This is a genomic window from Glycomyces salinus (assembly GCF_016428645.1).
Taxonomy (GTDB): Bacteria; Actinomycetota; Actinomycetes; order Mycobacteriales; family Micromonosporaceae; genus Glycomyces; species Glycomyces salinus.
In genome coordinates this window covers 1-44,152 of the sequence record NZ_JAELXW010000071.1, presented here as the reverse complement: position 1 = coordinate 44,152, position 44,152 = coordinate 1, and the positions used below count along the sequence as shown (strand labels likewise).

Annotated in this window: 35 protein-coding genes and 1 pseudogene; 10 read left to right on the top strand and 26 right to left on the bottom strand. The window is 68.6% G+C overall.

Annotation, left to right across the window (positions count from 1 at the left end):
* Positions 1-132 precede the first annotated feature (132 nt).
* From JFB92_RS17860 to JFB92_RS17850, 3 genes are read right to left on the bottom strand one after another with little or no spacing between them, the layout of a single operon-like run.
* Complete coding sequence (locus JFB92_RS17860; RefSeq protein ID WP_199041986.1) at positions 133-552, bottom strand: Dabb family protein; 420 nt, start codon at positions 550-552, stop codon at positions 133-135.
* A 36-nt stretch (positions 553-588) separates the two neighbouring features.
* Positions 589-1,437 carry an NmrA family NAD(P)-binding protein gene (locus JFB92_RS17855; protein ID WP_199041984.1) on the bottom strand — a complete coding sequence of 283 codons (849 nt, stop codon included), beginning with the start codon at positions 1,435-1,437 and terminating at the stop codon, positions 589-591.
* Between the two features lie 31 nt (positions 1,438-1,468).
* Complete coding sequence (locus tag JFB92_RS17850) at positions 1,469-2,881, bottom strand: MFS transporter (protein WP_199041982.1); 1,413 nt, start codon at positions 2,879-2,881, stop codon at positions 1,469-1,471.
* Between the two features lie 171 nt (positions 2,882-3,052).
* Between JFB92_RS17850 and JFB92_RS17845 the strand changes: the two genes are divergently transcribed.
* Entirely contained in the window at positions 3,053-5,716 is a 2,664-nt protein-coding gene (locus JFB92_RS17845) for an AAA family ATPase (protein ID WP_199041980.1), read from the top strand.
* A 49-nt stretch (positions 5,717-5,765) separates the two neighbouring features.
* Positions 5,766-6,206 (top strand): SRPBCC family protein, encoded by a 441-nt coding sequence (locus tag JFB92_RS17840; protein WP_199041978.1) that lies wholly within the window; start codon positions 5,766-5,768, stop codon positions 6,204-6,206.
* Between the two features lie 161 nt (positions 6,207-6,367).
* Here the strand turns inward: JFB92_RS17840 and JFB92_RS17835 are convergent, their stop codons facing one another.
* The 8 genes from JFB92_RS17835 to JFB92_RS17800 form a co-directional block, all read right to left on the bottom strand.
* A complete protein-coding gene (locus tag JFB92_RS17835) occupies positions 6,368-7,123 on the bottom strand; it encodes an aminoglycoside adenylyltransferase domain-containing protein (RefSeq protein WP_199041976.1) in 756 nt (251 codons plus the stop codon).
* A gap of 21 nt (positions 7,124-7,144) precedes the next feature.
* Positions 7,145-9,151 (bottom strand): glycosyltransferase family 2 protein, encoded by a 2,007-nt coding sequence (locus tag JFB92_RS17830; RefSeq protein WP_199041974.1) that lies wholly within the window; start codon positions 9,149-9,151, stop codon positions 7,145-7,147.
* Positions 9,148-9,567 (bottom strand): hypothetical protein, encoded by a 420-nt coding sequence (locus JFB92_RS17825; RefSeq protein WP_199041972.1) that lies wholly within the window; start codon positions 9,565-9,567, stop codon positions 9,148-9,150. The genes JFB92_RS17830 and JFB92_RS17825 overlap by 4 nt, the downstream gene beginning before the upstream one ends.
* A gap of 148 nt (positions 9,568-9,715) precedes the next feature.
* Positions 9,716-13,210, bottom strand: a complete 3,495-nt coding sequence (locus tag JFB92_RS17820) for a bifunctional glycosyltransferase/CDP-glycerol:glycerophosphate glycerophosphotransferase (protein ID WP_199041970.1) — start codon at positions 13,208-13,210, stop codon at positions 9,716-9,718.
* Positions 13,211-13,473: 263 nt separating this feature from the next.
* A complete protein-coding gene (locus tag JFB92_RS17815; protein WP_199041968.1) occupies positions 13,474-15,102 on the bottom strand; it encodes a PH domain-containing protein in 1,629 nt (542 codons plus the stop codon).
* A complete protein-coding gene (locus tag JFB92_RS17810) occupies positions 15,099-15,611 on the bottom strand; it encodes a PH domain-containing protein (RefSeq protein WP_233163451.1) in 513 nt (170 codons plus the stop codon). Before JFB92_RS17810 ends, JFB92_RS17815 begins: the two co-directional genes overlap by 4 nt.
* Positions 15,612-15,613: 2 nt before the next feature.
* Positions 15,614-16,234 carry a TetR/AcrR family transcriptional regulator gene (locus JFB92_RS17805; protein WP_199041958.1) on the bottom strand — a complete coding sequence of 207 codons (621 nt, stop codon included), beginning with the start codon at positions 16,232-16,234 and terminating at the stop codon, positions 15,614-15,616.
* Between the two features lie 68 nt (positions 16,235-16,302).
* Positions 16,303-16,908, bottom strand: a complete 606-nt coding sequence (locus tag JFB92_RS17800) for a DUF998 domain-containing protein (RefSeq protein ID WP_199041956.1) — start codon at positions 16,906-16,908, stop codon at positions 16,303-16,305.
* A gap of 279 nt (positions 16,909-17,187) precedes the next feature.
* Here JFB92_RS17800 and JFB92_RS17795 point away from each other — a divergent pair, with 279 nt between their 5' ends.
* On the top strand, positions 17,188-19,920 hold the full coding sequence (locus JFB92_RS17795) for an ATP-binding protein (protein ID WP_199041954.1): 2,733 nt from the start codon (positions 17,188-17,190) through the stop codon (positions 19,918-19,920).
* Between the two features lie 138 nt (positions 19,921-20,058).
* The gene (locus JFB92_RS17790; protein WP_199041951.1) at positions 20,059-20,427 is read left to right on the top strand and encodes a YciI family protein; all 369 of its coding nucleotides are present in this window, start codon (positions 20,059-20,061) and stop codon (positions 20,425-20,427) included.
* 45 nt (positions 20,428-20,472) lie between these two features.
* On the opposite strand, the gene JFB92_RS17785 is transcribed toward JFB92_RS17790, so the two are convergent.
* The gene (locus tag JFB92_RS17785) at positions 20,473-21,162 is read right to left on the bottom strand and encodes an NAD(P)-dependent oxidoreductase (RefSeq protein WP_199041949.1); all 690 of its coding nucleotides are present in this window, start codon (positions 21,160-21,162) and stop codon (positions 20,473-20,475) included.
* Between the two features lie 156 nt (positions 21,163-21,318).
* On the opposite strand from JFB92_RS17785, the gene JFB92_RS17780 reads away from it, so the two are divergent.
* Positions 21,319-22,182 (top strand): MBL fold metallo-hydrolase, encoded by an 864-nt coding sequence (locus JFB92_RS17780; protein WP_199041947.1) that lies wholly within the window; start codon positions 21,319-21,321, stop codon positions 22,180-22,182.
* Between the two features lie 242 nt (positions 22,183-22,424).
* Here JFB92_RS17780 and JFB92_RS17775 read toward each other — a convergent pair whose 3' ends face one another.
* The 4 genes from JFB92_RS17775 to JFB92_RS17760 form a co-directional block, all read right to left on the bottom strand.
* Positions 22,425-24,302 (bottom strand): caspase family protein, encoded by a 1,878-nt coding sequence (locus JFB92_RS17775; RefSeq protein WP_199041945.1) that lies wholly within the window; start codon positions 24,300-24,302, stop codon positions 22,425-22,427.
* 475 nt (positions 24,303-24,777) lie between these two features.
* Positions 24,778-25,821: a hemolysin family protein gene (locus JFB92_RS17770; RefSeq protein WP_199041943.1), complete on the bottom strand. Its 1,044-nt coding sequence runs from the start codon at positions 25,819-25,821 to the stop codon at positions 24,778-24,780.
* Positions 25,818-27,179, bottom strand: a complete 1,362-nt coding sequence (locus JFB92_RS17765) for a hemolysin family protein (protein WP_233163454.1) — start codon at positions 27,177-27,179, stop codon at positions 25,818-25,820. Before JFB92_RS17765 ends, JFB92_RS17770 begins: the two co-directional genes overlap by 4 nt.
* Before the next feature lie 309 nt (positions 27,180-27,488).
* A complete protein-coding gene (locus JFB92_RS17760; protein WP_199041940.1) occupies positions 27,489-27,911 on the bottom strand; it encodes a hypothetical protein in 423 nt (140 codons plus the stop codon).
* A 43-nt stretch (positions 27,912-27,954) separates the two neighbouring features.
* On the opposite strand from JFB92_RS17760, the pseudogene JFB92_RS27010 reads away from it, so the two are divergent.
* A pseudogene (locus JFB92_RS27010) lies at positions 27,955-28,329 on the top strand (RNA polymerase sigma factor); the annotation flags it as partial.
* Positions 28,330-28,462: 133 nt separating this feature from the next.
* Here the strand turns inward: JFB92_RS27010 and JFB92_RS17755 are convergent.
* Positions 28,463-29,605: an epoxide hydrolase family protein gene (locus JFB92_RS17755; protein WP_199041938.1), complete on the bottom strand. Its 1,143-nt coding sequence runs from the start codon at positions 29,603-29,605 to the stop codon at positions 28,463-28,465.
* Between the two features lie 63 nt (positions 29,606-29,668).
* On the opposite strand from JFB92_RS17755, the gene JFB92_RS17750 reads away from it, so the two are divergent.
* Both JFB92_RS17750 and ybiA read left to right on the top strand, forming a co-directional pair.
* On the top strand, positions 29,669-30,637 hold the full coding sequence (locus JFB92_RS17750) for a helix-turn-helix transcriptional regulator (protein ID WP_199041992.1): 969 nt from the start codon (positions 29,669-29,671) through the stop codon (positions 30,635-30,637).
* A gap of 106 nt (positions 30,638-30,743) precedes the next feature.
* Positions 30,744-31,310 (top strand): riboflavin biosynthesis intermediates N-glycosidase, encoded by a 567-nt coding sequence (gene ybiA, locus JFB92_RS27005; RefSeq protein WP_372451659.1) that lies wholly within the window; start codon positions 30,744-30,746, stop codon positions 31,308-31,310.
* A 490-nt stretch (positions 31,311-31,800) separates the two neighbouring features.
* Here ybiA and JFB92_RS17740 read toward each other — a convergent pair whose 3' ends face one another.
* From JFB92_RS17740 to JFB92_RS17725, 4 genes are all read right to left on the bottom strand, one after another.
* Positions 31,801-34,335, bottom strand: a complete 2,535-nt coding sequence (locus tag JFB92_RS17740) for an FtsX-like permease family protein (protein WP_199041936.1) — start codon at positions 34,333-34,335, stop codon at positions 31,801-31,803.
* Positions 34,332-35,042, bottom strand: coding sequence for an ABC transporter ATP-binding protein (locus JFB92_RS17735; protein ID WP_199041934.1), 711 nt, complete (start codon positions 35,040-35,042; stop codon positions 34,332-34,334). Before JFB92_RS17735 ends, JFB92_RS17740 begins: the two co-directional genes overlap by 4 nt.
* Before the next feature lie 255 nt (positions 35,043-35,297).
* On the bottom strand, positions 35,298-36,488 hold the full coding sequence (locus JFB92_RS17730) for a glycosyltransferase (RefSeq protein WP_199041932.1): 1,191 nt from the start codon (positions 36,486-36,488) through the stop codon (positions 35,298-35,300).
* Between the two features lie 51 nt (positions 36,489-36,539).
* Positions 36,540-37,151 (bottom strand): DedA family protein, encoded by a 612-nt coding sequence (locus tag JFB92_RS17725; RefSeq protein ID WP_199041930.1) that lies wholly within the window; start codon positions 37,149-37,151, stop codon positions 36,540-36,542.
* Positions 37,152-37,284: 133 nt separating this feature from the next.
* On the opposite strand from JFB92_RS17725, the gene JFB92_RS26280 reads away from it, so the two are divergent.
* Positions 37,285-38,463 carry a sensor histidine kinase gene (locus JFB92_RS26280; protein WP_199041928.1) on the top strand — a complete coding sequence of 393 codons (1,179 nt, stop codon included), beginning with the start codon at positions 37,285-37,287 and terminating at the stop codon, positions 38,461-38,463.
* Positions 38,460-39,131: a response regulator gene (locus JFB92_RS17715; protein ID WP_199041926.1), complete on the top strand. Its 672-nt coding sequence runs from the start codon at positions 38,460-38,462 to the stop codon at positions 39,129-39,131. The genes JFB92_RS26280 and JFB92_RS17715 overlap by 4 nt, the downstream gene beginning before the upstream one ends.
* A 185-nt stretch (positions 39,132-39,316) precedes the next feature.
* On the opposite strand, the gene JFB92_RS17710 is transcribed toward JFB92_RS17715, so the two are convergent.
* The 5 genes from JFB92_RS17710 to JFB92_RS27190 form a co-directional block, all read right to left on the bottom strand.
* Complete coding sequence (locus tag JFB92_RS17710) at positions 39,317-39,874, bottom strand: dihydrofolate reductase family protein (protein WP_199041924.1); 558 nt, start codon at positions 39,872-39,874, stop codon at positions 39,317-39,319.
* A 3-nt stretch (positions 39,875-39,877) separates the two neighbouring features.
* A complete protein-coding gene (locus JFB92_RS17705; RefSeq protein WP_199041922.1) occupies positions 39,878-40,480 on the bottom strand; it encodes a dihydrofolate reductase family protein in 603 nt (200 codons plus the stop codon).
* A 116-nt stretch (positions 40,481-40,596) separates the two neighbouring features.
* Entirely contained in the window at positions 40,597-42,390 is a 1,794-nt protein-coding gene (locus JFB92_RS17700) for a hypothetical protein (RefSeq protein WP_199041920.1), read from the bottom strand.
* Positions 42,391-42,932: 542 nt separating this feature from the next.
* Complete coding sequence (locus tag JFB92_RS17695) at positions 42,933-43,829, bottom strand: IS3 family transposase (RefSeq protein ID WP_443667688.1); 897 nt, start codon at positions 43,827-43,829, stop codon at positions 42,933-42,935.
* Positions 43,826-44,152, bottom strand: a 327-nt coding sequence (locus JFB92_RS27190) for a transposase (protein ID WP_443667687.1), incomplete at its 5' end; no start/stop codon positions are given. The genes JFB92_RS27190 and JFB92_RS17695, both read right to left, overlap by 4 nt.

Here is a 44,152-nt window from a genome sequence, read left to right as displayed (position 1 = left end):
ACGGCGACAGCGCGACCCCGACCGTGGCGTGCAGCGCCTAGCCCCACCTCGATCCGGCGGACACGAGCAGAGCCGCCTCGGCGGGTCGGCCGAGGCGGCTCTCCGGCGGTCCGCTCTCGCCCCGTCGGCTATCTACTCGCCATGACCGCCGGGGGCGGCGCTGCCGGTGTAGTCGCCGATGTCGGAGACGATCTGCGCGATGTCGGGCTCGTCGGCGAACCGGCGCCGGTGGATGTCGGCGATCTTCTCGCCGACTTCGGGATCGGGGTCGTCGGTGATGTCGAAGGACATGAACCTTTCGACCAGTGGCAGGCCGATCCGGTCGAGTTCGAGGTGGGCCGGGTGGTACATCATCCGCTCGTAAGCGTCGAGGTCCTCGACCACGGCGACGCTGCCGTACTCGAACTCGCCGCCGAAGTCGCGGCCGATCACCGACCACTTGATCGGCGGTGTCATCGCGTCGGTGGTCCGGTGCATCTGCTCCAGGCTCGACCGCACCTCCTCGGGTGAGACGCCGGGCTTGGGGGTGAATCGGATGCAGTGGTAGATCATCGTTTCGTCCTCTCTGCGCTTGCTGCGGAAGGCCGCCTACGCGAAGGCGGCGGCGTGGTCGGCGGCGAAATCGGCGATGCCCCGCGCGGGCCGCCCGGTCAGATCGGGGACCGACGAATGCACCTCGGCGGCCTCCCCCCGCGCGTAGTGGGCGTAGTCCTCGACCAGGCCCGCCAGCTGCCAGGCGGGGATCACGCCTTCCAGCGCGGCGGTGAACTGCTCGGCGGTGGCGTCCCGGAACACGATGTCCCGCCCGGTGGCGGCCGAGATCGCCCGCGCGATCTCGGTGTGGGTCACCGCGGCCGGACCGGTCAGCGTGTAGGTGCGCCCCTCGTGCCCAGCGCCGGTCAGTACGGCCGCCGCGGCGTCGGCGACGTCCCTGGTGTCGACGGCGCTGACGGCGGCCCCGCCGATGGGCGCGGCGAACCAGCCCCGCGCGATGGTGGGCGCGAAACCGAGCAGCCCCTGCATGAACAGGTTGGGGCGCAGCACGGTGTGCTCCAGGCCCAGGCCGCGCACATGGGCCTCGACCGCGGCGTGCCAGCGCAGGAACCGCACCGGCGAGTCGGCCCGCGCCGCGTACTGTGACAGCACCACCAGGTGCCGGACGCCGGCGTCGCGGGCCAGACCGGCGAAGCGGACCTGGAGTTCGGCGGCGTCCTCGGCGGACGGGCTGTTGAGGAAGACCGCGTCGACGCCCTTGAGCGCGTGGGCGATCGACTCGGGGTCCCGCAGGTCGGCGACGGCGTTCTCGACGCCGGGGACGGCGCGAGCGGCATCTCGGGTCATGGCTCGGACGGTGAGGCCGGTCGGCCGCAGTGCGGCCACGAGCGCGGACCCGACGGTCCCGGTCGCTCCGGTCACCAGCACGGTTGACGTTTTCATGGTTGTGTCCCTTCTCGATGTTGATTCGTTGTCAGCGCGCCGCGGCGACGGCGGCGGTCCGGGCGTTCGAGGACGGCACGAGCGACAGCGCGAGAGCGATGCCGATGAGTCCGGCCTGTCCGAGGAACGCGGTGGTGTAGGCGATGTCGCCGCCGGCCCCGGCGGCGCGGATGGCGATCCCGGCGACGACGGCGAGCCCGACCGCGCCGCCGACTTGCTGGGACGCGTTGATGAGGCCGCTGAGCAGGCCCGATTCGCCGCCGCCGCTGTCGCGCACCCCCATCGTGGTGGCGCCTACGAGGGCCAGGCCGAGCCCGGCGCCGATCAGCGTGAACGCGCCCGCCAGACTCACCGAGAAGCCCGCGTCAGTCGGATCGACGGCCAGCCACAGGATTCCGGCCAGCAGCACGGCCAGGGAGATCGGCTGGGCGTGGGCGAGGCCGAGCCGTTTGGACAGCACCGGGGCCGCGACGCTGCCGACGATGATCATGGCGGCGATGGGGAGCTGCGACATTCCGGTCGCAAGTGGACTCATGCCGAGCACTTCCTGCTGGTATTGCGGCAGGAAGAAGAACATGCTCGTGAGCGTGCCGCCGACGAGCAGCACCATCAGGTTCGCCGCGACCACCGGTCTCCTGCGGAAGACCCCGAGCGGGACCAGCGGATGCGCCGACCGCCGCTCGGCGATCACGAACGCGGCCAGGGAGGCCAGGCCGACCGACAGGCCGCCGATCGCTCCCGGCGAGCCCCATCCGGCTTCGGAGGCGGTGCTCGTCCCGAACGTCACAGCGGCGATTCCGAGGGTGATGGTGACCGCGCCGACCAGGTCGAACGGCCCGGGGCGGCCCGGGGTGGCGGGCGTCGAGACCCACACGACGATCGCTCCGGCGATGCCGAACGGCACCGGGGCCCAGAACACCGACTCCCAACCCAGCAGGTCGGTCAGCGTGCCGCCGAGGAACACCCCGACCAGGCTTCCGGCGCCCGCGACCGCGCCCCACAGGCCCACCGCCCGAGTGCGTTCGGCAGGAGACGGGTAGAGCGCGAGCACGAGCGAGAGCGCGGCCGGCATCAGGGCCGCGGCCCCGATCCCCTGCCCGATGCGACCGGCGGTCAGGACCGTCCCGTCGGGGGCGGTCGCGCAGACGACCGACGCCGCCAGGTAGACGGCCATGCCGGCCATGAACACCCGGCGGCCGCCGAGCACGTCGGCCAGGCGTCCGCCGAGCAGCAGCAGTCCGGCGAAGGCCACCAGATAGCTCGACACGACGACCGTGAGTCCGGTGGCGCTCAGCGCGAGATCCTCGCGGATCGTCGCCCCGGCGAGGTTCACCATCGCCGAGTCGAGCACGACCAGGAACATCGCGACGGCCAGTCCGGCCATCGCCACTCCGCGCGGAGGCCGCGCCCTGGAGGGCATTGTGGTTTCGGTTTCGTCGATCATCGTCTCGTCCTTCGTTCGGGAGCGTTCCGTCCCCAACGTTCGCTTCGCGGCGGGCCCGCCCGCATCGGTGACGATCGCCTAGTTCGCCCGCCCGAACCCCCGCTGCCGTAGGCGGGTCCGCTCGACTTCGGCGGTGAGCGCCGCCGGGGCCGGCCACGTATGGTTGGCGCCATGCGCACTCAGCCGCCCCGTCGGCTCGTCGGCCGAGGCGAACAGATCGAGCGCCTGCGGGAGTTCGTCGACGCCGCCGGGCGCGGCGAAGGCGGCGCGCTCGTGCTCCGCGGAGAGCCGGGCATCGGCAAGAGCGCCCTGCTCGACCATCTCGAGCACACCTCGGCGAACCGGTTCGCGATCGTGCGCGCCACCGGGTCGGAATTCGAGGGGGAGCTGCCGTTCGCGGCACTGCACCAGCTGTGCGTGCCGATCCTGGCGCGACTGGACGAGCTTCCGGCCCCCGAACGCGACTCGCTGCGGGTGGCCTTCGGCATGGCCGAGGACCCGCCGGACCCGTTCCGGGTCGGGCTGGCCGCTCTCGGCCTGCTCTCGGCCGCCGCCGCGGACCGTCCACTGCTGTGCCTGGTCGACGACGCCCACTGGCTCGACGACGCCTCCGCGAAGGCACTGGCCTTCCTGGCCAGGCGCATCGCCGCAGAACCGATCGCGCTGCTGCTGGCCTCGCGCGACTCAGAGGCCGTCCAGAGCCTGGACGAGTTGCCCGAACTGGCCCTCGGCGGACTGTCGGAGGCCGACGCGCGCGCCCTGCTGGCCGAGGCCAAGGCGGTGACGATCGATCAGCGGGTCCGCGACCGGGTGCTGGCCGAGGCGCGCGGGAACCCGCTGGCTCTCATCGAGCTGCCAAAGGCCGGCGGATTCGGACTGCCGACGCCGTCACCGGTCGCGGGCCGGGTCGAGCGGAGCTTCCGGTCCAGGGTGACGGCATTGAACGCCGACGCGCGACTGCTGCTGACCGTGGCGGGAGCCGACCCCACCGGCGACCCCTCGCTGCTGTGGGCCTCGGCCGAACTGATGGGCATCGACGTTCCGGCGGCGAGCGCCGCCGTCGAGTCCTCGGGCCTGGCGCGGTTCGACACGCGCACGCGGTTCTGCCATCCGCTGGCGCGCTCGGCCGCGTATCGGGCGGCCGAACCGGACCAGCGGCGCGCGGCGCACCGGGCCTTGGCCGAGGTCACCGACCCGGTCGCCGCGCCGGACCGCCGGGCCTGGCACCGCGCGCAGGCCACCGCCGGGCCCGACGAGGACGTCGCCGCCGACCTCGCCTCGTCCGCCTCACGGGCGCAGGCGCGCGGGGGAGTAGCGGCCGCCGCCGCGTTCTGGGAGCGGGCGGCGGCGCTGTCGCTCGATCCGGGCAAGCAGACCGAGCGCACGATCGCGGCCTCGCGGACGGCGCTGGAAGCCGGCGATCCGAGCGCGGCTTCGACCCTGCTGTCCAGCGTCGACGCCGAAAGGCTCGATGCCGCCCGGCTGGCGGAGGTCGACCTGCTGCGGGGCCGGATCGCGTTCGTCTCAGGGGCCGACGGCGGGCCCGAGCACATCCTGCGGGCGGCGCGGCGCCTGGCCGAGACCGACCCGCAGCGCTCGCGCGAATGCCACGTGGCGGCCCTGGAGATGGGACTGGTCGTCAGCAGGGCCGCCGGGGTGATGGACCGGGTCCTGGAGGCATCCGCGACCGCGCCGCCCGCGTCGGCGCCCGACCTGCTCGAAGCGCTGATACGCCTGAGTACTGAGGGGCACCGCGCGGGCGTCCCGGCGCTGCGCCGGGCGCTGACCGGCGACGACGAGGGCTGGAAGCGCGCACCGGCGCTGGCCACGATGGTCGCGGGCGAACTGTGGGACATGGACCTGCACACCTCGATCGTCGACTGGCTGGTGCGCACCGGAAGAGAGTCCGGTTCACCGATCACGATCCGGCTCGGTCTCTCGCAGGCGGCGATGTCGGCGGTCTTCGCCGGCGACTTCGGGCGGGCGATCGCCGCGATCGCCGAGGAGGAGGCGATCGCCGACGCCGTCGGCGACGTGCCGCAGATGTACTCGAGGGTGTTCCTGGCCGGGATACGGGGCCGCCGCCGAGAGGGGATCGACCTGTTCGCCGACGCCGCGAACCGGGGCGTCGGCCAAATGGTCGAACAGGACCCCGGACCCGCGGCCGTCCTCTACAACGGCCTGGCCGACTACCCCGCCGCCCTCAAGGCGGCCGAGCGAGCGTTGGACAAGGGCGGCCTGCTGACCGGCATGGTCCTGCCCGAACTGATCGAGGCCGCGGTCCACTGCGGCGAGGACGGCACCGCCAGAACGGCGCTCGCCTCGCTGATCGAGCGCACCGAACCGGCCGGGACCGACTACGCCCTGGGCACCGCCGCCGGATCGAGGGCCCTGGTCGGCGGGGACGAGGACGACTACCGGGAGGCGATCGAGCGGCTGCGGCGCACCTCGCTCGCGCCCGACCTGGCGCGGGCGCACCTGCGCTATGGGGAATGGCTGCGCCGGTCGGGCCGCCGCCGCGACGCCCGCGAGCAGCTGCGCACCGCCTATGAGCAGTGCTCCGACATCGGCATGGAGGCGTTCGCCAGCCGTGCCGCGGACGAGCTGCGCGCGACCGGAGAGGCGGCCCGCTCGCGCTCGGAGCACACCTACGACCGCCTGACCATGCAGGAGACGCACATCGCGCGAGAGGTCGCCACCGGGGCGACCTCGAAGGAGGTGGCCACGCGGCTGTTCCTGAGCCCGCGGACGGTCGACGCCCACCTGCGCAACATCTTCCGCAAGCTGGGCATCACCTCGCGTCGGCAATTGCGGGACATGCCCGACCTGAACTAGGTGGTTTTCACCGACGCGGACCGCCCCGGACCGGAGCGATGCTGGTCGCATGAGAGATAGCATCGATCAGAACGCGCCGGTGGTCGTGGACCGCGGCATCGCCATCGACGCCCAGCTCGAGAAGGTGTGGGCACTGCTGACCGACGTGCCCTCGTGGCCGAGGTGGCAACCGGACATCACCTTCGCGGAAGCCGCGGGATCGCTGCGGAAGAACCGCGCCTTCCGCTGGAGCACCGGCGGTCTCGACATCGAGTCCACGGTGTACACGATCGAGGCGCCGCACCGGATCCTATGGGGCGGCGCGGCATATGGTATCGAGGGGATCCACTCCTGGACCCTCGAACCGGACGGCGACACGGTGCGCGTCCGAACCGAGGAGTCCTGGGACGGGCCCCCAGTGCTGGCCGATGTCACCGGAATGCAGGCGGCCCTGGAGGAGTCGCTCACCGCCTGGCTCGGCCACCTCAAGCGCGCCGCGGAACGACCATGACCTCCGGCCGGAGCGGCAGTGCCGTATCCCCAGAAGAATCCCGATACCAACGTTCTTGAGGTGACTCATCGGATCATGATGCAGCGCTGAGCCATGTGGGACCTCAACGAACCGGTTGGGTTCAACACCGCCGCACGCCGAGGGCGGCGACAAGAAGGGGGTTACTGCTTCGGCAAAGCGCCAGTGAGGTGTGAGAGAGATTGTCGAATGAATCGACGGACGGCGTCGGGGTCGAGCTCTGAGGCGAGGGCGCCTCGTTGGCGGTCGAGGGCAGTCTGGATCAGCTCGCGGTCCGGGCCCGCCACTCGGTCGAGCGCCCATCGCCCGCCGTCGACCTTGGACACCAGAGCGTCGTCCACCGCGAATCGCCAGGCACGACAGGCGTTGAGCACCGTGTACTCGCCGTCGGCGTGCTCGACGGCCCAGCGCAGCTCGAGCTCGAGTTGCGCGACGACGAGGTCACGGGAGACCGGGGCGAACACCTCGGCCGCGGCCGGGCCTGAACCGAGCACGCGCCCGGCACTGCGGCACACGGCAAAATGCAGCACCAGGTCGGGGTCGCCATCGAGCCCGTGACCGTCGACGACCTTGCCGTCCTCCGGTGCCGTGGTCATGTGAAACTCGAAAGCCGGCTGCGCCGTGGGATGCTGGGCGACCGCCGGCGTGACGATGCTCAACTCCAGCCCCTGGGCGGGGCAGGGGAGCTGCCGCTCGCTCAACCGATCCGCCACGGCCGACTGTTCCGCCACCCTGATCGGCCCTTCGCAGACGGCGAGAATGTCGATGTCGCTTCGCCGGGGATCGAACCCGCCGAGCACCGCAGAGCCGTGCAGGTAGACACCAATCAGGCGCGGCCCGAACACCGTCCCCATCGCCGAAGCGACGTCCCGGCCATAGCGTCCTGTCAACGCATCCATGATCCGAAACCCTACGCCCCGTCATTCGCCGGGGCTTCGGCCTCCGGCCGCGGACGAGCCTCGCGGCCAGACGGCCTCGAAGGGAGACCCGCCGTTCAAAGCGACGAGTTCCGTCTCGAGGTCGTCGAATTCCAGTAGTGCGCTGGGTGCGAATCCGTGCCGCTGGTTGGTGGCGCGGTCGAGGAAGTGGGCGACGGAAGGGTTCCAGGTGTGCCCTGATTCCCTGCGGTGCACGAGATATCCCAAGGAGTGCGCGCGGTAGGTTCGCCCGCCCGCGGCGTCGACCGCGATGAGCAGGCTTCGGTCTTCTCCCCAAGGAAGCGGGGCGAAGCCTCCGACCTCGTTGAACAGGTCGCGGTCGATCAGCATGGAACCTCCCGTCACGTGCCCGGCGTAGCGTTCGGTGGCGATGCGTCTGAAGAGGGTCACATCCAGCGGTTGCAGGTATATGTACTGGTCGCCGCAGCCGATCAGGTCGGCGCCGGTGTAGGAGCGGGCCAGCAGCAGGTCCGAGAGGAACTCGGGCCCGTACCAGTCGTCGTCATCCCATTTGGCGAGGAAGTCGCCGGAGGCGGCCTGGGCACCGAGGTTCAATGCCGCTCCGAAGACCTCCGTGCTCGGGACGTCGACGACGGTGAGCGGTCGGGGGAACTCGGCGATCGCCCGCTTGGGCTCGGGCAGGTCCGCTGCGATCCCGTGCAGCGTCAGGATGACTTCGAGGTCGACGTGGCGCTGGCGGGCGATCTGGGCGAGAGCGAACGGGATGAACTCCGGGCGTCTGGTGCACAGCAGCACCGACACGGTGGGTCGTCTCGGACCGGGGAATCCGGCTTTCTCCGACAGGTGAGCCCACCGGGCGGCCGTCGAATGAGTACGCAGTGCGGCGCGGCGCAGTCGAATACTGTGCTCCTCGCGGGCGACCGGGTCGTCGAGATCGATGTCGGCGCCCGCGACGAGGACGCGGGTCAGTTCCGGGCCGAGCGCGCCGGCCCAGAGCGGCGGAGGCGGCGAAGCGAGCGGAACGCCCGCTGCGGCGAGACTGGCGGCGGCGCGGACGGCCGCCAAGGGGCCGGAGTGATGTCCCCATCGGATGGTGATGGACCGCAGGCTTCGGAGTTTGGCGATGTCAGCGTCGCCGACGGCGCCCGAGTGCGGCAGTACCACCGGTTCGAAGTCTTCAGCGGCGCTGCGGACGGTCCAGCGGCCGTCCGTCTGCGCGAGTTCGGCCGCACTGGCGGTGTGCCGGTCGGCGAATCCGATCGGATTCACCGTCGCTTCGTCGATCGGGGGCACCGCTTCGACGCATGACACCTCACTGACCAGCCCCCGGGCGTCGTGCCCGGCCTCGGACCGGCCCAGCTCGGACCAGGTGAGCCGGTCGCAGTCGAGTTGCTCCACCAGGCGCGCCCGCGGGTCGGGCCAAGTGGCCGGGTCGGCGGGTTCAGTGTGGATCACCAGGTCCGCCGGGGAGAACCGATCGTCCTCGTCGCGCTGGTGCTGCCACGGCGATGTCACCGCACCGGGATCGCCGGGACGCCAGTGGGCGGCGCCGCGGCCCACCAGCGCCACGCGCGGCGCCATGTGGGCGGGCCCGTGACGGTGTGTTCCGGCGGCTTCCGCGAGCACGCGGCGCGGCGCTGTGGCCTTGCGGAATCGCACGTCGAGGGCCCAGCTCCAGCCGTCGGAGCGGTCGAACCGGATCTGTCGGATCTCGGTGCGCTGCGACAGCGTCGGCAGATGGATGCCCTGGGTCTCTTCGACGATGACGAGGAGCCGCCGCGCCTCGGGGAGCATCGAACCGAGCGACACCGCACGCCGGAGGTCGGTGAAAGTGCGCGCCTGGACCACCACGGTGCCCGATTTCGGCGGGGCGGGCCGTTCACTGGGCTCGCACGCGTCGAGATCCACCGTCCTGAGTCGAGCGGGGGGCCTGCGGTGCGGCTCGGCGCGGTCAGGCGGTGAGAACCCCGTCGTCGCCACCAGTGCGGTGCCTTTGGGGACGTGCTTCAGCAGGAGCTCGGTGATCATACGGTCTCGAGGTCGCTGCGTGCCGTGCGCTGGTTCGGCTGCCGTCCGTGGAGGCCGGCGACCTGGCGACTGAGGTCTTCGAGTGCGTCGGCGGTGCGGTCGTGGCACAGCATCGCTTCGGTCCGGAATTCGGCCAGGGCTCCTATAAGGTCCGTGTCCGCCTTGTCAGTCGGGTGGATCACGGGCGGAGCGCCGCTGTAGGCGAGCTCTTTCTGGATGCGCGCGAGCCTGTCGCCGCTCTCGCGAAGGTCGTCGCGCAGCCGGATGCTGATGAGGGCGAGGACGGCCGCGATCACGGCGAATCCGCCGAGGACGATCAGTGTAAGGACCAGCAATGCCGCGAGTGTGGAGTCGAGACGGCCGAGCGCCAGAAACGCGGTGACGGCGGCGATGCCGACTACTTCGAGACCGGCCACGGTAAGCGCGAACCGGAGAAGCCGCGACTTCCCGGTCCGGCGGGGAGTGTACTGACGGGCGCTGGTTTCCGGACTAGATGACATCGTCCCTTTTTACCTGAACTGGTGGACTCATACCGGTTAATGCCGCATGAACGGCCAGTTGAACTCATACCGCGCCGAACACCGCGTCGGCCACTTCCGCCGCGGCCTTGCCGTCGTCCCAGGTGCAGAACTTGCTCCGGAATTCCCGGTACCGGTCGTCGTAGCGCTCGCGGATCAGGTCGATGCCGGAGATCGCCGCGGTGAGCTCGTCTTCGGTCGGCACCAGCGGCCCCGGCGCCACGGACTCGAAGTCGAAGTAGAAGCCGCGAATCTCGTCGCGGTACCGTTCCAGGTCGTAGGTGTAGAAGACCATGGGTCGACCGGTGTTCGCGAAGTCGAACATCAGCGAGGAGTAGTCGGTTACCAGCAGATCGGTGGCGACGAGCAGGTCCTGGACGTCGTGGTAGGCGGAGGCGTCGAGGGCCGCGCCGCGGTATTCCATCGGCAGCTGGCCTCGGGACATGGCGTGCTTTCGGAACAGGACCGTGTACTCGTCCCCGACGCGGTCGGCCAGCTTCCGCAGGTCGACCTCGAGTTCCAGGTCGAGACCTTCGCCGCTGCTCTGCCGCCGGTCTCGCCAGGTCGGAGCGTAGAGCAGGATCTTGCGGTCCTGCGGGATGCCGAGGCGATCGCGCACGTTCCGGTAGCACGCCTCGGCGTCAGGGCCGAAGAAGCGGTCGTTGCGCGGCAGCCCGGTCTCCAGCAGCGGGCCGTGGTAGCCGAAGGCGCTCCTCATGATCGGCGAGGTGTAGTCGCTGGCGGAGACCACGTAGTCCCACATGGGAGCCTCGCGGGCGATACTGGCGCGATAGTGCGGATTGATGTAGTCCTTGGAGTTCACGTCGAAGCCGATGCGCTTGAGCGGCGTGCCGTGCCAGGTCTGGACGACGGTCTGGTCGTCGGCCTTCTCGAACCACGCGGGCAGATGGGTGCTCGCGATGATGAAGCGGCACTGGGCCATCGCATCGTAGTATTCGCGGCCGTTCCTGCGGATTGGGACCGCGCCGTCGGGGACGGTGGCCTGCTGATCATCCGAGACGACCAGGTGCTCCAGATCGGCGCCGCGGGCGGTTAGCTCCTCGAAGATACCGCGGGGACTGTCGGAGAAATGCCGGCCCTGGTAGTCCTCGTAGAGGATCGCGTCGCGAAGGCGCCCCTTCGCGGCGGGGTAGGCCACGGTTCTGAGTCGGTGCTGGTTCGCCCTGCCGCGCTCGTATTCGTCCAGATCGGATTCCACGAGGACCGCGGCGGAGCGGAACCGGCGGCCGACGACCGCGTACCCGCGTGAACGGTGGCGGGTCTCGACCGGCAGCCATCCGCTGGTGCCGTCGGCCACGCCGACCGGGATCTCCTCGTCGTCCTCCCGGAGGCAGAGGTCCCAGATTCCGGCCCGGATGGGCTGCGTGCGGCCGAAGGCGGCCATGGCCCCGAGGTCCATCCTGGCCCTGCATCCCCGGGCGGTGGGTTCGACCGGGAACAGGTGGGCGACGTCGGCAGCCTCGGAGCGCAACACCACTTCGCTGACCGATCCCGCTCGGGGGTATTCGATGTCGAGCGACAGGCTCGCGTCCGCACCCCAGTCAGCCCGGCGGAGCAGCGGTCGGGTCGGCTGGTCGACGATGCGGAGCACCCCCGGTCCGGTGCGGAGCGGGAACCATTCGCGATCGCCGGCGATGCGGCGGGCGGCCTGGAAATCCTCGGTGGCGTCCACACGCCGACTGCTGTTCCTGGTCTTCGACCATGCGTAGACCCGCCAGGAGCGCTCATCCGACCGATCCGATTCGTCCACGGCCCGGCGCAGCATGCTGGTGGGGATGCGGGCGATGCCGGTCCGGGCGAACGGCCGCCGCCGGGTGATCGGGACCTCGCAGGTGGTTTCTTCGATGCCCGGAAGGACCAGCAGCAACTCTCCCGAGAATCCGGGGGACGTCCACAAGCACAGTTCGACGGCGTCATCGTCGATCGACGCTCGGGTCGCCACGACGAACTCGTCGCGGAGCCGCACTGTCAAGGTGCCCTTGTGCGCCGAACTCGCTCGCAGCCATGTCGAGCCCGAAAGGCGGCGCAGCAGCGGGCGGATGGAGGTCGAAGGTTTCAAGGGCCCTGAGGTGCGAAGACCCCCGCAGGTCGCCGAGCCCATGACCGTCCAGTTGCGAGAGGACCCACGGCCGCGGCGGTGGATGCTGGAGATCGGGATGGTCGCGGTGAACCCGGTGTGCTCCGCGCCGACGATGCCGATGCCCGCTCGCGCGGCGGCGCCGGGATCAGTGCGGGGCTCGACCCGGGCCTCGATGCGGCTGTCGCCGTCTTCCAGCCACACTTGGACCTGTTCCTGCCTGCGGTCGATCCCGGTGAGACGGCTGATGCGGGCCGTTCCCTCGATGACGAGGGCACCGGTTTCGATTCGCAGATCCGACACCGAGGAGACCAGCCGCAGCTGGTCGGTGCATTCGAGGATCCCCGTATCGAAGCCGGGGCCGATGTCGATCCGGGAGGCGAGATCGAGTTCGGCCCGGCCGTCTCGCGCCACCGCCGGAATCTCGTCGAGTCGCCGTTCCCGGCACAGCCTCGCGTATACGGCCAAGGACGAGAGATCGCCGTCGAGCAGAAGCTCGTACTTGATGCGGTCGGTGAATCCGAGGTCTTCGAGCAGGGTCTTCGCGTCGGGCCCGACGATCGCGCGCACGGTTTCGTGGACCGCTTCGCGGTAGCGCTCGCCGAGCATGTCGAAGATGTTGAGGTAGTAGCGGAAGTCCCAGCGGAGCACGTGCCTGGTGTACTCGGCGTGGAGACGCTGGGAATGGTGCCGGGAGAACAGCTCGAGGTTCTTCCCGATCCCGGCCGCCCGGTCGGTGAACTTCCGTATGTCGGTGCTGAGGTCCTGCGTGATCGAGTCGCCCGACTCCCGGATCCTCCAATAGAACATCGGCTCCGACACCAGGTCGACGTGATCGGCTATGAAATGGGCGTAGATGAGTGTGGGGATGTCCTCGTAGTAGTTCCATTCGGGGAATCGGATGCCATGCCGGTTCACGAACGAGGACCGCCAGACCTTGTTCGGCACCAGGGTGTCGTGGAGGAGTTCCGGTGACGCTGAAATATGCTGCCGGCGGGCGTCGCTCTGTACGGTCTGGTGGTATTTGTCGATCTTCCAATGCGACCGGCCGTCGTACTGCTCGAGGCCGCCGACCGCGAAATCGGACCCGGTCTCCTCGAGCACGCCGACCATGCGTCGATACGCGTCCTGAAGCACGATGTCGTCGCTGTCCATGAACGCCAGGTACTTGCCGCGTGCGCGGTCGATGCCTCGATTGCGGGCGCACCCCGGGCCGCGGTTCTCCTGCGTGAGGAGCGTGAACCGATCGTCTCGCTTCTCCCACGCCTCGGCGATGCTCGCGCTCGCGTCCTTTGATCCGTCGTCGACCATGATCACTTCCAGGTCGGTGAGCGACTGCTCGGCGATCGAGCGCAGGCATGCGTCGAGATATCGCTCGACGTCGAAGATCGGGACGATGACGCTCAGCGTCGGTATCGGAGAAGCCTCGTCGACTTCCGGCATACCAGGACTCCAGTTCGTCGGTTCGGATACCTCGGTCTCACGAACCTGAGGAGTATTGCGCGACCTCTCGATCCAAAGAGGTCAGGATGATCACGGCGCTCGGTGACCCCTGTCGCGAACGAGTCGATCCCCGCGGTTCCGGGGAGCTCGCGATGAGCTGACCATGCCAGTCTCATGGTTCATGTGCGGTCCACGGTATCGAGGACTCGGCGCCGGACAGGACAGCGACATGTGGTCGTGGACCGTTCCGGGGTCGGTCGGACTCAGGCCTCGCGGTGTGGACGCGTCGGTCCGGGGCTCTTCACGGGCGCAAGTTCACTGTTGTCGTGCGCCGTGAGGAAGGGTTCGAGCACTCCCGGGGCGGCTCGTAGTGCGAAGGCCAAGCTCTTGCGCGCTTCGATGTCGGGAGTGACGTAGCCGCCGTATCCGGCGGCGGTCATCGTTGAGACGGTTCGCAGTCCGAGGCGTCGTTGGAGGAGCGACTCGCGGATCACGATGGTGCTCACCGATGAGCGTTGCAGGACGGTCGTGGCGCGGCTGACCAGCCCGGAACGCGTGACCAGGTATCGCCCGACGATTGCGTGCCCCAGCGCGCGATAGGCGATGTACGCCGCGCCGAGCGAGCACGGCCAGAACACGGCCGCCGCCCAGATCGCCCCATGGGGCAGTACGCCGGTCGCCGCGAGCCACGCCAGCGAAAGGCCGATGCAGGCGGAGAGGGCGGTGGCCCACCACAGACGGCGACGCAACGCCGCCGCGGGGTGCTTCACGAGTGGAGCTTGGAAGGGGTCCTCCTCTGCGTCGAGGACCTCGGACGCGATACGGCGGGCGGCGGCGACGGGGCCGCGGGGAAGGATGCCGGCGGGCTGGGCCATCGACCACATGCTGAGCCCGGTGGTGATCACAGTGGTGTCGCTGACGCCCATCCACCGCCACAGGACCGGTTCGGAGATCTGGATGCCGCGGATGCGGTCCTCGTCGCGATTGACCTCCCTGGTGGTCAGCAGTCCCTGCCGGGTGCGGAGCATGGTGCCCTCCGCGCCGCGGACCCTGGCCAGCTCGAAGTTCCAGTACTCGGCGAAATAGGTCACGGCCAGACCGGCCGCGCCGATGAGGGTGATCGCGGCGAGAGCGACGGCGGCGGTGCCGGTCCACCCCAGGGAGTCCCAGTCCAGCAGCCGGCCGACCAGATCGACCACGTTCACCCCGAAGGCGCCCAGCAGCCAGTAGGCGCCCCATCCGAATCCGAGGGCGAGGACGTAGACCCAGATGTTGAAGACGTTGTAGACCACCCAGCGTGGCTGGAAGCGCGCGAACACTGTCAGAGGCGGGTCTGGCGCGGCGATCGATGACTCATCGCCCTGGCGTGCGGAGCCGCCTCGGTCGGAGGGCTCCTCGACCGGGTTGAGGAGACGTTCGTGCAGCGAACGGGCGTCGACGGCGCTCAAAGCGTCGAATGCCAAGGCGGACTCACCGTCGGCGGCCTGCTGACCGGCGCCGATCTTCACCACCCGCAGACCGGACAACCGGTGGCGGAGCTTGGCCTCGATGTCGACGCTGCGGACGCGGTCGCGCTGGATCGACCTGTGCGCCCGCAGGAGGACGCCGGTCTTCAATTCGACATGCGATGCGGTGATCCGGTATCGGGTGAACACCCAGCGGAGCGCGTCGGCGATGGCGCCGAGGACGCCGACCGCGGCGAGCCCGACGAGGGGCCATATCTGTCCGGTGCCGGGATCGACGCCGATCACCCAGACGGCGATCACCGCGGGCAGGAGCGAGAGGATACTCTGGGCGAGGTCGACCCAGATCATGCGGGCGCTGAGCCGCTGCCAGTGCCGGTCGGCTCCTGGGGGCGTCGATGCGGCCTGTCGGGGTAGAGACGAGTTCATGTCGCATCACCGGGAGTGAGCTGCGCGATCAGGGTCAGCTCTTTGGCGATGCGAGCGGCGGTGTCCTTGTCGAGACCGCCGATATCTATGGCACCGCCCGAGGATGCGGTGGTCACGCGGAGTGTCGACAGGCCCAGCAGTTGCTCGACTGGTCCTTGGAGGGCGTCGACGGTCTGAACGCGGGACAGCGGTGCGGCCCGCCATTCGCGGACCAGCCACCCGGTCCGGGCGTAAACGGCCTCATCGGTGGTCTCCCAGCGGTGGACTCGATACCGCCACAGCGGCTCGATCATCACGCCCGCGACCAGCAGCGCCGACGAAGCGATCACGGCCACCAGCGACCACGGTCGCGCTGCCTCCCAGAGGATGTAGGCGGTGGTCGTCGCGGCCAGGATCGGCCCGGCCAGCAGCATTGACTGGAGCATCCACCAGCCGATGGCGCGTCGCTCCACCCGGTGCTTCGGTGGCCGAAGGTCGGGCATAGGGAGGTCGTCGATCGCAGCGCTCATGTCTATTCCTTGCCGATGGCGTGGTCGATGAATTCCAGGAGCACGGCGGACTGCGCCTCCAAGTCGAGGTCGGGGTCGAACGCCCAGGTCTCCAGGACGCCGTCGGTGCAGCGCAGGATGATGTTGGCGACGACGCGGGGATCGAACCGGCGCAGCTCGCCGTCGCGTTGGCCCCGGGCCAGGATCTCGGCGAGCCCGTCGACCTCCTCGGCGAGCTCGGCGGCGTAGGCGTGCGAGCCGTCCTCGCTGCGATGGTTGGCCATGATGTCGCTCATCGCGAGGAACTCGGTGCGATGCGCACCGAAGAACTCCAGTTCGGATCCGATCCACGCCCGTACTTGTCCGGCCGCCGTCTCCTGGGCCGCGATCCGGGACTCCATGTACTGCCAGCCGCGGTCGAAGAACTGGGTGGCGACCAGCCGAAGTATCTCGTCTTTGCTCGTGAAGTGGTAGGTGATCACGCCCTTGCTGATGCCGGCCCGCTCGGCGATCCGCGCGAGGGACGTCTGGGCGTAGCCGGCCTCCGCCACCACCTCGGCGGCCGCGTCGACTATCTGGGCGCGGCGCGCCTGCTCGATGAACGACCGCTTCTTCTGACTGGTCGACTCATTTTCTGAACGCATGGACTGATTCTAGTCCGATCGTACTAATCATCGCAACCGTGCCCCTGAACCGAGCCCGAGCGGTGCGCCTACGGCGGTCCCGCCGCATGCGCGAACACGAGCCCGAGCCAGACCCAGCCGACGACGATCGTCGCGCGCTGCGCGAGACCGGAGCGCGGATGATCCTGCTCCCACGCCTGCCCGAACACGACGAAGCCCACGGATGCAGCGGCCGCGGTCAGCGCCGAGTACCACTTCCATCCGGCTTCGGGAAGCGCGAAGGCCGCGACGATCGCCGCGACCGGAACCGAGCCGAAGACGAGCACTCCGGCCCAGTCGTGCAGCTTGTGGCGCATCGATACGTCCGTCGGGGTCGTGTCCGGAGTTCCCGGCGGGTACCCCCGCATCGCATCCATCGGGAACACCCCCGAGGCGACCAGGGAGCATCCGAAGACCGCGATCACTGCACCGAGCAGCGGGCTGTCCAGTGCGTCGGCAGCGCCGATCGAGCCGACCGCGATCCCGAGACCGCACACTATGAAGTTCGCCGTCTGAAGCCACCCGCGCGGTCCCAGCGCCAGTGCGCTGACCGGGTCCCGCATCGGCCGGTATCCCGGCCGAGTCCACCCGTCGAGCGCGAAGGTCACGATGAACAGCCAGGCGCTCAGCGCCCCCACCCACAGCAAGACCGTCATCGCGGCGACCCCGCGCGCGATGACTTCGGAAACGACGCAGGAACACCGATCATGAAAGCCGTCCATTCGATCTGATTACAAGTCATTGAGACTGATTTTAAACCGACCGGACGAATACCCGGAGGACACCTTCGGCGGCGGCTTCGTCGTCACGGGCCGTGGACGGCGACGCGGCCGACGGATCCGCGCCGCTCGGGGATGCCGGTGAGGTGGGAGCTCTCGAGACAGAACCTGATCCGGAGCCCGACTGATGCTCACGGAACCGGCTATCGTGACTGCATGTCGCTGGTGGGAAGAGACGACGAACTGGGGCGGATCGAACGACTGCTGACGGATGCGCGCGTCGAGCGCAGCGGCGCCGTGGTGGTGCGGGGCGAGCCGGGCATCGGTAAGTCGGCGCTGCTCGACCGTGCGGTGTCGATGGCGAGATCCGAAGGCTTCCAGGTACTTCGCGGAATCGGGGTTGAATCCGACTCCAAGCTGGCGTACGGGGGCCTGCACCACCTGCTCTTTCCCCATCTGGACCGGTTGGAGGCTCTGCCGCGGCCCCAAGCCGCGGCATTGCGCGGCGCGTTCGGGCTGGCCGAGAGCGATGAGGCGAATCGGTTCCTGATCTCCGCCGGCGCCCTGGCGCTACTCGCGGATATGGTCGAGGACGCCCCGCTGCTCTGCGTCGTCGACGATCTGCAGTGGATCGACCAGGGCTCCGCGGAGGCGCTGCTGTTCGCGGCCCGCCGCTTCGAGGCCGACCCGATCGCCATGCTGTTCGCGGTGCGCGAGACGTCGATGCCGTTCGAGACGCCCGGTGTGGAGGTGATGCAGCTGTCCGGCCTCGCGTTGAAGGATGCCGCCCGAGTGCTCGACGGTCATGCGCCGGAACTGGCCGACCCGTTGCGGGCCCGCGTGCTCGAGGAATCCGCCGGCAACCCCCTGGCGATCATCGAGCTCGGATCGATCCGACGTGAGACCGATGACCTCGACTTGTCCGACCCGGCCGGATCGGTGGGCACACTGCCGGTTCCCCTTCACGTCCAAGCGGCGTTCCGCCGGCAGATCGTGGAGCTGCCCGGCCCGACGCGACGAGCGCTCCTGGTCGCCGCAGCCGACTCCACGGCGCCACTCGAGACGATCCTGCGTGTGGTCGAGACCTTCGGCGGTGCCGCCGCCGACCTGGCGCCCGCGGAACGCGCCACCCTGGTCCGGATCGGGAGCCGCATAGAGTTCCGGCATCCACTGGTGCGCGCCGCCGCCTATCGGGGCGAGCCGCTGCATCGACGGGTCGAGGTGCATCGCGCGTACGCGGACGCCCTGATCGCGGACGCCGACGCCGACCGCCGCGCCTGGCATCTCGCCGCCGCCACCACCACTCCCGACGAGGCGGTGGCGGTCGAGCTCGAAGGCGCCGCAGAGCGCGCCCGGCACCGTGGGGGAGCGATGGCGGTGTCCGTTGCCTACGAGCGCGCCGGTCGACTCAGCAGCGACCCGGAACTGAAGGCCGGGCGGATCGCCCGGGCCGCCCAGGCCGCGTTCGACGCGGGCAAGCCCGACCGCGCCGCCCGGCTCGCGGCCGAAGTGCTCTCGTTGACCACCGACCCCGGAATCCGAGCCGAAGCCATCTACGTCCAAGGCGCCGTGGCGTACGAACGCATCTCGCCGCGAACCGATGCGGAACTGACGATCGAAGCCGGCACGCTGGTGCTCGACAGCGATCCCGAGCGTGCCGCGCTCACCCTCTACGAAGCCATGCACGCCGCCCGGCACGGTGCGGCCCACGACCTCCTCCAGCGTGCCGCGGATCTGCTGCGCGAGTTCACACCGTCGCAGAACTGGGCGAAGGTGGTCGCCGCCTTCCTCGGGTGGGCGGAACTGTTCGCCGGGCGCCCGGAGTCGGCCGTCGGCCCGATGCGCGACCTGCAAGCCGCCGTCAGCGGCGGTGACCTCGACCTGATGCACCGAATCACTGCCGGGTTCGGCGGTCTCCTGATCGCCGACGACGACCTCGTCGTCACCGGGACCGAGGACATGCTGGCCCATGTGCGGGCGACCGGGGCGGTGGGCTGGGTCCCTTACACCCTCGACGTACTCGCGGTGGCGCGACTGCTCCGCGGCGAGTTCGCGGACGTCCGCGCGCATGTCGCGGAAGGCGCAGCCATCAGCGACGAACTCGGCAACTCGACCGAAAACCTCGCCCACCGGTCGCTGGAAGTGTGGCTCCACGCCGTGTCGGGGGAGGAGGCCCGCTGCCGGGATCTGGCCGCCGAGGTGCTCCCCGACGCCCGGAACCGGCACCGGGTGAACGCCGAGATCGCGGCCTGGGGCCTCGCAATGCTCGACCTTTCGGCCAGGCGGTTCGAGGCGGCTCTCGACGGACTCGAACGGGTCTGCCGCGGCCCAGCCCGCCGCGACGTGCTCATGCGGGCGGTGCCCGACCTGGTGGAGGCGGCTGTGCGCGGCGAGGCACCGGATCGGGCACAGGAAGCGCTGAAGGAGTTCGCGCACTGGGCCGAGCAGGTCGACCGGCCGGTCACCACCGGACTCGTGCTGCGCTGCCGCGCGCTCTTGGCCGAGGGCGACGAGACCGAAGCGCTCTACGCCGAAGGGCTGCGGCTCCACGAGCGGTACGGCGGCCCGTACGACCAGGCGCGCACCCGGTTGGTCTACGGCGAATGGCTGCGTCGTCACCGCAGACGCACCGAGGCTCGGGCCCACCTCGAGGCGGCGGTCGCCGGGTTCGATCGCCTCGGCGCGGCCCTGTGGGCGGAGCGAGCCCACGGCGAGCTCGCCGCCCTCGGCGGAGCCAGGAGCGAGAAGCGCGGCAGCGGCCCGCTCACCCTGCTCACCGGGCAGGAGCTGCAGGTCGTGCAGTTGGCCGCGGCCGGGCACACCAATAAGGAGATCGCCGCGCAGCTGTATCTCAGTCCGCGTACGGTCGGCCACCACCTCTACAAGGCGTACCCGAAGCTCGGGGTCACCGCGCGCAGAGAGTTGGCCGACCTCGTCGCCGAGGTCTGAACCGCCTCGTCCGAGGCAGGCCACGCGCCTTCGGACACCAGTCACGATGACTGATTCGCCGTCGCCCGAATCCTCCGTAGCGTTCGGGCAAGGGCTCGATTCGAGCCGAGAAGCACATCAGCGGCCAAGGAGCACACGATGACGCAGTACTTCCTCAGCCTCCCGCACGACTCCGCCGAGGAGCCGACGATGGCGACCATGGACCCCGCGGAGCTGGAGCAGGTGATGGCCGACGTCGGGGCCTTCAACACCGCGCTCCAGGAGTCCGGCGCGTTCGTGTTCGCCGGCGGACTGCAGCCGCCGTCGACCGCGACCACGGTGGACGCCACCGGCGACGGTCCCGAATTCACACCCGGCCCGTTCGTGAAGGCCGACGAGTACCTCGGCGGCTTCTGGGTGATCGAGGCCGACAACGACGACGACGCCATCGAATGGACCAAGCAGGCATCGCGCGCCCTGAGGAGCCGAATCGAGGTGCGCGCCCTCCAGGAGGCGCCCCCCGCCTGAACCCGCACGACGTCGCCTTCCCCCCTGTCTCGGCGACCTGGACCATCACCCCTGCGTGGAGCCGCGGAGCATCTGCCACATGCTCGGTGTGCCCACGGTGGTCCAGACGCCCACCCGCTTGCGGATCCATGCGGTGTCGGTGGCCTGGGCGAGCAGGCACGCGGCCAGGTCGGCGCGGCTGGTGAAGATCCCGTCGGTGACCTCTTCGCGAAGCGAGTAGTCGCTGACGGTGTCCGTGTCGAACAGCCCGGACGGGCGCAGGACGGTCCAGTCGAGTCCGCTCATCACCAGGCGCGACTCCATCGCCCGCATGTCGGTGTACGTCGACTTCCCGATCGTCCTGGTCACCAGCGGCTGGATGACGTGGTTGAGCAGGAGACCGCCGTCGGCGTGGCGGTGCGGTTCCGCGGCGCTGGAGGTGACCGCGACGACTCTTGTGACGCCGTGCAGGCGCATTGCGGCGATGATGTTGGTGATTCCGGTGCTGTAGAGGGTGATCGGTTTGCGGCTGAAGGTCGTCCCGAGCGTCGACAGCACCGCGTCGGCGCCGTCCACAGTGGCGGCGACCGCGCCCGGATCGCGGACGTCGCCGCCGATGACGTCGAGTCGTGGGTGCTCGATGGGGAACTTGCGGGGGCGGCGCGTCACCGCCGCGACGTCGTGGCCGGCGTCCAGTGCCTGCCGTGCGAGTCGACGGCCGGTGCCGCCACCGGCTCCGTATACGACGAGTCTCATATGCGTCGGCCCTTCCGCGGTGGGCGCCATTGCGCGCCCGTCACGGAACCTGGAGTTCCCGCCCGCCTCGGATGTGACATACGTCGGTGGCTTCGCCCTGGGGCCCCGACGCCTCAGCGCCCGGTTGGCCGAACGGGAATACAGAGGAGGAGCATCGTGCTGAGTCGGATAGCGGAAGGCGTGTGGACCCACCAGAGCGAATTGCTCGAGAACAACGCCATTGTGGTGCAAGGCCGGACCGGCGTGCTGCTCGTCGACCCGGGCCTGACGGGAGCGGAAATGGCCTGTCTCGCGAGCGACCTTCGCGGGCTGAACCAGAGCGTTGTGGCCGGCTTCGCGACGCATCCTGATTGGGACCACGTGCTTTGGCACCCCGATCTCGGGGAAGCTACCCGCTACGGGACGGCGCTCTGTGCGGCTACCATGCGGGGATTTCGGGCGAACGCCGACTGGAAGTCCCGTGCCGCCGCGGAGTTGCCTCCGGAGATCGCAGAGGACACACCGCTGGACCTGTTCGGCCTCATTACCGGACTGCCAGCCGGAACTGCGCGGCTTCCATGGGACGGCCCTCAGGTACAGATTATCGAGCATCCGGCGCACGCCCCGGGCCATGCGGCGCTGCTCATCGAGGAACGCGGGGTGCTCCTCGCCGGCGACATGCTCTCCGATGTGCTGGTTCCGAATCTCGACGAGCTGAACGACACCAATGACCCGATCGAGGAATACCTTGTCGGGTTGCGGCTGCTCGAAGGCATGGCAGGCAAGGTGGATTCCGTCGTCCCCGGTCACGGGTCGGTAGGCGGAGCCGATGAGTTGCGCGCCCGGATCGAGATGGACCGGGCGTATGTGCTCGTCTTGAGCGAAGGCCGTGTTCCCACCGACCTGCGAGTCGGCCCGACGGCCAAGCCAGGCTGGGAGTGGGTAAGCGAAATATCCGTCGGGCACGTCCAGCGCCTCGCAGAAAGAAACGAACGCGGCGCCACTCCCGACCATCGATCGGATCACGACACGTTCGAGTAGTAGGCGGCGGTCTGCTAGTTAGTGGACATGAACTCACCGTCGTTCCACGACGCGGTCGACGAGCCCAATGCGGGCTTCCGCCGTATCCAGACGACCGAGCCGGAGCACCCGTACACCGGTCGCTGGCGGCCTGTCGGGCACGCGCTCGGCTATGAGCACGGCTTCCCCGCCGGTGGACCTCGTGGAGGTGATCGCGCAGGGGGATCAGCCGAGCCCATGCGTCGTCGGTGCACGCCGACGATTCAGTCGAGGGCTATGAATTCGGGTCCCTTCCGAACCTCCGGGATCCGCAGGATGAGCAGGGCCCCATAGGCGCACGCGGCGATGCACGGCGCGCCGCCGACGAGGAAGTAGACCGGCCCGGAGCCGATCCACAAGAGCCCGACCGCCCCTTGAATGCAGACACAGACGAGTCCGAAGATGCGTGGACCTCGCGTGCGCGGGGCACTGACCAGCATGATGCCGGGCACCAGCATCGGTAGAAACAGCAGAATCAGCGCGATTCCGAGGTTCGTGGTGTACGAGTGCGGCTCTCGCTCGCTGTTGAGGCCGAATGCGACGAAGGAAAATATCAGGCTGAACATGTTCGTGCCCACCAGCATCCAACCTGCCGTCCGAAGGGACCTCTGCGCGATTGGACTCGATTCGCGCGCGGAGGCGGACACCGCGGGAGTGGTCCGGGGCGTCGAGACGAGCGGCGGCGAGACCTGTGTGTGCATGGGCGGGTAGGGCGGTGATTGGGGGATCGGATTCATCGGCATCGCACGACGTTCTCGCTCCCCGATCGCGTTGGCCGCGGCACGGCGCACGTTGAGGCTGTCGTCGGTGTCCCTCATCCGGGCCAGTTCTGCGATCGCTGCCGCCTTCAGGCCGGTCTGGGTGGACTCGCTCAACCGCCGCAGTTCCTCCACGGCCTGCGCCCTCACCGTCGCGTGGGCGCTCTGCGAATCCGCGACGATGCGCTCGGGAAGTCGGGGCGTTCTGTTGCTCTTCGCGATCACCAACTCGCCCTCGACCCGGCCAGACTTCATCGGAATCTGAGCCGGCGTTCGCAAGCGGACGGCTTGGTGGACGTATTCGTAGAGCTCATCCACGCCGATCGCCCCGTCCGAGTCGAGATCGGCATTGCCCGACTCGATGCCTTCGACCAACGCCCCGGTGAAGAACGACGGCTCGCCTTCGTTCTGTGCGATCGCGTCGCCTTCGAACGCGTACTCGGTCGCGCTCGAAGCGGTGAGCACCACATGGCCCCGGCCGGCTCCGAACGTGTCGGCCACCGATACGTCCGTGGCACCGCGATGCTGGGCGCCGGCTGGGAACGCGCCGCTATAGCAGCAGTCGAGGATCAGTACGACGCGTTGTGACGCCGAGTGGTCGATGCGGTCTCGGATGAAATTCGACGGCACCGCTGTCGAGCTCAACCGTCTCATGTCAGTATCCCGGGCGGCGAGGTGCAGTTGTCCGTTCTGGTCCTTGATCCCGTGACCGGAGAAGTGCAACAGCAAAAGGTCGTCGTACCGTCGTTCGGAGAAGAAGTCGTCGATGCGGCGGCGGATCGTGGTCTCGTCCGCGTCCTTGAGGAGTTCGACATCGAATCCGCCGACTGCGGGGGTCCCGAGAACCTTGCTCAGCGCCTCCGCGTCCTTGCTCGGCGCCCGCAATCGTGCCAGTCGATCGTCCTGGTACTTGGAATTGGCGATGATAAGCGCTTTCCGCGCTCCTGACGACGTGCCCGCGAGTTTGGAGTCCACACGGGCCGCGATCTGTTCCGCGGTCTGACGGGAGAGGTCGATCTCCTCTCCGGCAATTCGGACTCTGAGCAGGCGACCGGTATTGGCGACGAGTGTCTGCAACTGACGCAGCCCCCGCACCAGTGATTCGGATTTCCCGTACACCTCTCCTGCCGCAAGGAGCAATGAGGAGACGGCGAGGATCTCGCCGATCACCTTGGCCCCCTGCGGCTCGGGCTGAGCAGGAGTCTCCTCCATCTGGGACATGCCGATACCGGTGAGCTCGGTTCTGACAATGTGCGCAAAGTCGGCTGGAGGTGCAGTTGGGGCACCAGTGCCAACAAGACTGATCTGCACATGGATCTTTGAGGGATTTGATTCTTGCATCATTCGGCCTTCACGCCTCGATTGATGAGAATGATCTTGGAGTCGTATCGCCGTTCCAACTCATCTATATCACTGCATGCGGACCGCGTAGGCCGGGCTGTCCCGTTCAGAAGGGCACAATTTCGCTTCAATGCCGTATGGAAACGCATTCCTATCGAGACTGATTCACTCGAACGAGCACATTAGATGAAATGAACTCAGGGGCACTGGGTGCTCGGCTCTCCACCGAGAATTCGCTTACCGTGCCATGTGACGCCGCCATCGACCACGGCCCGACCCTGGCGACGTGTTCGGTGAGAGTCATGCGGCCTCGTCGGTCCGCGGTTCTCATAGCGGCGATCGTTGCACCCGTCGAGCAGGGCTCTGTCGGTGGCGACCCTTCGAGCGTCCGGCTCAGGCGTCGTGGACGGGTGGCCGTTCTTCGCGGGCGGCGCGGACTCGGGTTGGAGGCGCCCGAGCCCGCGCGAGCCGTCGCCGGTCAGGCGTGGTTGGCGGCGTCCTGGACCTCGCCGATGAGCTCCTCGACGATGTCCTCGAGGAACAGCACCCCGGTCGTGGTCCCGTCGTCTTCGGTCACGCGCGCGATGTGGGCACCGCGAGCGCGGATGTGCGCGAGGGCGTCTTCGAGTTCAGCGCTCGCGGCGACGACCGGCAACTCCCGGAGGCGGTCGGCCGGGACCGGCCGATCGACCAGATCGGGACCGGTCAGATCGAGCACGTCCTTGAGGTGGAAGTAGGAGCGCGGCGCGCCGTGGGCGTCCTCGATGACATAGCGAGAGTACCCACTTCGCGCCACCACCTGCTGGACCTCGCGCGGCGTCGCCTCCGGCGGCAGCAATACCAGCTCACCGAGGGGCACCGCGACATCGGCGACGATCTTCTCGGTGAACTCGAATGCCGCGGACAAAGTGCCGGATTCGTCCACGAGGGTGCCTTCCCGCTGAGACTCCTCGATGATGGTGGCGACCTCGTCGATGGTGTAGGCGCTCTGGGCCTCGTCCTTCGGCTCGACCCGGAACAGTCGCAGCACCCCGTTGGCGATCTGGTTCAGAGACCAGATGAGCGGCCTCACGATCCGCGAGACCAGCACCAGCGGCGGGGCCAGGATGAGCGCGGCCCGGTCGGGGACGGAGAACGCCAGGTTCTTCGGGATCATCTCGCCGAAGACGACATGGAGGAACGTCACCAGCAGCAAAGCCACCGCGAACGCGATGCCGCTGACCATCCCCAGGGTGAGGCCGGTCCACTCCAGCGGATACTCCAGCAGGTGGTGAATGGCCGGTTCGGACACGTTCAGGATGACGAGCGAGCACACGGTGATGCCGAGCTGGCTCGTGGCCAGCATGAGCGTGGCGTGCTCCATGGCCCACAGGGTGGTCTTGGCCGCCCGGCTGCCGGCCGCGGCTCGCGGTTCGATCTGGGAGCGGCGGGCGGAGATGACGGCGAACTCGGCGCCGACGAAGAACGCGTTCGCGGCCAAGAGGACGAAGAGCCAGATCAGCCCGGGAAGGTACTCGTTCATCGGTTCGTCTCCTGCTCGAACGATTCAAGGATTCGCTCGTGCATCCCGCCGAAGGCAGGATCGGTCGACACGTCGTCGGGGAGGTAGCGCAGCCGGTCGATCCGGGAGCCGCTGAGCCGTTCCACGCGAAGCCTCCCGTGCTCGAGCCGGAGCTCCTCGCCGAGGACGGGGATGCGTTCGAGCGCGTCGAGGACGTACCCGGCGGCTGTCTCGTAGTCCTCGCCTTCGGGAATGCGCACACTGGCGCGGTCCCACAGCTCGTCGGGGCGCAGCGACCCGGCGAGCACGATCGAGTCAGAGTGCTTGACGATGAGGTTCTGGCGCGCGTCGTGCTCGTCGTGGACCTCGCCGAGCAACTCCTCGACGAGGTCTTCGAGGGTCACGATGCCCGCGGTGCCGCCGTACTCGTCGACGACGATGGCGATCTGGTAGCCGCGGCCGCGGAGCGTGCCCAGGAGCGAGCCGACTCCCGCCGTCTCGGGAACCTTCAAAGGCTCGGACATGAACTCGGTCACCGGCGTGGACTCGCGCCGGTCGAACTCGACGCCGTACGCGCTTTTGACGTGCGCGACGCCGATGACGTCGTCGACGTCCTCGCCGAGCACGGGGAACCGGGAGTGCCCCGTCCGGGCGGCCTCGGCGATCACGTGCGCGGCGCTCGCCGTCCGTTCCAGGGTCACCGCGTTCACCCGAGGCGTCATCACCTCGGCGGCGGTGTGGGTCGCGAACGTCAGCGTACGGTGCAGCATCGCCGCCTCGTCACGGTCGAGCGCGCCCTCGGTGGCCGAGCGCCGGATGAGGAAACCGAGTTCCTCGGCGCTGCGCGCTCCCGAGAGCTCTTCCTTCGGCTCGATGCCCATCGACCGGATGACCCGGTTCGCGGTGCCGTTGAAGAGCACGATGACCGGTTTGAACACGAAAGTGAACACGATCTGGAACGGGACGACGAGCTTGGCGGTCGCCAGAGGGACCGCCAGAGCGAAGTTCTTGGGGACGAGCTCGCCGAAGATCATCGAGAACAGCGTCGCCAGCGCGACACCGACGACGGCGCCGACCGTGCTGACCGCGGTCTCGGCGACGCCGACTCCGAGGAGCGGGTCGCGTAGGAGCGAGCTGATGGCCGGTTCGAAGGTGTAACCGGCCAGGAGAGTGGTGAGGGTGATGCCCAGTTGCGCACTGGACAGATGCGTGGAGGTCACTTTCAGCGCTTTGATGGTCGGGCTCAGGCCCTTGCCACCTTGCGAGCGGCGACGTTCCAGTTCGGGCCGGTCGAGATTGACCAGCGCGAACTCGGAGGCCACGAACAGCCCCGTACCGACGGTCAGGGCGATCCCGGCGAGGATGCCCCAGACTTCCATGCTCAACGCCCACCTCGCAGCAGCTTCGCCGTGACCGACTGCGGCTGGCCCGAGGCGGGCCAGGGTCTAGGAGAATCGTCCATGCGAAAGAGCATAACGACCAGTCGCGACCGCAACGCCGGGAAGGTAGGCGGATCACACCGGAGACCGGTAACGCTGCGCCCCGCCGCGCGAGGAGACCGCGCCCGACCGACAGCGCGGGGCGGCGATCGGATCAGAACAAGCCGCTGCTGAGCGGGAAGATGGCCACGCTATGCGCGTACCCGCGGTTGCGACTCTGTGCCGCGTCCGCAGGTACACGCGCTCGGCTCAGATCCGTTGCATGGTGGAGGCGTAGCCGCCGCCCGGGTAGACCCACTCGCCGTCGAGAACGGTGCCGTCGGCGTTGAACCCGCCTCTGAAGTACGCGGGGCTGCCCTCGGCGCCGGCCCATATGGTGAGGGTGTCGCCTTCGAGCTCGTAGAGGTAGTCCAGGGTGTTCCCGTGCGAGTTGTAGAACCGCGAGACCACGTCCTCTCCGGCCGGTTCGCCGAACGGGCGCAGGTGGCCGATCGCTTCCAAGCCCTTGACGGACTCGCCGTACTGGGTCAGTTCCACGTGTTGGATCAGGAAGTGTCCGCCTTCCATCCATTCGTAGCGGACGTTGCCGGTCGCTCCGCCGGTGACCGACCAGGTCCCGACCAGGCGGTCCAGGGATCGCAGTTCGCTGCTCGGCTCGTTGGTGTCGTTCATGGCCCTCTCCTTCTTATTGTTCGGGCACTCCGACGAGGCCCTGGCCGCGTTCGCCGCCGTCCACGCCGAGGCCGCCACGCCCGAGACAACGGACTGGCCCCAGATCGCGCCGCTGTACTTGTGGCTCGAACGCCTGGCTCCGACCGCGCGAGTGCGCCTGAGCCGGGTGGTCGCCGTCGCCAAAGCGTTCGGCGCGCGTCGCGGTCTGGCTCGACTCGATGAGCTCAACCGCCGCAACGGACTCGACCGCGACCCATTGACCCGAGCCCGCGAGCGGGCGGTCCGCGCCCGCCTGCTGCAGATGACCGGAGCAGGGCGCGAAGCCGGCTCACTGTTCCGGGAAGCGGCGGCACTGACCGAGAACCAGGTCGAGCGGCGATACCTCCTGGCCGAGGCAGAAGCCCTCGACCGAACAAGCGGCAGACATCGTCCCTCACTGTTGCGGGCGCTCGAAGACGGGGTTGAGCACGAGTGCGGCTATGACATAAACCCAGGTGAAGCTGGCCTGTGGATTCTCAGTGTCTCCGCAGACCACCGGCCCTGCCGCGAGGTCAGGATATGCCGCGGAAGAAGGTGCGGATGTCGTCCGCGAGCAGCTTCGGCTCCTCCATCGCGGGGAAGTGACCGCCCTCGGTGAACTCGTTCCAGTGGCCGATCGCTCTCCCCGGATCGAACGCGCGGCGCATGAGCGGATGGGTGTCGAACACGACCCATCCGGACGGCACCTCGGAGGCCATGACCAAGTCGAGCTCGGAATGCTCGGACTCGTAGTAGAACTGCGCGCTTGACGCTCCGCCGAGAGTGAACCAGTACAGGCTGATGTTCGTGAGGAGCTGGTCGCGGTCGACCGTCTCGTCCGGCGTCCGGTAGGCACCGCTGTTCCTGGTTGCGAACTTCTCGGCGATCCACGCGAGCTGACCGACTGGAGAGTCGGTGAGCGCCGGGCCGATCGTGTCGGGACGGTGGTTCTGCATCTCGCGATACCCGCGTTCGGCCGCGGCCTCGGTACGCACTTTCTCGATCTGGGCGATCTCGTCCTCGGACAGGCCGTGGGGGTAGGGGAACAGGTCGCCGGCCAATCCGAGCCATCGGCGGTCGCTGCCGAGGTGCGTGCCGATGACGCGCTCCGGATAGACTGCCGCGAGGCGGCCGGTGATGCCCGTACCGATGTCGGTGCCATGGGCCGCGAACCTCTTGTAGCCGAGACGCGTCATGATTTCGGCATAGGCCTCTGCCGTCCGCCCCAGCTCCCAGCCGGTCCCTGACAGCGGGGTGGAGAACCCGAAGCCGGGCGGCGACGGGATGACCACGTGGAACTCGTCGGTCAGCAGCGGGATGAGCCGCTGGTACTCGACGAACGAACCTGGCCAACCGTGGCTCAGGATCAATGGGATGGCCTCCGGATTCGCCGATCGCGTATGGACGATGTGGAACGTCTGGCCGTCGACGACCGTCGTGAACTGCTCGCACCCGTTGAGCTTGGCCTCCTGCGCACGCCAGTCGAACCCCTCGCGCCAGTATTCGGCGAGCTCTTTCAGATACACCAGCGGAATGCCGCGACTGAATTCGGTGCGATCATCTCGACCCGATACGGGAAGCGGCCAGCGTGTGTGCGCGAGCCGGTTGCGCAGATCGTCGACATCGGCCTGCGGGATGTCGATGCGGAACGGGGTGAGTGCCTTGTTCTCGTTCATGACATCCACGCTTCCAGTTATTGCGGAAGACAAGCTTCCGCAATAACTGCAATGATCGAGAATATGTTGGAAACCTCGGCCCGCCTGCTCGAACTGCTGTCGTTGCTACAGGTCAAGCGCGACTGGACGAGCTCCGAGCTCGCCGGCAGGCTCGACGTGAGCACGAGGACGATCCGCGCCGACATCGGCAAACTGCGGTCGCTGGGCTATCCCGTGGACGCGCGCCCCGGCGTCGCGGGCGGGTACCGGCTGGCAGCCGGTACCGCGATGCCCCCACTGCTGCTCGACGACGACGAGGCCGTTGCCGTCGCGGTCGGACTGGGTGCAGTCGCGACCCAGAGGCTCGGCGTCGAGGAAACCTCGCTCACCGCACTCGCGAAGCTGGAGCAGGTGCTGCCCTCGCGCCTGCGTCGGCGCGTCGAGGCGGTCCGCGCGGCGATGAGCGTCGTTCCAGGGACTGGACCGCAGCTCGATCTCTCGGTGCTCGGCGCGGTCGCCGCCGCGATCCGCGGCCGCGAACGGCTCCGATTCGGATACACCAAGCCCGGGGGCAGCGAAGAGGCGCGCCACACCGAACCGCAACGGTTGGTGAGCTGGGGGTCGATCTGGTATCTGCTCGCGTGGGACCTCGACCGTGACAACTGGCGGATCTTTCGGGTCGACCGCATGGTTCCGCGTGCACCGACGGGCGTACGGTTCCAGCCGCACGTGATCACCGAGGACGAAGTCGTCGAATACGTCGTCGGACGCGTCGTCAAGGCGGCCTGGAAGTATCGAGCCCGAGTGCTCGTGCACGCTCCCGCCGCCAAGGTCGCCGCAAGGCTCCCCAAACCGGTCGATATCGAGGCGGTCGACGAGTCCACCTGCCGCGTCGAGCTCGGTTCCGACGACCCCGACCGGCTTGCGCTGTCGATGGCACAGCTCGACGCCGACATCGAGGTGATCGAGGGAGAAGAACTCGTGGCGGCGTTCGACCGCCTCGCGACTAGGTTCCATCGCGCGGCGGGCAGCACATCCACTAAGGGTCTGTGATGTCTCGGGCGACTCGCCCCGAGGCGTTCGGAGAACAGTCCGTATTGGAGGGGGAGCGGTCGGCAACTCGGTTGCCTCGCATCGTCGGCCGTGTGAGGGTGGATAGATGCTGAGTTCAGCTGCCATGCCCCGGAATGTTGATGATGCCGTAGCTCTCGAGCGGAAGGGGTCAGCCTGCAAGCACCTGTATTTCTGGGGGCAACAGCCCGAGACGGATGGGGGTGTCGGTCGCGGGTGTCTGAGTCAGTGGTGGCCTTCAGTGTTCATCGAGGACGGCCGCAGCTTCGCATCCGCGGAGCACTACATGATGGCGCACAAGGCATGGTTGTTCGGCGACGACGAATGCGCCGAAACGATACGTGCTGCGAGTCATCCCGGTGAAGCCAAGCGGCTCGGTCGCACGGTGCGAGGATTTGACCAGGAACGCTGGAACGAGGAGCGGTTCGGCATCGTCGTGCGTGGCAACCTGGCGAAGTTCGACCAGGACCCGGGCCTGCGGACCTACCTGCTGGGCACGCGGGAGCGGGTGTTGGTGGAGGCGAGTCCGGTAGACCGGACCTGGGGTATCGGACTGACTGCCGACGACCCTCGCGCGGCCGAGCCGTCGAAGTGGCGGGGCCCGAATCTGCTCGGGTTCGCCCTTATGGCCGCCCGCCGTGAGCTCGACTCTTGACCCACCGGCGTTGATCGATCCGGTCGGCCTGAGTCGCACCGTGTTCGGGTGAAGGATCGGGGGGTGATGGAAGGCCAGTACGGTGCCCTTCACCGCCGGCTCGGCCAGTATCCCACGCAACCAGCGGAGCTGAGCCTCGCCGCTCCATCCGTGTGCCTTGCCCGGCACCAGCATGTCCAGCGTGACCAGACGCAGCCCGTTACAGATGCTCACCGCCGCGCGCTCCCCGTCGGGGGCGTCGATCGCCGCCACCGCCCGGTCGCGGCCATCGGCGTCGAGATGTCCGCTGCCCAGTACCTCGGCGAACCTTCGCCGGTCATCGGCGTTGCCGGTACTGAACATCATCGGCACCCCGCGGTCCCGCGCGAATGCACCGATGATCTTCCGCGCCTTGACGTATGCCTCGACCGCGACCGACCCGGCGCAATCGAGCAGGTCCCCGCACCTGGACCGGTCGTGGGCCGCCCGGTCCAGGCGCAGGACCTGCGCATCAGCGGTCCCGGCCCGCCAGCTCGAGCACGGGCACCCGGGAGACCCGGAACGCGGGCCACGCTGCAGCGACGACGCCGGCTGCGACCGCAACGACGAGGGTCACCGCGAGGCGGGACCACGGTACGACGACGGATGGGATCTCCTCGCCACCGGTTACGTGGATCAGCGCCCAGCCGAAGCCGACCGCGACGGCGATACCGATCGATGCTGCCACGAACGACAGGAGTGCGACCTCGAGCCGCACGATTCGACGCAGCTCTCGGCGAGTCGCGCCGACCGCTCGCAGCAGCCCGATCTCTCCAGAGCGTTCATTGATCGCGAGCGCTGTGGTGTTGGCGACTCCAAGGAGCGCGATGAGGCTCGCCAGGATGAGCATCCCGTCGATGAAGTTCCCGAACGCGGCGATCTCGCTCCCGCTGCTGGCGACGTGTTCTTCCCGGGTCGCCAGGAACGACCCGGGCGCATCTCGGACCAGGGCACTCACGTCTTCCTCGGCGTCAGTGCCCGCTCCGTCGGCGAGGTCGACGAACACCTGCGCATCGAGCAGGCGACCGACCGAGGCGTCGAGTGTCGCACGGTCGACGAAGTACAGTGGGGCTTCGAAACCGCCGGTGCTCCTCGCGACCACGGCAACGATCGGCGCTTCGATGGTCGATCGTTCGAACTCGATCTCCAGGGTTCCGCCGAGCAGCGCCGGGTCGTCACTGACCACGGCCACGCCTCCCGAGCTCAGGTCGGCGAGGTCGCCGGCGATCGGGTCGAGGTCGTACATGGTGGGCAGGGCCGTCGGGTCGATGCCGCCGATCGCCTCGGCTTTCCCTTCCACGATCCCTTCGGCCTTCGACAGCGCGGTTACCGCGTCGACGTCGGGCCGCTCTGCTATCCGGTCGGCCAGAGTGGGGTCGATCGTCGAGAAGTCGGGGGTCGCCGACGTGACCACCAGGTCCGCCTGCAGTCCCTCGCGGACGTCGGTGCCGACCCCGCTCGTCAGAGAGCTCGCGAAGATCGCGAACATCGTCACCATCGCGGTGCCGAGCATGAACGCGAGCGCCGTCGACGCCGATCGACGTGGGCTCGCAGCCAAGTTGCCCGCCGCGATCGAGCCGGCCACACCGGCGGCGCGGCGAGCCGCCGGAGAGCTCCAACGTGCTGTAGCCGTCACGATCGCCGGGCCGCACAGCACGAGCGCCGGGAAGATGACAGCGGCGAGCATGAGCCACACCGGGTTCGAGCCCACCACAGCCATAGCTCCTCCAGCGATCGCCGCCCCGGCGAGCACAAGTCCGCTCACAGTCCGCGCCCGGCTCACGACCCGGGGTTCGGCCGCGCTCTCGCGCAGCGCCTCGATCGGTGGTGTCGCCGCCGCGCGGCGAGCCGGGATCCATGCCGAGAGGATCGTTGCGCCGATACCGACGGTCGCGGCGATCGCGATCGAAGTCGGGCTCACGATCGGCGGGCCGGTGAGCAGGCTGATCCCGGTGAGTCCGACGACCCAGCGCAGCGCGTCCACGCCCGCCACCCCGCAAACGAGCCCGGCGAGGGTGGCGATCGTTCCGATGAACGCCGCCTCGATCACCACCCCGCCGAGCACTTGACGTCGTTCCGCACCGATCGCACGCAGCAGTCCCGACTCCCGCCGGCGGCGGGCGACGGTGAGCGTGAACGTGTTGAAGATGATCGTCGCGCCGATCAGGACCGCGACCACGGCGAAGGCCAGGAGGAACGCGTTCAGGAACTGCAGCGGCGACGTCGCGGCGTCCTGCATCGTCCGGATGTAGTCGGGTCCGTCGACGACCTCGGCATCGGACAGCGCCGACAGTCGGCCGAGCACCTCGGTGCGGTCGGCATCCTCCGCGAGCTCGACGAGCACCTCGGTCGGCGCCGCAGTGTCGAGCCAGGCGGACACCGCCGCGTCGGGCAGCAGCACCGTTCGCTGGAGCGGTGCCGCGTCCGCCGACGCGAACGTCGCGATACCGGTGATGGTCGCGTCGTGCATTCCCGTCGCGGTCAGGACCTGTACGACGTCACCCGGAGCCACGCCTGCGTCATCGGCGAGCGATCGATCGATCACGACCTCTCCGACCTCGGTCGGTGGTTGCCCGCTCGTGAGCCGGAACGGATTGAGCGCCGTGTCGGCGATCCAGTTGCGACCGACGTCGCTCGCCGTGCCGTTGCCGACCGACGATCCGTCGACGACCAGCTTCGCGAAGCCGGCCCATTGCGAGGCGGCCCCGTCGACGTCGTCGACCGAAGCCACGCGCTCGGTGATATCGGGATCCAGTGATTGCCGAACCGACCTGGCAGGGTCTCCCGGTCCTCCGCCGGGCTCGCCGAGGGAAGCGCCCTGCATCACGGCGTCCGTCCCGGCAAACGCTTCGGCGATGTCGCTGGCCGCTCGGCCGCGCATCGAGTCGGCCAGCACCAGCGTCGCGACGAGGAACGCCACCGACAGCATGATCGCCGCGCCAGTGAGCACGAACCGACCCCGACTCGCGAGGACGCTCCGAACCGCATTCCGCATCATCTGGCTCATCGCCCCAGGCCCCTCATCACGTCGAGCACCGAATCGGCCGACGGGCGATCCATCACGTCGTGCACTCTGCCGTCGACGACGAACACGACGTGGTCCGCCCAGACAGCGGCGCCCGGATCGTGCGTGACCATCACGATCGACTGGTGATGCATGTCGACCGCTGATCGCAGGAATCCGAGGATCTCCTGTCCGGACCGCGTGTCGAGGTTGCCGGTGGGCTCGTCGGCGAACACCACCTGCGGCCGGGCGACCAGCGCCCGGGCGACGGCGACGCGCTGTTGCTGGCCGCCCGAGAGCTCCGCCGGCCGATGATGCAGGCGATCACCGAGGCGCAGCATCGACACGACCTGATCGTGCACTGCATCGCTCGGCCGGCGGCCCGACAACGTCAACGGCAAGCAGATGTTCTCCTCGGCCGTGAGCGTCGCCACGAGGTTGAACGTCTGGAACACGAACCCGATCCGTTCTCGGCGCAGCATGGTCAGCTCGCGGTCGCCGAGGGTCGACAGATCGGTGTCGCCGATGAGCGCGCGGCCCGACGTCAGTCGATCCAGCCCGGCGGCGCAGTGCATCATCGTCGACTTGCCCGAACCCGACGGGCCCATCACAGCCGTGAACTTCCCCGCCGGGAACGCGATGGTGACATCGTCGAGCGCGACGACGGCCGACTCGTCAGAGCCGTATCGCTTGCCGGCGCCGACGAGCATGGCCGCAGCGTCGCCAGCGTCGCCAGCGTCGCCAGCGTCGCCAGCGTCGGCTGACAGTGCGCTCTCGGACTGCCGATCGACGATCGTGGAATCTGGATTCGGGGACATGGGACCTCCGATGAGTGGTTGGTCAGGGTTTTTGCATGGGATTCCGATGAGCGGTTGGCCCGAGCGTGTGCGTCCCGAGCCCGGCCGCGGCGGCCACCGTGACCGCTGCGGCGACACCGGCGGTGGGCCGACCGCTGACTGCCGGGCTCACGCGGTGACCAGGCGCGGTGCCGACGCGGCGGTCACCTCGGCGTAGATCGACTCGAACGCACCCACCGTGCCGCGGATGTCGTGCCGCTCGGCTAGGGCCCGGCTGCGCCGACCCATCGCACCGGCCTGGGAGTGGTCGGAGAGGACCGCGATCAGCCGGTCGGCGAGGGCGGCCGAGTCACCGGGTGGGAAGAGGTAGCCGTTGTGGCCGTCGCGTACCAGGTGCGGCAGCGCGGAGGCGTCGGCGCCGAGCACCGGGAGACCGGACGCCATCGCCTCCAGGGTCACCAGGCTCTGCAGTTCGGCGGTGCCCGCGTTGACGAAGACGTCGGCGGCGGCGTAGGCGGCCGGCAGGTCCGCGTCGTCCACGAAACCGGTGCAGACGAGGGCGTCGGCGACGCCGAGCCGGGTGGCCAGTTGCTCCAGCCGTCGCCGCTGGTCGCCGGTGCCGACCAGCATCAGTTGCACATCGGCGATCCGGCGGCGGACCTCGGGCAGGGCCCGCACCAGCACGTCGAGGTTCTTCTCCAGGTCCAGCCGGCCGACGTAGCCGATGGTCGGGCATTGCCGCACCCGGTACCTGAGGCGGAAGTCCGCGGTCGCGGTGCCGGTGCGGAATCGGGCGAGGTCCATGCCGCACGAGATCGGCCGTACCGGGGCGCGGAGGCCGGACGACTCGGTGAGCGCCGCCGCGTACGGCGTCGGCGCGGTCACCACGTCGGCGTGGGCGAGCACCTTCGCGGCGTCCGCCCACGCCCAGCGTCGAACCCGGTCGAGCAACTCCCCGCGCACCGGCAGGTAGTGCACCAGGTTCTCCGGCATGAAGTGGTTGGTCGCCACCACCGGAACACCTCGCCTACGGGCCGCGGCGATGAGCGCGCGGCACAGCGGGAAGTGACTCTGGACGTGCACCACGTCCGGCTGTACCCGGTCCAGGATCCGGCCGGCGGTGGCGACCAGGCCGACCGGTGGGCAGAATCGGAATCCGCTGCGGCGCACGATCGGCAGGGATCGGATGCGGTGTTCGACGACACCGTCGCGGAATACGGTTCGGCTCCTGACCTGGCGGGCCGGCGCCACCACGTGCACCTCGTGCCGTGGGGTCAACGCGGCGGCGAGCCGTCGCGTGAAGTAGGACGCGCCGTTGACGTCAGGGGTATAGGTGTCTGCTCCGATGAGAACTCGCATCTCGGGTTTTCTCCTTCATTTCGTCGGCCGAGCTCATTTGGTCGGCCGAACTCAGTTCGTCAGTCGAAATCGGTGCCCGGTCCGGCGTCGGACCAGCCAGTTGGCGAGCCCGACCGTCACGGCGAGCGCGATGGCCAGGGCGAGCACGATGGCCAGGGCGAGCACGACTACGGGGGAGTCGAGCAGGCCCGCCACGCTGTGGCCGAAGACCACGCCGACGGCGAGCAGGAGCGCCGCGCGGACGGTGCTGGCTGCCGCGGTCCAGGACACGAAGCGGCGGTACGGCACCCGCGCCAGCCCCGCCGCGAGAAACGCCGGTATCGCGGCGAGGTCCACCGCCTTGGCGCCGACCACCACGCGCGGCAGCTCGTCGTTGATCACCGCGGTCAGTCGTTCGCGCCGGACGGCCGTCAATCCCAGGCGGCGCAGCAGGCGGGCCACCCCGGGGCGGGCGCCCAACCGGCCGAGCAGATACAGCAGGCTGTCCGCCGTCACCTCGGCGGCGACGACGATCAGCAGGATCGGCCAGAACGCCACGAGTCCCGCCCCGACCAGCGATCCCCCGAAGACCGTGGCCGCCGGCCCTTCGACCAGCACCAGCAGGCCGAGCGACGCGTACACGTGGTCGGTCACCACGGTCCAGAGCAGCTGTGCCAAATCCATGGGCGGAACCGTACGGTCGAGGCACTGGCGATGTCGTCACGCTGCGGTCCCGTTCGCCGTACCTCCGTGGTACGGGCCCGGATACCTCTGCAGAGCGACGTGATCCTGAGGCGCCCCTGGGTACAGTCGGGGCGTGGTGGAAACCCGGCGGCGCCCATCGCCGAGCCTGCTCTGGTGGTTCGGCACCGGAACGCTGGCCACGGCCCTGCTGGTGATCTCCTTCCCGATCGCCGCGGCGTTCCACGACGTACCCGTACTGGTCGCCTTCCTGGCCGCCACCGCGCAGGCCGCATCACTCCCGCTGGCGTTGGCCCGGCCGGTGGAGGCCGTCGCCCTGCAGTTCGGCTCGGTGATCGTGTGGTCGGTGGCCGCTCCGGTCCGCCTGGACGCGCTCTGGCCGTTGTCGGTTCCGGCGACGATCGCACTCACCCTCTTCGTCGGGGTGATCGCGGTGCGTCAGTCCTGGCGTTACGCGCTGGCGGTCTGGTGGGCCAGCGTGCTGCTGCTGATCCTGCTGGCGCTCCTGGACCCGCGTGGCCGGACGATCGAGGACGCCGCGGACGTGGTGGTCGCCCACACCGTCGGATCGGTGCTGCTGGTGATCGCGGCGCTGGTTTGGCGCTACTGGGCCGGGATCCAGCGGCAACTGGCCGAAGCGCGGCGGGACATCGCGGTGGAGCAGAACGAGCGCGCGGTGGCCGAGGAACGGACCAGGATCGCCCGGGAACTCCACGACGTGGTCGCGCACAGCATGTCGGTGATCCACATGCAGGCCACCTCGGCCTCGTACCGGATCAAAGGCATCGATCCGGGGTCGCGGGAGGAGTTCGTGCGGATCGCGGACGGCGCCCGGTCGACGATCCGGGAGATGCGGCAGTTGCTGGCCGTGCTGCGGGACGAGAATGCCGACCCGTCGCTCGCCCCGGTACCAGGTCTGGACCGGCTGGACGAGCTGGTGAAGTCGACGCGGCAGGCCGGCGTTCCGTTGCGTCTGACGCTGTCGCCGGTACCGGCCCTGCCCGACTCGGTGAGCATGGCCGGCTTCCGGATCGTTCAGGAGGCGTTGAGCAACGTCATCCGGCACGCGCCGGGTGCCCGTACCGATGTGGTGGTGGACTGCGGCCCGGACGCGGTGGAGATCGAGGTGGTGAACGAGGCCCCGGCGGCGGCCTCGACATTGACCACGCCCGGTGGACACGGTCTGCCCGGGATGCGGGAACGGGTGCGCCTGGTGGGCGGATCATTGGAGACCGGGCCGACCGACGACGGCGGTTACCGGGTGTACGCACGGCTGCCGAGGGGTGTCGATTGATTCGGGTACTGATCGTGGACGACCAGGCGATGATCCGGGTGGGTACCCGCGCGATCCTGGAGTCGCAGGACGACATCACCGTGGTGGGGGAGGCCGAGAACGGCCGGGCCGGGGTGGATCTGTACCGGCGGACCCGGCCGGACGTGGTGCTGATGGACGTGCGGATGCCGGTGCTTGACGGCCTGGCCGCCGCGCGGGCGCTGCTCGGGGCGGAGCGGGTCGAGGGCCACGAGCCGCGGGTGCTGATGCTGACCACGTTCGACCTGGACGACTACATCTACGAGGCGCTGCGGATTGGTGCGAGCGGCTTCCTGCTCAAGGACAGCGAGCCGGAGGATCTGGTGTACGCGGTGCGGGTGGTGGCCGCCGGTGAGGCGTTGCTGTCACCGAGCGTCACCCGGCGACTGATCGAGACCTTCGTGGCCTCCCGACCACGACTCGCCGACAGCGCGGTGGCGTTGAACGGGCTGACCGACCGGGAGCGCGAGGTGCTGCGCCTGATCGCGCAGGGCATGTCGAACGCGGAGATCTCAGCCACCCTGTTCATCGCCGAGCAGACCACGAAGACGCACGTCAGCCGGATCCTGCAGAAACTTGGGCTGCGGGACAGGGTCCAAGCCGTGGTCTTCGGCTACGAGAGCGGCCTGGTCACCCCGGGCGGCGAGTGACCCGCCGTGATCCGACCTCCGATCTCCGATCGCCCGTCAGACCAGGCTGCCGAGCAGCGACGCCAGGTCGGGGTCGGCCGGGCCGCGCCGCAGGCTCGGGGCATCGACCGGCCGGAAGGCGTCGGGTCGCGGGCTTCGACGGCCTCGAACCACAACAGACCGGGCTGGTGGTCGTCGCGCGATGATCAGCGGACCGGCAGATAGCGGACGTCGACTGTCGCGGCGGGGTCGGCGGCGGCCGCCCGGCGCAGCGCTACCGGCGCCCCGCCAGGGTTGTCGAACAACCGGATGCCGTCACCGAGCAGCACCGGCGCGACATGCAGGTCGATCTCGTCGATCAGGCCGCGCTCCAAGAGCTGCCGCCCGATCGTCGGCGAGAAGACCTCGAGGTTTTTCCCTGCCGCGGCCTCCAGTCCGGTGCGGACCGCCTCTGCGGCGTCGCAGTCGAGGAACGTGACGCCCTCGGCCGGTGCCGCGTCCTCCGGGTGGTGGGTGAGCACGAATATCGGCCCCTCCCACTCGCCGCCGTACGGCCGCTTGTCGTCGATGATCCCGTCCCAGCCGGACCTTCCGCACAGGATCGCCCCGGTGGTCGCCACGTATTCCTGGATCAGGCCGGGACGGAACGATGTTCCCGCCATCCAGTCCATGCGGTGGCCGGGCCCCGCCACGAAGCCGTCGAGCGACATCGTGAAGTGCCAGAGCACCTTGCCGCCGGCAGTCGGCGGTCCGATTTCAGACATAGGTCAGTCCTTCCCCGGTCCCGAAGCCCGGTAGGTGAGGTGGGTGACGAGTTCGGTGGCGCGGGCGTCGGCCGGTTCGAGGTCGAGGTCGCCGACGTCGGCGAAGAGTCGCTCGCCGGCCCCCAGGACCATGGGCGCGACGTGGAGCCGCAGCTCGTCGATGAGGCCCGCGGCCAGGTACTGGTTCACCGTGGCCGCGCCGCCGGCGATCGCGACGTCCCGGCCTCCCGCCGCTTCGCGCGCCTGGGTCAGGGCGGATTCGATGTCGGTGACGAAGTGGAAAGTGGTGCCACCCTGCATGGGCACCGATGCACGCGGGTGGTGTGTGAGGACGAAGACGGGTGCGTGGTAGGGCGGCTCATCGCCCCACCACCCGGTCCAGTTCTCGGCAGGGACGCCTTTCGCGGGTCCGAACATGTTGCGTCCCATGATGTACGCTCCCGCCGAAAGTATCCCTTCGCGCTCGGTGATGTTCGCTTCCGGCTGCTCGAACTGCCACCGGTGCAGCAGCTCGCCGCGCTCGCCCAAGGGCTTCTCCGCGCTCTGGTTCGGACCGGCCACATAGCCGTCCACGGACATGGTGATGTCACAGGTAACGCGGCTCATCTCGCTGCCGTTCCCTTCTTGTCTGTGGTTCTGGAATCTGAGGATATTGCCGTCACCGCCTCATCCTCACACGGTCCCCTGGCCCGAGACCTACGATAGATTTCGGGCGAAGAGTTCTAGGGTGGCCAGGGGTAGCCGAGGGCTTCAGCGCCGTCCTTGGAGCCTCCGCAGACCCGTGCGATCGTTTTCGGATCGGTCGTGCGCAGTGTCGACACGATGCGTTCGACCGTAGCCGCCACCGAGTTGTCATCGACCACGGCCGCGTCGGGTACTTCGGAGGTGTACTCGAACTGCAGCCAATGCTCGTCGCTATCCACCGACGGGAAATCGGGGTAGGAGAACAACAGTCGCAGCGTCGTACGGTAGGCATTCCAGGAGGTGGCCCAGAGGAACTTGCAGTCCCAGCGCGACAACAGCTCCGGATCGGAGACGATTCGTTCCCGCAGCAGGCGGGCGGCGCGTCTGGCCGGCCATTCCCAACTGAAATCATTTGCCGCCCTGGCAATCTCGGTATCGTAGTCGTCAGCCTCGAACGTGAACCGCTGCGGGGCAAGCACGGACCGGCCGGTGTCGCGGACGTCCCAAACCACAAGTCCAGCGGCCTGGTCGCGCCGGATCTCGGCTCGCAGCGCGCCGCAACATAGCTCGACGCAGTAGCCTTCGGCCAACCGGACGTCCCTGGGCTCGGGCCCGGCTCGCAGACCCGACCCGCGCTGCAGCAGCCTTTCGGGGCTATCGGCGTATCCGCGATCGTAGAGCTGCTCGACGAGGGGGGCACCGTCGATCAGAAGGTGTGGGCGGGCGTCCTCGCCGCTGCTCGGTGCGGGCACGGTGAATCGGATGGCGAGCCCGGGTGGGGGTGCTTCTGATTCGGACTCGGCCGCCAGATCGATTTGACGTCGAAGCCAGGTCAGGTCCGCATCCTGCGGATGCGCAGCTTGGGCCCACTCAATCGCCTCGCGTGATTTCGCAGCGGCCAGGGCTGCCCGAAACCGGTCCGCCGTCTCCTCCCGCTCGCCGGGTGCAAAGCTGGCCAGTGCGATTCTCCCGAAGCGGACCGCGTCCCAAAGCTGAGCGATGAGCACGTGGGATTCAGGGAAGTCGCCGAGCGCGCGGGGTTCGTTCGCGGCGGCCAGCACCGCCTCGGCCAGGCGCCGGCGCCCGTCAAATCGCGGCATGGTCCGCGTCAGCACGGTGAACCATTGGGCGAGTCGTGCGGCTTCGGCGATCGACAGGCTGTCGAGCAATGACTTGAGTTCTTCGTCGGGTAGCTCGGAGATAGCGGATACGTACGGCTCGCGATCGAACCGCCCTACGCGGCGAGCGACCCAGAACAGGTGCTCCGCCGGTGACCGGAGCCGCTGCAGCGCCGTGCATGCCGTGTACCCGAAGTCGCGTCCGAGCAGCGCCAGCTCGCGGAGGAGCACCGCATCCTCCTGGAATGCCGTGGACTCCAACAGGTACAGGCCGACCTGTACTTCGGTGGCGCCGACACCCTGCCCGAGCAGATGCAGGGCCATTGCCCGGATACGTGCGGGAGGGAGATCGATATCCGAGACCGCGACGCTCGGCACTCGGCGATAGACGAACGACATTGACCGCAGTTGCTCGCTGAGACCAGTGAAGTCAGTAGCCAAGGCTGAGCCGGCGGCTTGCAGCGTCTCGATGAGGGCGGACTTCTCGGCCTTGTTCCGCCGCTTGCGTGTTTCGAAGTTCGGCGGTTCACCCGCCGACCGATCCGACTGAGACTGGGATTCGCTGGGGCACTGCTGCGCCATGGATTCGCGAATCGACTCGCTTGCCGTTTCCGGAAACAGACCCTCGGGGTGAAGTTCCAGGATCCGGCGGATGCGTTGATGGACGGGGACGAAGTCGGGATCGAGTGCACTGCGCTCGCCGGACGACGTCATGAACCTGAGGTACTCGTTTCGTCGAACATCATGACCACACTGTACCGCCACGAAGCGACAACCTCGGAACCGATCCTCTGCCGCAGCGGCCAGGAGGAAGAACCGTGATCACGAATGGTCACATCGGCCCTGCACGAAGATGGGTGGCGTACCGAGGACGTTCAACGATGATCCTTGAGGTGTATCAAGGGTCTTGGACGCGCCGCAGCCGCTAGAATCCCAACAGGTTTCGGCTACCCCTCTCGACGCACCGCGAACTGAATGAGACAGCCATGTCCGGCGTTCCACCACCCGAGCAACGTCCACCTGAACGAGGTCGGCACAGCCCATCGCCGCCCTACAGCGCCTCCAAACCGGCACGGCCTTATCTCGCAGCGCTACTCGCCGTCGCCGTGCTTTGGTCCGCGCCCGGTGTGGCGGTCCAGTGGTACGCTGTCTCGATCAACAGCGGCATGCACTCGCGGATCGCCGCAGCCATGGTGCAGATCGCGTTCTTGGTCGCTTCCATCGGCACGGGAGTTCCCCCTTTGAAGGGGACACCATTAAACGATTGGTTGAACTGTAGCGAGTCGCTGTTCGTACTCGGTCGGCGAGTGGTAGTCGAGTGATGAATGTCTTCTTCTGTGGTTGAACCAATTCAGGTAAGCGAACACCTCCAGCCTGGCGGTGACAGCATCAGCGAACTTGCCGCCCGAGCCGAGTAGTTCACGCTTGAGTGAGGCGTGGAAGCTCTCGGCCAGGGCGTTGTCGGCGCTGGTGCCGACCGCGCCCCTCGATTGCAGAACGCCGTAGCGTTCGCAGTACTGTCTGAACAGGAGCGATGTGTACTGGCTGCCGTTGTCCGAGTGCGCAATGGCCCCTTCCAGAGTGCCGCGAGCACGCCGGGCCGCCTCGAAGGCGTCCACCACCACCTCGGCGCGCATGTGGTCGGTGATCGTCCAGCCGGCGATCCGGCGACTGGCCAGATCGATGACCGAGGTCAAGTACAGGAACGACCCGTCAGCGAGCGGGAGATAGGTCAAGTCGCTCACGTACTTCTCGCCGATGCGCTCGGCGCGGAAGACCCGGCCCAGCCGGTCGGGCACGGTCTCGGCCTCGGGGTCGGGCACGGTCGTGACCGGTCGCTTCGGCTTCCACGCCCGGCCGGCGATCCCGCCCTCGCGCATCAAACGCGCCACTCGCTTCTCGTTCACGGCCAGGCCGTGAACCCGTTGCAGCTCAGGAGTGATCCGTTTCGACCCGTAGGACTCACCGGAGTCGGTCCAGACCGCGACGATCAGCTCGAACAGCGCCGCATCGGCCTCCTTGGCCGCGCGGCGGGCGTCCTTGGTGCTGCGCCACCGGTAGTATTTCGAGCGCGTCAGGCCCAGCGTCTCGCATAGCCATGCGACCGGCCAGACCTCGCGGTGCTCCTCGACGAACCTATAGCGCTCACTCAGGTCGTCGTGTCGAGAAAAACCGGGAGGGCCTTCTTCAGAATGTCGCGTTCGGCCCGCAGCCGGGCCACCTCGGCCTTCAGCCGCCGGTTCTCTTCTTCGACCACGGCCTGGGACGCTACATCGAGCGTCGGGTTGCTGCTGTGACCAGCAGTGTCGGTCGTGAGCTTGCCCGCACCGGCCTTCCGAACCCAGTTCTTGAGCGTGTTCGGTGAAATCCCCAACGACTGCGCGGTCGTGACATACGAGGAATTCGGGTCGTTCACATACAGACGGACCGCATCCGCCTTGAACTCATCGGGGTACTTGCTGCCTGAGGCCACCTT

Bases quoted from the DNA above. Each gene is read 5' to 3' on its own strand.
- JFB92_RS17860 (WP_199041986.1), bottom strand. From the start codon at position 552: ATGATCTACCACTGCATCCGATTCACCCCCAAGCCCGGCGTCTCACCC.
- JFB92_RS17855 (WP_199041984.1), bottom strand. From the start codon at position 1,437: ATGAAAACGTCAACCGTGCTGGTGACCGGAGCGACCGGGACCGTCGGG.
- JFB92_RS17850 (WP_199041982.1), bottom strand. From the start codon at position 2,881: ATGATCGACGAAACCGAAACCACAATGCCCTCCAGGGCGCGGCCTCCG.
- JFB92_RS17845 (WP_199041980.1), top strand. From the start codon at position 3,053: ATGCGCACTCAGCCGCCCCGTCGGCTCGTCGGCCGAGGCGAACAGATC.
- JFB92_RS17840 (WP_199041978.1), top strand. From the start codon at position 5,766: ATGAGAGATAGCATCGATCAGAACGCGCCGGTGGTCGTGGACCGCGGC.
- JFB92_RS17835 (WP_199041976.1), bottom strand. From the start codon at position 7,123: ATGGATGCGTTGACAGGACGCTATGGCCGGGACGTCGCTTCGGCGATG.
- JFB92_RS17830 (WP_199041974.1), bottom strand. From the start codon at position 9,151: ATGATCACCGAGCTCCTGCTGAAGCACGTCCCCAAAGGCACCGCACTG.
- JFB92_RS17820 (WP_199041970.1), bottom strand. From the start codon at position 13,210: ATGCCGGAAGTCGACGAGGCTTCTCCGATACCGACGCTGAGCGTCATC.
- JFB92_RS17815 (WP_199041968.1), bottom strand. From the start codon at position 15,102: ATGAACTCGTCTCTACCCCGACAGGCCGCATCGACGCCCCCAGGAGCC.
- JFB92_RS17810 (WP_233163451.1), bottom strand. From the start codon at position 15,611: ATGAGCGCTGCGATCGACGACCTCCCTATGCCCGACCTTCGGCCACCG.
- JFB92_RS17805 (WP_199041958.1), bottom strand. From the start codon at position 16,234: ATGCGTTCAGAAAATGAGTCGACCAGTCAGAAGAAGCGGTCGTTCATC.
- JFB92_RS17800 (WP_199041956.1), bottom strand. From the start codon at position 16,908: ATGACGGTCTTGCTGTGGGTGGGGGCGCTGAGCGCCTGGCTGTTCATC.
- JFB92_RS17795 (WP_199041954.1), top strand. From the start codon at position 17,188: ATGTCGCTGGTGGGAAGAGACGACGAACTGGGGCGGATCGAACGACTG.
- JFB92_RS17790 (WP_199041951.1), top strand. From the start codon at position 20,059: ATGACGCAGTACTTCCTCAGCCTCCCGCACGACTCCGCCGAGGAGCCG.
- JFB92_RS17785 (WP_199041949.1), bottom strand. From the start codon at position 21,162: ATGAGACTCGTCGTATACGGAGCCGGTGGCGGCACCGGCCGTCGACTC.
- JFB92_RS17775 (WP_199041945.1), bottom strand. From the start codon at position 24,302: ATGATGCAAGAATCAAATCCCTCAAAGATCCATGTGCAGATCAGTCTT.
- JFB92_RS17770 (WP_199041943.1), bottom strand. From the start codon at position 25,821: ATGAACGAGTACCTTCCCGGGCTGATCTGGCTCTTCGTCCTCTTGGCC.
- JFB92_RS17765 (WP_233163454.1), bottom strand. From the start codon at position 27,179: ATGGAAGTCTGGGGCATCCTCGCCGGGATCGCCCTGACCGTCGGTACG.
- JFB92_RS17760 (WP_199041940.1), bottom strand. From the start codon at position 27,911: ATGAACGACACCAACGAGCCGAGCAGCGAACTGCGATCCCTGGACCGC.
- JFB92_RS17755 (WP_199041938.1), bottom strand. From the start codon at position 29,605: ATGAACGAGAACAAGGCACTCACCCCGTTCCGCATCGACATCCCGCAG.
- JFB92_RS17750 (WP_199041992.1), top strand. From the start codon at position 29,669: ATGTTGGAAACCTCGGCCCGCCTGCTCGAACTGCTGTCGTTGCTACAG.
- ybiA (WP_372451659.1), top strand. From the start codon at position 30,744: ATGCTGAGTTCAGCTGCCATGCCCCGGAATGTTGATGATGCCGTAGCT.
- JFB92_RS17740 (WP_199041936.1), bottom strand. From the start codon at position 34,335: ATGAGCCAGATGATGCGGAATGCGGTTCGGAGCGTCCTCGCGAGTCGG.
- JFB92_RS17735 (WP_199041934.1), bottom strand. From the start codon at position 35,042: ATGCTCGTCGGCGCCGGCAAGCGATACGGCTCTGACGAGTCGGCCGTC.
- JFB92_RS17730 (WP_199041932.1), bottom strand. From the start codon at position 36,488: ATGCGAGTTCTCATCGGAGCAGACACCTATACCCCTGACGTCAACGGC.
- JFB92_RS17725 (WP_199041930.1), bottom strand. From the start codon at position 37,151: ATGGATTTGGCACAGCTGCTCTGGACCGTGGTGACCGACCACGTGTAC.
- JFB92_RS17710 (WP_199041924.1), bottom strand. From the start codon at position 39,874: ATGTCTGAAATCGGACCGCCGACTGCCGGCGGCAAGGTGCTCTGGCAC.
- JFB92_RS17705 (WP_199041922.1), bottom strand. From the start codon at position 40,480: ATGAGCCGCGTTACCTGTGACATCACCATGTCCGTGGACGGCTATGTG.
- JFB92_RS17700 (WP_199041920.1), bottom strand. From the start codon at position 42,390: ATGACGTCGTCCGGCGAGCGCAGTGCACTCGATCCCGACTTCGTCCCC.